The organism is Vibrio sp. V09_P4A23P171 (assembly GCF_963875615.1).
GTDB classification, from domain to species: Bacteria; Pseudomonadota; Gammaproteobacteria; order Enterobacterales; family Vibrionaceae; genus Vibrio; species Vibrio anguillarum.
On sequence record NZ_CAWNMR010000016.1, the window covers coordinates 1 to 52,101 of the forward strand.

Sequence of the window (52,101 nt, forward strand, 5' to 3'; positions counted from 1 at the left end):
CATAAATAACTCACCTAATAATTTAAAAAGAAAATAAAAAAAGATTAAAGCCACTTATAAAAAAGTAGCGATAACCCAAAAATGATTTTTAATGTTATACAGCATTTCAATGGTATGCAACCATACAATAACGCTAAGTCATGAATAAATTAACAAAACCAAAATATTACCGAATACAAGCAACTGATAATTAAAACCTTTAAAAACCGCAATTAACTAATCAGACCAGATAATATTTGAGCATCTATTGATATTAATGATATGATCCGCCCCCTTTCTTTTTCTGGCCCTTGAAGAATCAAATATATGACTGATTTAAATGAAAAAAAAGCCATGCTACATTGCTTATCAGTCTACTTACCGCTGATCGGAATTCGTGAGATAAAATTAGATATCTCTAATGAAACGCCATCCAATGCAATTGATTCAATAATAAAAGATTTAAAAGGAAGAAATTATTTAGTCACTGCTAATAAAGTGAAGTCTTTTACTGAAATTACTAAAATAAAGAAACCGATTATTTTATTTAACAAAAATAATCACCCATTTATTTTAGCTAAAGTTGAACAGGATAAATGTTTAATTCATCCATGTAATTCAGATACCCCAAAAGTAGTAGATACAAGCTATTTAAAACAGAATTGGAATGGAAAAACGCTAGATATCAAAAAAAAGCAATCCTCTTTTGATATTCGTTGGTTCTTACCTGAATTATCGCAACATAAACATTTAATCGCTGAGATTGTTTTATTCTCTTTCGTACTGCAAGTTATTGCACTTATTACACCGCTATTCTTCCAAGTCGTGATGGACAAAGTATTAGTGCATCAAGCCCACTCGACACTCGATGTTTTAGTGTTCGTCTTAGTTATTTCTGGAATAGCTGAGGTATTGCTACGCGGTTTACGCGAATATCAATATGCTCATACCGCTAACCGCATTGATATTAAGCTTGGCATTAAATTGGTTCACCATCTGTTTGGTTTGCCGCTGCTGTTTTTCAAATCAAGGCAAGTTGGGGCGATTGTGACTCGAGTAAGAGAGCTCGATACCATACGCGAGTTCATCACAGGTTCAATGTTTACCCTCACGATTGATCTCGTTTTTCTCGTGATCTTTTTCTATGTGATGAGCTTACTTTCTGGCGGGCTAACCTTATTGGTATTGGCCACACTGCCGTGTTATCTCTTTTTGGCTTGGTGGCTAACCCCAAGGCTGCAACAAGCGATTGAACAACAATTTACCCATATGGCGCACAACACTTCGTTTCTAACTGAAACCGTCGCGGGGAGTGATACCATTAAAAGCTTAGCGACTGAACCTCGCTTTATTCGACGTTGGGATACTCAAACCGAACAGATGATATCGAGCAACTATGTGGTTCAGCAGTGGAATAACCGCTCTAGCCACGCAGTACAGTTCATCCAAAAAATAACGAGCGTCTTTCTATTATGGATTGGTGCATCCGAAGTGCTCGCGTTACAAATGACCATAGGTCAACTGATCGCTTTTAACATGCTCGCCAGTCATGTTGCACAAACTCTTGCCCGGCTCGTCGAGCTGTGGGGACAATTTATACAAGCGCAAATTGCAGTCGATAAACTTTCCGACCTACTCAATTTGCCCACCGAGCAGCAGCAAGCCAGCAATCCCCTACAACTGCAAGGTGCGATCACTCTCAATCAGGTGAGTTTCCGTTATCAACCCGATTTACCGCTGACCATCAATCAGCTTTCACTCAATATCCAAGCGGGTGAGAAAATTGGTGTGGTCGGTGGCTCGGGGTCGGGAAAAAGCACCTTGGCTCGGCTTTTACTCAAGCTGTACAGCCCTGAATCAGGCCAAATCATGTTCGATAACACCTCACTCAAACAGATCGGTGTTCATGAATTGCGTCGCCAGTTGGGGGTGGTATCACAAGAGAACTTTCTCTTTAGTAAAAGTGTTAGTGACAACATTGCCCATTCAAAGCCACAAGCCAACTTGGATGAGATTGTGCGAGCAGCAAAATTAGCGGGCGCTCATGAGTTTATTTTAAAGCTGCCACTGGGTTACGACACGATTTTAGCTGAAGGGGGGCAGTCACTTTCAGGCGGACAACGACAACGTTTAGCCATTGCCCGCACACTGCTTGCAGACCCTAAGATTTTGATTCTTGATGAAGCCACCAGCGCTTTAGATGATGAATCACAAGCCATCATTCAAACCAATATGGAGCAAATTGCCGCCGGGCGTACCATTATCACCATCGCACACCGCCTCTCTACGGTAAGAGAGTGTGACCGGATTATCGTACTGGAAAAAGGCGAGATTGCAGAGCAAGGCACGCATCTACAACTTCTCGCAGAGCAAGGCAAATATTTCCAGTTGTGGCAACTGCAACAAGCATTAAAACAAGAGGATGAGCAAGTATGATCTCTCAGTTAAAGAAGCTTCGCTCTAAGCGCTCGAAAACGAACGGCTACTTTGAGTTTTTACCCGGCCATCTTGCTCTACAGCAGAGCCCGCCCTCTCCGTTTGCTCGCATCACCGCCATCACTCTAAGTGTAGGGTTACTGCTCACCTTACTTTGGACCTATTGGGGGAAATTGGATATCCAAGCGACCGCAAACGGGCGGCTGTTAGTCCCTGGGCGCTCGCAAGTGATTCAGTCTTACGAACAAAGCCGAGTAGCACAAATCCATATAGCAGACGGCGAACGTGTCGAAAAAGGGATGCCCTTACTGACTCTGGACACGTTAGGCGTTAGCCAAGATATTGAACGTTTGCGTCATCAAATACGCTATCAAACCCATGAATTTCTCAAGTATCAAGCTTTGCGTGGTAAGGCTGATCTAGCTCAACATCCCCTGTATTTGGCATTGGCACCTTCGGCGCAGCAAGAGGTCATCGACAGCTTTGATACTGAAAAGAACGAATTCACATCGGTGTTGGAAAACTTGCGTGCTGAAATGCAGGTCAATCTTGCTTCCCAGTCCTCACTTGAAGTCGACATCAGAGGCTTAAAACAGTTAGTGAGTAATATTACTCAGCGCCTTGATGCTCAAAAAAAGCTCAAGCAACAGCGTTTGATCGGTCAAGTGCAGTATCTGGAGCAGGAAAAAGAGTTATTAGAATCCGAACGAGCGTTAGCCCAGCAAACATCACAACAGCACGTGCTGCAAAAGCAATATCTCAACCTAGAAGAGCGTTTAAAAGCGCTGCGTGCGCAAAAAGCCAGAGAGTGGCAAGACAAAAGTCAGCAAGCACACCTACAACTCTCAGCGCTGCAACATGAACTGGACAAAGTACGCGAACATGAAGGATTACAAGTGGTTCGCTCTCCTGTCACTGGCACTGTACAGCAATTGAGTGTTCACACCCTTGGAGCGGTCTTACAACCAGCACAAAATTTGATGATTATTGTGCCTGACGATTCGGTACAAGTCGCCGAAGTTAAAATTCTCAATAAAGACATTGGCTTTATTTATGCTGGCCAACCCGTGACGTTGAAAATTGATGCCTTTCCCTATACGCGTTACGGCACCTTGTCGGCAACATTGGTCCACGTCTCTAGAGACTCGACAATGGATGAGCAACTTGGGTTGGTTTTTCCCGCTCAAGTGCAATTGTTAAACCACACAATTGAGGTCGATGGTGCCTCTGTTGCCTTATTACCCGGTATGTCTGTCGTGGCTGAGATTAAAACCGACCAACGTCGGATCATCGATTATCTACTCAGCCCAATCCGAGAATATCAAGCTGAAGCATTGCGAGAAAAATAGAGTGGATACCTTAACCAACACCGTATCAACGGTTCATGATCAAGAAAGCCATGGCGCATTAGCGGCCCTCTCGTTTGCCAGCCTTTCATTTGATAAGAAAGTCACGCCATCACAACTGATTCATACACTAGGCGTTGCCGAAAATGAGCTCAGTGCTCTCGACATTCAGCGAGCCGCTCAATCTATTGGTCTGAAAAGCCGAATGATCACCGTCAGAGGAAGCGAGCCGATCCCGCTACCTGCATTGGTCAAAATCCGTCAGCAATGGCATGTCATTCATGCGCTAAACGAGTATGGTTGGACCTTGTACGATCCCATTAAACAGCGCTATTTCGAGTTTCCGTTGGCGCAAGGATCGTCAAGTTCCTGTTATGAGGTCTTATTACTGATTGAGCAGAGTATAGAGCCAAGCGATGTCGCTTTTGGCCTCCGCTGGTTTATGCCTTCGGTACTTCGTCAGTCAAAACAGCTACGTGATGTGTTTCTGTATTCGATTGTGCTGCAACTGTTTGCCCTGTTTGGTCCCAAACTTTTTGAAACCGTTATTGATAAGGTTCTTGTGGGGCGAAGTTTGTCGAGTTTGCACGTTTTAGCGCTGGCTATGCTTGCGCTAGCCATTGCTGAACCTCTTTACAGTTATTTGCGCAATACGGTTTTTGGTCATCTTTCTAGTCAAGTCAATGCAGAGCTATCGGGGCGATTGTATCGGCATTTGATTAATCTTCCATTAAGTTATTTCAAGCAGCGTCAAACGGGGCAAATCATCGCCCGCGTACGGGAAATGGGGCAAATACGTCAGTTTTTGACGGGCTCAACCTTAATGCTGCTCTTGGATCTCATTTTTATCACCCTCTTTATTGGTGTGATGTTTCATTATGCGCCAGCGCTCACCGGGCTGATTATCGGTTCATTAGTGATTTATTTTCTGCTGTGGTTAGGTATTGGACCTTGGGTTCGTCACAAGGTAACGACAGAGTATGACGCAGAAGCAGAGACAACCACCTTCCTGACTGAATCTATAACGGGTATAGAAACAATCAAGACAACCGCAACGGAAGCTCGATTTTTAGAACGGTGGCAGCAAATACTCAGTCGACAAATTGAATGCGCGTTTTCAGCCCAAAAAGCCAGTTTAATTGCTGGGCAATTGATTGCCTTAGTGCAGAAAATAGCCGCTGCCATTTTACTTTGGTGGGGAGTCAATTTAGTGCTCAATGGGCAGCTCACCCCCGGTGAATTGGTCGCCTTCAATATGCTAGCAGGGCATGTTACTCAACCCGTTTTGCGACTTGCGCAAGTGTGGCAAGATTTCCAGCACACCTTAGTAGCCTTGCGTCGCGTAGGCGACATTCTTAACGAACCGGCTGAAAATAGTAAAGATGGCCTTGCTTCCATCCCTTCTGTTCAAGGAGGCATTGAGTTTAAAAATGTTCGCTTCCGTTATCATATCGATGCACCGGAAGTCTTAGCGAATCTCTCGTTGACCATCGCTCCGGGGCAATTTATTGGTATTACTGGGCCTTCCGGATCTGGCAAAAGTACATTAACGAAACTGCTACAGCGTCTTTATGTACCTTTGCATGGGCAAGTCTTGGTCGATGGTATGGATCTCGCCATTGCAGATCCGGTCTCGTTAAGGCGCAGCATGAGTGTGGTGCTGCAAGAAAGCATGCTATTTGCAGGCAGCGTTGCCGACAATATTCGTCTTTGTAAACCCGATGCAAGCGATGCAGAGCTGATAAACGTTGCAAAGCTTGCTGGTGCATTAAGCTTTATTGAGGCGCTGCCACAAGGGTTTGAACAACAAGTAGGAGAAAGAGGTGCCAACTTATCTGGCGGGCAACGTCAACGCATTGCACTGGCTCGCGCATTGTTAGTTAACCCAAAAATCTTACTGCTTGATGAAGCGACTTCAGCGCTCGATTATCAGTCAGAGGCGGCCATCATGAGCAATATGGAAACCATTTGCCATGATCGAACGGTGATCAGTATTGCACATCGGTTATCGACGATTCGTCATGCCGATAACATTATCGTCATCGAAGATGGGCAAGTGGCCGAGCAAGGTACTCACGAAGCGTTGCTCGCACGCGCAGGACTTTACGCACGTTTATGGAAACAACAAGTCAGTGGTTAACTTTCTCTCCTTCAAATGGGTTAGGTATAAAAAATCTCCCCAGAAATTACTGGGTCTTAAACTTACTCACTAAATTATTCAGATCATCAGCTGAACTCGCGAGATTTTGTGAGTTAAGTAGAGCTCGGCTCGATACATCATCAACTTTCTGAGTATCTTCTTGTACTTGATGAATATTACGATTAATTTCTTCTGCGACTAGGTGCTGCTCTTCGGCAGCCGTTGCGATTTGAGTATTCATATCGTGAATCGACAATACTGACTGATAGATGCCAGTAAAGCTATCGTTGACCGACTCAGTCGTTGTCACGGTTTTCCGTGACGCATTTAAACTCACGGTCATCTGTTCTGCGACTTCTTTGGTCCTATTTTGCAAACGTACCACTAAGCCGTTGATTTCTTCGGTTGAATCTTGCGTACGTTTTGCGAGCGCACGAACCTCATCCGCAACAACAGCAAAACCTCTTCCCTGCTCCCCTGCACGAGCCGCTTCAATCGCAGCGTTTAAAGCCAACAGGTTGGTCTGTTCAGCAATGCCGCGAATGGTATCTAAAATTGCAGTAATACCTTGGCTATCATTTTCTAACTCTTGAATCGTGGTTGAAGACGTTGAAATATAATCAGCTAACTGATTGACACTAGAAACCGCGGTGTGGATATTTTGCTGGCCTTGACTCACTAATTGCTGACTGTCATCAGCAGCCTGGGCTGCCGAGCTGCATAGCGTTGCTACTTCATTGGCAGTAGACACCATTTCATTAAACGCCGTTGATACCATCTCAACCGCTTGTTTCTGTCGTTGAGAAACGGCTGACAAGTCTTCCGATATTGTTGCCGCTCTTTGCGCCGATTCCCCCATCTGTTCTCCTGCATGGCCTATTTGCTGTACAAGTAATCGAATGGCTTTCAAAAATGCGTTGAAATACACAGCCAATTGACCCGTTTCATCGTTCGAACGAATGATCAATTCCTTGGTTAAATCACCTTCACCTTCAGCTATCTCTTGTAAGCCGTTTGAAACTAAACTAAGCGGCTTGGCGATCAACCCCGCTAAAAAAAGTGCGCCAATGATGAAAATCACTGTCAACACAAAAACAATCGCTAAAATGTATTTGATCAAGCTATTGCTTTCTGCCATAACTTCTTCGGTAGTAATCAGGCCAACGAACTTCCAACCTAACTTTTCGGAATTCATGACATTAGCCATATATTCCACACCGCCAATTTCGATATTGATAAAACCAGAGGATGTTTGACCTATCGTTTTGTATGCAGCAGCTAAGGAGTCAAGGGGTTGAAAATTGTTCTCTGGGTACTTAGCATCCACCAAGACGTTACCGCTATCCTCAACCATCATAATGTATCCGGTTTCGCCTAGTTTTATCTTCTTCACGATATCCGTCAGTGTTTTTAGCGAAACATCAATCGCAACCACCCCAGCATTTTGGGTACCAGCAGCATTAAAGGACAAAACATTGCTCACAATCGTGGCGTCATCAGGCTCCCAATAATAGGCTTGAGTGCGTTTTATCTCGCCTGGGCTAGACATCGCCGTTTTGTACCACGGGCGAGCTCTAGGATCATAATTGTCTGACGCCTTACCCGTCGGCCATTGTATATATCCGCCCTCTTTGGTTCCCATGTAAACGTACGAATAACCTTTGTGCGCCTCACCCATAAGGTAAAGCGCTTCATAAATTCCACGCTCCACCATTCCATTGCTATCTGGGGTCATCGGTTCAGCTATTTTGTCGATATAACGGGTAATGGAACTGTCCACTTTTTGCAACGCGGGTGAGTTGGCTAACATTTTCACATTTTGTTCAATGCCAGAAAAATAGATGGCGATAGCATTATCAACCTGACTCATTTCTCCATGACTTTGTTCAATAAAATCACTAACGGCTTGTGAACGTAAATTCGTCACCATTACCGTTGAAACAATAGCAACAGGGATAATGGTCGCCGAAATCAAGCTGAGCAACAGTTTAGATTTTATTTTCATTGTTATTACGCCTTATCTCTGTATTTGACAGCAGCTCATTTCTTTTAGTTACCTACACTAAAAATTTAGTTAATAGCGATAAAGATGCAATGTCACTAAAGCGTTATTTCTAAAATAGGTGCTTATAAATGGTTGAATACGATGAAAGCGAAAGAATAAACTGCCATAAGTAAGCAGCACTGCATACAATCACTGCAAGGTAAAAAGGAGAAAACGATGGATAAGCGACACAAAACTGTGATTATTGCTGGCGCTTCCGGTCTCGTTGGGCAGCATGCTTTAGCCATCATGCTAGAAGAGCAAGCCGTCTCTCAAATCTATTCTTTAGTCAGAAAAAGCACCGAAATCCAACACCCAAAGTTGCAAGAAATCATTCATCCGCAGTTGCAAATCACGCACTGGGATGAAAGTTTTGTCCCTCCCCAGCTTGGTCTCATCGCACTAGGGACTACCCGTAAGCAAGCGGGTTCAAAGCAGGGGCTGGAGAAAGTAGACTATGAGTTGGTTTGTCAAGTTGCTCAAACAATGAAGACATTGGGTGTCAAGCGCATTGCCATCGTTTCGAGCTTAGGTGCCAAAGCTCGCTCTCGATCTCATTACTTACAATGCAAAGGGAGAATGGAAGAAACCATTCGCCGAATGGGTTTTGAACAAGTGACCTTCGTCAGGCCTGGGCCTCTAACTGGCATTCGGAAAAACAAGCGAACGGATGAAAAATGGGTACGAGTGATTCTGACTCTATTGCACCCTCTGCTACTAGGGCGCTTACGCAATTTTATCCCCATTTCCGCGCAAGATGTTGCAAGCGCTATGCTCTATTGCCTCTTTCAGATACAACCACACGCCATAGATATTTTGCACTCTAGCGACATGCTTGCCTTGCTCAAGAAGTATCAATGACTTGCTTAAATAACTCACCGATCGGTTCATTTACCAGCACAATAGAAAGATTGATAACCATTTGTTCTAAATCATGCTGATTTTGTCTTTGGATTAACCTACGTTAAAAGATATGGTTGCGTTTCATCGCTTTTATTCCCCTTTTACCTAGCATTATCGACTACATCGCTCATCGGCGATCAACGTAATCATGGGTACACAACTTTTAAGGTGTCGCATCATGTCAGTTGCAGCCATTGCCGCACTCGCAGTATTTATTGGCATTCTGTTTTTTCTCTTCGGACAGCAGAAAAAATCTCACACTCTTTCACGCTTAGTGCTACTTGGGTTAATCCTAGGCAGCGCATTTGGCCTTGCTCTACAAGTGGTTCTTGGTGAAGGACATGTGGCCATCAAGGAAACATTAGGCTGGGTCAACGTCGTCGGTAACGGCTATGTTGGTTTGCTAAAAATGGTGATTATGCCTTTGGTGCTGGTGTCGATGATCGCTGCGGTTGTGAAGCTCGATAAAGGTGGCTCGCTCGGTAAAATCTCTGGCCTGACCATTTCTATCTTACTGCTGACGACCGCAGTCTCGGCATTGATCGGTATTTTTGTCACCCAAGCTTTTGGTTTAACAGCTGACGGCCTCGTTGAAGGCAGCCGTGAAACGGCGCGTATTGCTGTACTAGAAAGCCGCGCCGCTACTGTGAGTGATTTAACTATTCCTCAAATGTTATTAAGCTTTATTCCGACCAATCCTTTTGCCGACTTAACCAGTGCTCGCTCAACCTCGATCATCGCTGTGGTTATTTTTGGCGTACTAACGGGTATTGCGGCGCGTAAAGTAATGTCAGAGAAAGCCGAGCTAGAAACGCCAATCCGCACCTTTGTCGAAGCGATACAGTCGATTGTGATGCGCCTCGTGAAAATGGTGATGGCACTAACCCCTTATGGTATTGCGGCGTTGATGGCGAAAGTTGTCGCGACATCAAGTACGGGCGATATTCTGAGTTTGCTCGGTTTTATTGTCGCCTCTTATGTCGCCATTGCATTGATGTTTGTGGTGCACGGTATATTGGTTTCTTTTGTAGGCGTTAGCCCTAAAGAGTATTTCCAAAAAATTTGGCCAGTGTTGACCTTCGCGTTTACCTCACGTAGCTCAGCGGCAACCATTCCTCTGAATGTAGAAGCGCAAATCACTAAGCTGAACGTACCACCAGCAATTGCCAACCTATCGGCTTCATTCGGTGCCACTATTGGTCAAAACGGCTGCGCTGGTATTTACCCAGCCATGCTCGCTGTGATGGTTGCTCCTACCGTCGGTATTAATCCAATGGACGTGCACTTTATTTTGTCGCTAGTGGCTATTATCGCAATCAGCTCATTTGGTATTGCCGGCGTCGGTGGCGGTGCCACTTTTGCAGCCTTAATCGTGCTACCAGCGATGGGCCTACCAGTGACGATTGCAGCACTGCTTATCTCCATTGAACCGTTGATTGATATGGCCCGCACCGCGTTGAACGTTTCAGGCTCAATGACGGCAGGTACCATTACCAGCCGCTTACTGAACGGTAAACAGGTACAAGTTCAAGAACAGCAAGCCTAGAAAGTATCGAACGTTCTCGTTTTTCTCCAAGCCGGTGCCAATGCGCCGGCTTTTTCATTTCAAATCCTCATCAGAGCATGCTTCGCACATTGCTATGTCACACAGGCAATGGTCTAATAAACCTTAAATTTCAGCGACTGGATACTATCGAATGCGACAAGAGCACCCGCCTACTTTCTTTTTCCTCGACTATGAGACGTGGGGAGTCAACCCTGCGAAAGATCGTCCGAGCCAATTTGCGGGCGTTCGCACCGATATGGATTTTAATATTATTAGCGAACCACTGGTCATCTATTGCCAACCACCAGCGGACTATTTGCCTTCTCCAGAAGCGGCGCTTATTACGGGTATCACTCCACAAAAAGCGGTAGCCCAAGGCTTGCCAGAGCCTGAATTTATCGCCAAAATTCATCAACAACTCGCCACACCCAACACCACCAGCCTTGGTTACAACAGTATTCGTTTTGATGATGAAGTAACGCGTTATACTTGCTATCGTAATTTCATTGATCCGTATGCTTGGAGCTGGCAAAACGGCAATTCACGCTGGGATTTACTTGATGTGATGCGCGCCTGCCATGCACTACGCCCAGAAGGCATCAACTGGCCCGAAAATGACGAAGGCTTTACCAGTTTTAAGTTGGAGCATCTCTCAGTTGCCAATGGCATCGAACACGCGAATGCCCACGATGCTATGGCCGATGTTATCGCCACCATTGAGCTGGCCAAAAAAGTAAAAGCCGCCCAACCCAAGTTGTTTGATTACTTTTTTAACATGCGCCATAAACGCAAACTCAATGATCTGATTGATATCGTCAACATGACACCTTTAATGCACGTATCGGGTATGTTAGGCCGAGAATGCCAATATACCAGTTGGATCGTGCCGATTGCTTGGCATCCCACCAATCAAAATGCGGTTATTGTGGTGGACCTTGCCAAAAACCCTCAACCCCTGATCGATTTAAGCAGCGAAGAACTGCATCAACGTCTATATACCAAACGCGAAGAGTTGGCAGAAGATGAATTGCCAGTGCCCATCAAATTAGTGCATCTCAATAAATGCCCTATCCTTGCGCCGGCCAAAACATTAACGGCCGAAAATGCAGACCATATCGGGGTCGATAGAAACCTGTGCCTTGAACACTTAGCGCTCATCAAGCAGTACCCTGAGATCAGAGAAAAGCTGATTGGCCTCTACACAATTGAGCGAGAATATAAGCACAGTGACGATGTCGATACTCAACTCTACGACGGTTTCTTCTCTCCGGCCGACAAAGCGGCGATGGAGATCATTCGCCAAGCTGATCCTGTCAACCTCGCCGCATTAGACATTAGTTTTAGCGATAAGCGCATCGAACCCTTGCTGTTTCGCTACCGCGCTCGCCATTACCCATTAACATTAAGTGACGAAGAGCAAAGACGTTGGGCAACTCACTGTCGTGATTATTTCGAAAGCCACCTTGAAGAGTACATGCTCAATTTAGAGAACTTAGTTCACACCCACAGCAGTGACGAAAAGAAAATGGCTATTTTAAAATCCGTTTACCGTTATGTGGAAGACATCGCGAGTTAATGTACGAGGTTTTCGCGCTGTCAGGTTTCAAACCAACACGCTGCGATTCCATTTCCGAAAATAGTTTAGGCACGACAAGGCACCGACTTTTATTGTGAATACCATTGCAAAATATTTGGTCTCTATGGGGCTGATTTTCCTTTGCCTAATGGCAGGTATCAATCTTCAACATTGGCTTGGCATCACCATTCCGGGCAGTATTATCGGAATGCTAATTCTGTTTAGTTTATTGGCAAGTGGGCTCGTGCCTGTCGAATGGGTAAAACCCAGTGCCAGTCTTTTTATCCGTTATATGGTCATTTTATTTGTCCCTATCAGTGTCGGATTAATCGAGCATTTTGATTTATTGATGAGTAACGCCATCCCGATTCTTGCCAGCGCGGTGGGCGGTACGCTGATCGTATTAGTTTGTCTGGGTTTAGGGTTGGATCGTTTTTTGAAAAAGGGGAATAAGTGATGTGGTTATTGCTCACGATTGCGGTCTTTTTCCTGACACGTTGGATCAGCAAAAAATGCAAAACGGCCATAATGAATCCGTTACTGCTCAGCCTTGTGATCATCATTCCTATCTTGCTATTTTTTAACATCCCTTATGCTAGTTACTATGCTGATAACCAGTGGCTGAGCTTTCTGTTGCAACCGGCCGTGGTGGCGCTGGCTTATCCTCTCTATGAACAACTGCCTCAGATCCGCTCAAATTGGCGCATCATTGCCCTCGCCTGCGGGGTGGGCAGTGCTATGTCAATGCTCACAGCCAGCTTAATTGCTGTTTATCTTCAAACGGATATACATTTAATCGCCAGCCTACTGGGTAAATCAGTTACCACACCGATTGCGATGGAAGTTTCCAGTAATCTCGGTGGAGAGCCAGCCATTGCCGCCGTTTTAGTGGTCATTGTAGGGCTGTTTGGCGCGATTCTCGCCTACCCTATCTATAACCTTCTCAACATCACGCATCCAATTGCCAAAGGCTTAACCATGGGCACCGTCTCTCATGCGCTGGGCACAGCAACCTGCGCTGAAAAAGATCCACGTGACGCAGCATTTAGTTCACTTGCATTAGTCGTGTGCGGCGTAATCACATCGATACTTGCTCCAAGTTTTTTTGCTTTTTCAATGTGGTTGTCCACGCTATAGAGTGCCAACAGAAATCAAAGATACGTCTACTCATGGATTTTGATTGTAGACGTGTCTCACTCTAAGGCTGACTGTAATCGATTTCATGTGTGACCTCACTCTAAATGTGAAAACCAAAATTACGTTACATTACATTACGTGATTTAAATCTCAGTAAAATTTCATTCTTCGCCTAGAATATTCCTCAATACATAGATAAGGACTCATTATGAAAAGCCGTATTGAACAGGCGCTAGCTGATACGCCAAAACCCGTTGCAGAATTTTTGTCGCCCATTCTGCTGTGCGATGATTTTGACGCAACCCTATCACCAGAACAGTTCAACCAACTGCTTTCTCTTTCTGGCTTAGACGATGCGGAATTGCGCGTTGCACTGCTGCCTTTTGCGGCCGCCTATGCTTATGTACCGCTTTCAAACTTTTACGTGGGAGCCATCGTCAGAGGTTTATCGGGCCGTTTGTACTTTGGCGCGAATATGGAGTTTTCCGGTGCACAATTAGGCCAAACCGTACACGCCGAGCAATGTGCCATCAGCCATGCGTGGATGAAAGGTGAACAAGGCGTTGCTGACATTACCATCAACTTCAGCCCTTGTGGGCACTGCCGTCAGTTTATGAATGAGCTTACGACCGCAGACTCGCTTGCCATTCAGCTACCACAGCGTGATGAGAAGTCACTGCAAGAGTACCTACCTGAATCATTTGGTCCTGCCGATTTAGGTGTTGATTCTGGTCTAATGGCAGACGCTAACCACGGCAAAACAACTACCGAAGATGACCCACTCATTGGCTTAGCTCTTAATGGCCTAAACCGCAGTTACGCACCCTATACCAACAATCTCAGTGGTGTTGCCCTGCAAGTTGAGAATGGTAAAACCTACGTCGGTGCGTATGCTGAAAATGCCGCATTCAACCCAAGCTTACCACCATTGCAAGTTGCTCTTGTTCAGTTAATGATGGATGGCCAACGCTTTGATAATATTGTCGCAGCCGCATTAGTTGAGATGTCTGATGGCAGTATTAGCCATTTAGCCGATACTCAAGCCACCTTGGAAGTAATTAACCCAGACATTCCTCTTTCCTATCTTGTGGTTTAGGCGCTCTAGTGAAAAATCCCCAACGCATGGGGATTTTTGCCTTTTGATGGTGCAGGTTTTACCGCATATCCTTTCCGCCCAACAACTTATCGAACACATCTTGTTTACTCATCGGCTTGTAAAAATAGAAGCCTTGGATCTCATCAATATTCCAGACTTTGAGTTTGCGCAGTTGCGAAGCAGTTTCAACCCCTTCAGCCACGGTAGTTAAGCCTAGCTCTTGCGACATATTGATAATACTGCGCACCAAGGTTTTGGCTTTGTCATTGGATTCCAATGTGGAAATATAAGACTGGTCTAACTTCACTATATCTAATGGAAAATCACACAATGTACTAAACGAGGAATACCCCGTACCAAAATCATCAAGCGCCAACTGTATACCGAGTTTTTTTATCGCATCCATGCGTTTGATCGTCTCTTCTTCAGCCCCCAACAACATACTTTCCGTCAATTCGAGCACTAATTGTCCCGGTTCAATTTGATATTTTTCAATCAATACTGATAAGTACCCGACCAATTTTTTACTGTAGAAATGCGGGCTAGAAAGATTGACGTGAATACTTAGCCGTTTACCCAACGAAAATTGCGACTGCGTTTGCAGTTCGTTAATAAATTGGCAAGCTTGGCCTAGTATCTGCTCTCCCAATTCAATGATCACTTTACGTTGCTCAGCCAAAGGGATAAATACGGCTGGCGAAACCATACCAAGTTGAGGGTGCTTCCAGCGAGCTAGAGCTTCAAAGCCAATGATTTCGGCACTGTCTGCACGAACAATCGGCTGATAGTAAGCAATAATATGGCCATCTTTCACGGCTGAGATAAGATCTCGATTGATCGCTAACGACTTCTGGGCATGAACAAACAATTCTTGTGTCACTGAAACAACCAGGCTGGCTCCAGCTTTCTCTGTTTGTTGAATGGCATAAAAACCACTTTGAACCAAAGTTTCAAAAGAATCGATCGGCAATTGTGAATCAATCACAGCGCCTTCCACACTCAAATCGAGTTCCAAGCCGCCAATGTCAGTCTTCCTCTTGTAACTATCGATAAGCTTAGTGCCTCTGTGAATCAAAAAAGAGGTTGCCCCGTTACCCAACTCACACACCATAAATTCATATTCACTAATTCGTCCCATTATGGACGTGTTGAAACGGTTTCTAAGCGTAGCCGAAAAATGTTTAACGGCCATATCGTAAGCACTGTGTCCGTACACTTCTGAAATTTCTTTTAGTCTTTTAACCCGTAGGTAGAGCACGGAAAACCCACCACATTCGATCGGATTGTCAATCAAAGGCTGCACTTGGCTCATCATCGTTGGACGATTAAGTAAACCTGACACTGGGTCACAATGGGTAAGGTCGTAAATAAGCTGCTCTTGCTGCTTTTGCTCGCTGATATCAGTAATCGATAGCATGATAGAGCGATGCCCACGTTGTTCTATCAATGTAGCTTCGATAAGACACTCTAAACGCTGCTGACCCTTTGTAACAACATGTCCCTCAAATTCACGCATCCCTTGTTCTATATTTTGGTAGAGTAATTCACTGCTGCACACCACATCATTTTGTATAATACAAAACTCATCTAAAACCTTTCCAACCAACTCATCTCTAGAATAAGAAAGCATATCCAACAAGGCTTGGTTCACATCGACAATGAAGCGATCAACCACCAGCAACATTCCGAGATTTTGGCTTTGATAGAGTGCATCAAATTTCTGTAACGTCTCTTTAAGCCTATCTTCCGCCAAGGAGGATGAGGCAGCAAGTGAACGGACAAGTTCGGTAATTCGTTCAAACTCATCTTGTTTATCATTCGATTGTGAAGAGAATGCACTCTCTTCAATCAGCTGATTGATCCCTCGCTCAAAATTCTCAAACCGTTTGGCTACCTTGCTGCGAAACAGAGCAAAAGTAGCCACGGCGACAAAGCCGGCCGCAATGATGATCGTCAAAATCAAATAATAAAAAGTTTCGTTCCCTTTTTGATAGTAAAGCCGCTGAGCACAGGTTTTTAGATAGCCAATAGGTTGCCCTGTCATATCACTGAGTAATGTGTAATGCGTGATATTATTTTGATCTCTTTCAATACCTTCTTGATTATGACTAACAGGTAAAATCACAGGAGCATCGGTAACTACAATATCATTTTTAGCGGTTAGTAGGTTCTGATACTGAGAAGGGAAACGGCGGGTTAAGTGCTGTCCCCATAGCATCCACCCCACAACATCAGCCGTACCTTCACTGTTACGCACCGGAGTTAGGCTCACCACCCACACACTATTTTCCACACGGATGAGGCCAGAGCGGCTAGTTTTATCCTCATCAAGTGTGTGATGCATCTGAATTAAATGGTCGCTCACACCTTGTGAGCGTATCAACTGTTCCACTAACGAACAGTTTGTGCCTGGTTCAATATCCCGACATAAGTATTCAACCAATTGCGAAGATTCGGTGATGAAAGCCAAAACGTCTAAACCTAAAGTATCGAGGGAATCAGGATACAAGTTGCGCTCAGCAAATTGAGTGTCGCCATTCAACAGCAGCAGATAAGTTTCATCCCAATAAGCCCAATCATAAGAACGCTTTTCTTGCTGTACTAAAAGATCTTGAATGACCGACTGAGCTTGATTGCTATCTCGATGAATCTCAATTGATTCAAGTTCATTCAAACTATATAAAAAAAAGTGGCGAGTAATAAATAAGCTGCTAAGAATGATCCCAACCAACCCGACAGAAAACAACAGAGCAGTTTTCGTGTGTAGAGTAATAAAACGCAAACGTAAGAAAGTTTTCATAGCCATAGGTGTCTTTTTCTTAGTCAATCCCACATAAACTTTAGACTGAAATTACTTCATATTCTTAACGCAGTTTCTCGAATGCTGTTTACTGCACATTAATTGCTATTTCAGCCTTAATTTTGTACAGATATGAGTTCGTTTACTGCGTATTACACAAACCACTCTATCGACAGTACGAACAGGAAATCACTCATCTCTCATCACAAAGGCAAACGTTTGCTTTTATTCTTAATTTTAGTATGATTTTGGCTGTTTTCGCTATTACCTATTGCTTGAATGTAAGGATTCACTATGTTTGGTACTGCTACACGTGAAAATGCCACCCGCGTTTTACTGCTTGGTTCCGGAGAATTGGGCAAAGAGGTGGCAATTGAATGCCAACGCCTTGGTTTAGAAGTGATTGCCTGTGATCGCTACGCCAACGCTCCAGCAATGCAGGTGGCGCATCGTAGCCACGTATTGGATATGCTCGATGGCGATGCGCTACAAGCCATTATCGAACTCGAAAAACCAGACTACGTGGTGCCAGAAATTGAAGCAATTGCCACTCACAAGCTGGTTGAACTGGAAGCGCAAGGCTTAAACGTGGTCCCCACTGCAACGGCCACTCAATTGACGATGAACCGTGAAGGCATTCGCCGTTTAGCCGCAGAAACTCTTGCCTTACCTACCTCTCCTTATCAGTTTGCTGATGACTATAATGATTTTGTACTGGCGGTTGAGCATGTCGGTATGCCTTGCGTAGTTAAGCCTGTGATGAGTTCATCAGGTAAAGGCCAAAGTGTGATTAAGACGCAAGAGGATATTAGCCGCGCTTGGGCATACGCTCAAGAAGGTGGCCGCAGTGGAGCTGGGAGAGTGATCGTCGAAGGCTTTATCGATTTCGACTACGAAATTACTCTCTTGACGATTCGAGCAGTGGATGGTGTCCATTTCTGCGCTCCCATTGGCCATCGACAAGAGGAAGGGGATTATCGCGAATCATGGCAACCACAAGTGATGTCGGCTAACGCAATTAAAGCCGCTGAATATGTAGCAGAACAAGTGGTTAATGCACTCGGTGGTTACGGCTTATTTGGTGTTGAACTGTTTGTAAAAGGCGATAATGTTATCTTCAATGAAGTGTCCCCTCGCCCACATGATACGGGAATGGTCACCCTCATTTCACAAGAGCTGTCTGAATTTGCGTTACACGTGCGCGCGTTCACGGGTATGCCAATCAACAGTATTACCCAATATGGACCATCGGCATCTGCGGTTATTTTAGGTCAAGGTACCTCCACTAACCTTAAATTTGATGGAATAAATGAAGCGCTGTCTATCCCGCATACTCAACTTCGTCTGTTTGGTAAACCAGACATTGATGGACGCCGTCGGCTTGGGGTTGCTCTGGCGAAAGATAAAGAACTCAAACAGGCTTTGCACAACGCAATTCAATGTGCCAAAAGCGTGCAAGTGATTCTGTAAAAACGCAAAGCGAGCCACTAGGCTCGCTTTCATTTTCTTCACCAACAATACTCGCTGCAGAGCCTCACTCTTTAATCAGTTCACTGACCGTACCAACCACACTGTCCGCGGCTTTTCTCATTTCATCAATCAGCTTTTGCGTCTCTTCTAGTTTGCTGTTACATGCCGTGACTTGGCCTTGAATTGCCCCCATCATAGAGGTAGAACTGTTGGTCAGTTCGCTATTGAGCTTAACAATATTACCAATTTCATCGGTCGCTTTGGTGGTATTCGAGGCTAATGAGCGCACCTCATCAGCAACCACCGCAAAACCCCGGCCATACTCCCCAGCACGCGCAGCCTCGATAGCGGCATTGAGCGCCAGCAAATTAGTCTGTTCTGCTATGCCTGTAATGGTGGTTACAATTTTGGTGATTTGCTGCGACTGATTGGCCAGTTGCATCATCGATGTATTCGCCTTAGTGATCGCGTTATCAATCTCTTTAGCAATGGAAGCGGCTTCGGCTAGCGTTCCCGTCCCAAGTTGAGCAATATGTACCGTTTCTTGCGAGGTATGATGCGCGACTTCTGCTGCATCTTTAATCGCCCGAGCTTGCAGTACTCGTTGCGTGACATCAGTTGCAAACTTAGTCACACCAATGACTTTATGATCTTCACTAAATACGGGGTTATAGTTTGCTTCCAACCAAATTTCATCGCCATGTTTTGTAAAACGTTTAAATAATCCCGTTTTAAAATGGCCGCTGGCAAGCGACGCCCAAAAATTCGGGTTCTTCTTGTAAAATAGATCATCACAAAATAATCGATGATGCTGACCAACCACTTCTTGTAATTTGTACCCAACACAGGACAAAAAGTTTGGGTTCGCCTCAACAACCGTCCCATCGGGAGTAAAAGAAATCACAGCCATTGACTTATCGACAGCGTCAAAAATTGCAGCTTGCTTATCCGATTGTTCTTTTGCAGCAGTGACATCACTGGCAATCTTCACCACCTTAACCACTTTTCCTTGCTCATCTTTTACTGGGATGTACGTGGCTTCAATCCACACTTTATTATGGTTTTTAGTTAAACGGCAAAACGTCCCCGCATGAGGTTTACCTTGCGCTAAATTTTGCCAAAGTTGACTATATCGAGGCGTCTTAACAAATTCACTTTCACAGAACATCCGATGGTGCTGACCCACCACTTCCGATAATGAATAACTCAACGCTTGTAAGAATGAGGAGCTGGCAGTCAGAATATGTCCTTGTGGATCAAACTCAATATAAGCCATCGTGCGTTTTATTGAATCAACCACCAGTTCATCACTGCTCTTTTTAAACGGTTGATTGCTGTTTGGCTTCCGACTAAACAAACCCATAGTTTTTCCTTAGTATTAGAGCGGCTGATATAGACGTAATGGTTTGCTCTCATCAAACGCCTAAAACCTACCTATTTATTGTTGTCTAGGATGTATAAATAAACGATTTAAGCATAGTCTGTTACTTCTCAATTAACCACACGACTTCAGCAAAACGGCTTAATCCTCGTTGACTGATCTTAGGGTGATTTTCATCAGCATCGTCACGAAACAGACACGTCACTTTGCAGTCAGTGAATAACGACTCAACTTCATTTTTGGCGACACAGAATGGAGGGCCCATCATTTCACTTTGAACGTAATCCAGCGTCACAAGCAGCACCCTTCCGCCGTCTTTCAACAATGAAAGCAAGCGAATAACGTACTCCTCTCGCATTTCGGGGGGCAGCGCAACTAACGCCGCTCGGTCGTAGATAAGCTCAACCGCTTTTAGCGGCGCACTAAAGACATCTCCGGTATAAATCATCAGTTCATCAAACTGATACAGTTCATGCGATCCATTTAAGCGAGTGACCGTTGGCGTATAAAAATGCTCGGCAAAAAAGGAACGAACGGCAATTTCACTCAGCTCTACACCCTGAACCTGTTCATGCTGGGAAGCGAGCCATATCAAATCTTCACTTTTTCCGCACAATGGTACAAATACACTTTCATTTCGTTGAGGTGAGAGTTGAGGCCAATATTCGATCAACAATGGGTTCACATCTTCTAAGTGAAATCCTATTTGGTTGGAGGCCCATTTCTTGTGCCAAAACTCGGGATCTTTCATTATCTTCGTGCTCTACGATTAAAATCTACAGCCAGACAAAGTACATGCTACTGACTAATAAGTGAATCCCCAACAGGTTAAACAAACAGCACAAAGACAGATAAAGATGTTCATATTTGGTTCATCCTCATTAGATACACTTGGTAACACATCAAATTGAACAGATAGCCTAGCGAGGCGTCTGAAGATAAGACCTGTGATAAAGCGCAAAATTATGGATTAATTGTTCCACGAGCTATTGAGTTGACTTTGTTCATCCCAAGATCTCATAGCAAGCGACTCTGGTTATCACGTGTTTAGGTCTATTTTGGTTTCACCTTTTACCTAGACTAAGTTAAGGAGAATGAATGAGCCTATTTTTACGTACTACGGCACTGATGCTTTTAGTACTAAGCAGAGCCCCTGCCTTTGCAGCCGTTCCGTTCAATTCAGAAAGTGATGCCAAAGTTGGTGAATCGAAAAATCAACTCTCATCTAAACTGTTCAAGCATAGTTTAAGCGGTTTATATGGCATCCAGTCCACCAACAACCAGCCTTTGCAACCCTACAACGATTTTGAAATTCTCTACAGTAAAGCTCACCAAGCTCAACGTGAACTTGAAACATTGTGCAGAAGTACTGCTTTACTAACATCAGCAGAGGCTCACTTTTCTGGCGTGAAATCACGTGACCGAGCATTAAGTAAAATAGAACATGAATTAGGTGGGCGAGCTGATAGGATCACAGATTTAGCCAGAACAACCCTGGTGGCAAATGATGTACCAAGCTTAGTCGAGGCTTATGAAGTATTAAGCCGAGAAGCCAGTATCGTAAAAGTAAAGAACCGCTTTAAATCGCCTGCCGCATCGGGCTATCGCGATTTAAACTTACTGGTTCAACTTCCTAAAACCAATGTCATTGCAGAAGTACAATTACATCTTAAAGCCATTGCCGATGTGAAAAATGGCCCCGAGCATCGTTTCTATGAACAGATCCAGAAGTTTGAACGTGTCGCCGCATTAGAGAAGCGAGCGTTACATGATATTGAAAAGGCGCAAATTAACCAGTTTCGTCGCCAATCTATCGAGCTCTACCAAAACGCCTGGCAGCCGTATATCACCACTCATATTCAAGCAGCCTAATACGTTCAGAACCTTTAACTCACCATAAACAGAAAAAAAAAGACCACGCATAGCGTGGTCTATTGCTCGGTCTATTTTTCGACATTAATGTTCTCGACTCGGGCTTTTAATTTCTGCCCTGGGCGGAACGTTACGACACGTCGAGCGGAGATAGGAATATCCTCACCTGTTTTTGGGTTTCGACCCGGACGCTCGTTTTTGTCTCGTAGATCAAAATTACCAAAACCAGATAGTTTTACCTGTTCGCCACTTTCAAGCGCCTTGCGAATCTCTTCGAAAAACACTTCAACCGTTTCCTTGGCATCCCGTTTACTGTATCCAAGCTTTTCAAACAGGTTTTCAGCCAATTCGGCCTTTGTGAGCGCCATAAAACTTCCCTCAAAGCTATGTTAAACCTTGCTGCTTCTAAGCAGCGCCAAAGCATTTTCGCTTAGCCAATCAATAAGATATCGGCTTTACCTGAAAAGTGTATGCCAAGCTTCTGATTTTCGCCAACTTTTTTATTCGCAACAATATTAATAGTTTCATCAAAATAAGCGCATATACTGGCTGCATTTATACAATTAGACGTCGAAGATTGAGAAAAAACACTGACAATTTAGTTAGTTATATCATAACAGCCAACATTTTCAGAATTTCATACTATTTTGAATGGATATCGATTTCTGATAAAAAAATTTATAACCTGTTAAATCATAGACTTGTTTAACACTAACTTGTCACTAAATTGCATATAAAAAAGCAGGCCCAACTTGAACCTGCTCAAATATACTTAGGCTACTTTCTGAATTAGTCGCGCAGGGCTGCACCAAACTGTGCCGCTACTGAAGTCACAATCGATTCAACAGCGCTTGCAATATCGGCTTCTTCTAAAGTACGTTCAGTCGATTGAAGCATCAACGCAATCGCTAAACTCTTCTTGCCCTCTTCAACCCCTTTGCCTACATAAACGTCAAACAGCTTCGCCTCTTTTAGAAGCTCACCACCAGCGTTACGACATGCATCGACAATATCACCTGAAGCAATGGCGCCATCAACAACCAGTGCTATATCACGGCGGTTCGCTGGGAACTTAGACAGTGATGCAGCTTCTGGAATTACACGGGTGTTCACAGCTGACCATTCAAGTTCAAATACGATGGTGCGACCATTCAAGCCAAACTTACGCTCAAGCTCTGGATGAACAGTGCCTATCACCCCAATAATCTCACCATCGACAACGATAGCGGCCGATTGCCCAGGGTGCAGCGCTGGGTGTGCAACAGAAGTAAAATTGTAAGCTTTTCCGTTGGCGGTTAAATCAAGAATGGCTTCCAAGTCACCTTTTAGATCGAAGAAATCAACCGTTGCGGTGTCCATGTTCCAGTGCTCTTCACCACGAGTACCGGATATTACCCCCGCGAGCATAGGTTCTTGGCGCATACCGTTCTCTGCCGAAGCATCAGGAATAAAACGCAAACCATATTCAAACAAACGAACGCGTGGCTGCTGGCGTTTCTGGTTATGAACCACGGTATTTAATAGACCTTGGATCAAGCCCAAACGCATCGCTGACATATCAGCAGAAATAGGATTAGGCAGAATGAGTGGTTCAACATCTGGAACAATCAGTTTCTGCTGCTCTGGCTCAACGAAGCTGTAGGTGATCGCTTCATGGTAACCACGGTCAACTAACAAATGACGAACACGCTTAAGTGGCAAGTTTGCTTCTTGGTGGTCATTCATGCTCAATGCTGCAACTGGAGCTTGATTAGGGATATTGTTGTAACCGTAAATACGGCCAATTTCCTCAATCAAATCTTGCTCAATCGCGATATCAAAACGCCACGTTGGCGCGGTAGCAACCCAACTTTCTGCGCAACTCTCAACACTCATACCTAAACGTTTTAGGATTTCAACCACATCAGCATCCGCAATGTGATGACCAAGCAAACTGTCCAGTTTAGTGCGACGAAGTGTGACTTGATTTGGTTTAGGTAACTCCGTTTCAGACTCAACACTAACCACAGGTGCAACTTCACCGCCACAAATATCAACCAGCAGCTGAGTCGCTCGTTCCATCGCACTGGCTTGCAACGCGTAGTCAACACCGCGCTCAAAACGCATGGATGAATCAGTATGTAGGCCATAGCTACGAGCACGACCGCGGATATGGTCTGGTGCAAAGAAAGCACACTCAAGCAGTACATCTTGGGTTTCTGAGCTAACGCCTGAACCTTCACCACCAAAAATGCCCGCAATGGCTAATGCTTTATTGTGATCGGCAACAACCAGCGTATCGACATTCAACTTAGCTTCTGTACCATCGAGTAGCGTAAGTTTTTCATCCTGCTCGGCCATACGAACAACAATACCGCCTTCGATCTTGGCAAGATCAAAAGCATGCATCGGTTGGCCTTGTTCAAGCAAGATATAGTTAGTGATATCAACCACTGGATCAATTGAACGTAGACCACAACGGCGTAACTTCTCTTGCATCCAAAGCGGTGTTTGGGCTTGAACATTAATGTTTTTAACCACGCGACCAAGATAACGCGGACAAGCGGCCGGTGCTTTCACTTCAATAGAGACTTTATCTTCAATTGAAGTAGGAATAGCGATGACCGATGGCTCAGTGACATCAATGCGGTTCAATACACCTACTTCACGAGCAAGGCCACGAATACTAAAGCAATCTGCGCGGTTCGCGGTCAAATCAACATCAATAGTCACATCATCTAAGCTTAGGAATTCGCGGAAATCAGTACCAACGATGGCATCTTCTGCAAGCTCCATAATGCCAGCGGATTCAACATCAATCCCTAGCTCACTGAATGAACAAAGCATGCCGTGAGAAGGTTGACCACGTAATTTTGCTTTTTTGATCTTAAAATCGCCAGGAAGTACCGCACCGACAGTCGCTACCGCCACTTTTAAGCCTTGGCGGCAGTTTGCTGCACCACAAACGATATCAAGCAGTTCTTCTTCACCCACGTCAACTTTCGTTACACGCAGTTTGTCGGCATCCGGATGTTGACCACATTCCACAACGTGACCCACTTTGACGCCAGTAAATTCACCGGCGACAGCAAGAACGTCATCGACTTCCAAGCCTGCCATTGTAATTTGATGTGTAAGTTCGTCAGTCGTAACCGCAGGGTTAACCCACTCACGAAGCCATGATTCGCTGAATTTCATTGTGTTTACCCTTGAATTACTTGAATTGTTTGAGGAAGCGCAGATCGTTCTCAAAGAACGCGCGTAGGTCGTTGACGCCATAACGAAGCATCGTTAAACGCTCAACACCCATACCAAATGCAAAGCCAGAATATTTTTCAGGGTCAATACCAACACTGCGCAAAACGTTCGGGTGAACCATGCCACAGCCTAGAACTTCAAGCCATTTACCATTTTTACCCTTCACATCCACTTCCGCAGAAGGTTCTGTAAATGGGAAATAAGAAGGACGGAAACGCACTTCAACTTCTTCTTCAAAGAAGTTACATAAGAAATCGTTCAAAATACCTTTAAGTTGAGCAAAATTGACGTGCTCATCAACCAACATTCCTTCAACCTGGTGGAACATTGGTGTGTGTGTTTGGTCGTAGTCATTACGATATACGCGGCCCGGCGCAATAAAACGAAACGGCGGTTGACCATTTTCCATAGTGCGAATTTGCACACCTGACGTGTGTGTACGCAACATTAAATCTGGATTAAAGAAGAAGGTATCGTGATCAGTACGTGCTGGGTGATCGGCAGCGATATTCAACGCATCAAAGTTGTGGAAGGCGTCTTCAATTTCAGGGCCAGATTCAACATGAAAACCAAGCTCACCAAAGAACTGCTCAATGCGTTCAACTGTGCGAGTCACTGGGTGTAAGCCACCATTTTCAATGCGGCGTCCAGGCAAAGTAACGTCAATCGTTTCAGCCGCTAGTTTGGCTTCTAACTCTGCTCGCTGCAAAGCATCTTTACGCGTAACAATGGCGTGTTGCACTGTCTCTTTCGCAACGTTGATCTCTTGACCTGCAGCGCGACGTTCTTCGGGTGGCAATTTACCTAGGCTCTGTAGCTGAGTGGTTAACTCACCTTTTTTACCCAAGTACTGAACACGCACTTCATCAAGTGCGACTAGCGAATCGGCAGCATTAATCGCTGCGGTCGCATTAGCAATAATCTCTTCTAGATGTTGCATCGTTTCCTCATCTACCTGTAGGTAGTGTCCGTATAGGATGTTTTGTATTTTTCAGATAGCTGCACATAGTATCGAAAGCCACCTCTAAAGCCAAATTGAAATGATACTGAGGCTTGCTCTTGAACAAAAAAACGGCATTATTTTTGCCGCTCTCTTGATATTACCTCCCTCCCCCCAAACAATAATAAAAACATGACTATTTTTAAGAAGAAACAATGAACATCACGATAACACCAATCAAACCACAAGATGATCCGGACATTTGTAAAATTATCCAATCTGTAGGTGCTGAATTTGGAGCCATCGGTGAGGGTTTTGGCCCATCTGATGCTGAAGTGGAAAACATGAGTCAACATTACACGCAAGAGAGCTGCAGCCTTTATCTGGTAGCCAAACGTGACGGCATCATTGTCGGTGGAGCAGGTATTGCAGCCTTTCATCATAGCCAACGGATCTGTGAGCTAAAAAAACTCTTCTTATTACCAGAAAGTCGCGGTTGCGGGCTAGGAAAAATGCTCAGTGAAGCATGCCTATCGTTTGCTCAAAATGCAGGTTATCAATCTTGCTATTTGGATACGTTATCTAGTATGACATCCGCCATTCAGTTATATGAAAAGCTCGGATTTATACATTTGGATCGACCAATGGACGGCACTGAGCACAACGGCTGCGATGTGTGGATGCTTAAACAGCTGTAAATCATCGCATCTGCTTATACAAAAAATGCCTACCGAACGGTAGGCATCAAAAGCAGTTGAGATTTAATGCTTAAGTTTTAAAACTTAGAAGAAGTATTTTAGACGGATACGCATGCCTAGATCTTTGTTTTCTGTGTCGTCTACTTTCGAGTAGTAAGTACCTAGATAAACAGAGAAATCTTCCACATCCATCACATTAGCAAATTGGTAAGAAGCATAAGTGGTGTTTACTTTTACTGTATTAGTTGTCTCAGTTTCTCCATAGACATGACCCAAACCAAAGCCTTTAAACAGTAAGTTAGCACCGATGGTCGTATCTTCTTGTTTAGTTTTGTCGAAATCACGGAACGCATAGTTCACGTTGATAGAAAGATCGTTAGCAGAATAGTTAACTGTCGCGCCATAACCAAGGAAATCATTCGCAGCATCTTTATCATCTGCAGTCAGATTGGCTTCTAAACCAGCAGCAACACGAACTGAGTCAACGATTTGGTACGCAACAACTGGGCGTACGAACACAGCATTTTTATCCGCTGTAGTCGCATTCTTCTCAAATTTGGTAGAGAGTTCAAAGTAAAGATTATCCGCTGTCTTACTAAAACCGACTTGGCCGTTATCGCCACGACCACGAGCCGCATTCGCTCGATACGGTTCTGCTGTTGCGTATTCAAGCATAGTATCTTGACCAACAGGGAATAGATCAAATGCTTCATAACGACCTACTCTCAATTCCCAGTTATTTGCTTGACCAAATGCAATCCACGCATCATCAAGCTCAACATCACCCGTTGTTTTAAGTAAAGGTTGTGCTTGTGCTTTGATATAACGGTCACCACTCACACTACGCTCACCAGCGATTTGAACCAAAAGGCGGCCATCTTGATTTAGATGTTGCTTGTCAGTGGCATTTTTATCACGAAGGTTGATATCGAACTCAACATCACCGCCGATTGAGAAAACACCTTGTTCACCTTCAACACTGATACCTGCGTTTGCTTGTAGTGCGGCTGAAATTAGAATTGCGGCAAGAGAAAGTTTACCAGAGGTAGCAAAATTCATTTTTTATACTCCATCGACCTTATGGTCATCATTATCATTATGTTGGTGCTTAGCACCTTGAATCTCATCCTGAGATATATTCAATAAAATCAATGAGTTATATTCAAATTCACCGGAGGAAGTAGCACGCTACTTTGGTAATCATGAACAGCTCAATCTCTTTATTGCTCAGCAACCACTGCTTATGTATTCCCTTAACGTTGCTGACGGGGATGGAGTTTACATTCACCGAATCAATGTAAAAATAGATCAATGTCACATTGGGAATCGTTCCCATGAATGGGTTGTTGATAAGTTTATATAAATCACGCTTTTGCAAATAATTCACACCATAAATTAAATGTTGGCACGAAAATTATGTGAAGTAGGCCGAAATTTCACTTCACAAAATAATAACAACTCAAGATAAAGGTTGCTTTATCAAATTATTAACATTCTAGAATTGGGGATGGAGAGTAAAAACGATGCGAGATTTGACCATAAATTGAAGTACTGCTGTTTGATGGTGATGGCTTTGCTTAAAATATTTCAATTTCACGTCCGAAACCGTCAACGAATATAGTGAACGTAGGGGGGTTACCCAGTTTCCGCTAGGGCGCGATTTGGAGCGACACGCGAGGTTCGCTTTCTTTTGGACTAAAAGCGTGACCTCAACCTTGGCAAGGTGGCTCTAAAACGACATCGTTGGTTGTGAACTGGCTGTGAGACAGAGATGAAAAAGCCCCAGCATTTCTGCTAGGGCTTTAATTTGGAGCGACACACGAGGTTCGCTTTCTTTTGAACTAAAAGCGTGACCTCAACCTTGGCAAGGTGGCTCTAAAACGATATCGTTGGTTGTAAACTGGCTGTGAAACAGAGATGAAAAAGCCCCAGCATTTCTGCTAGGGCTTTAATTTGGAGCGACACACGAGGTTCGAACTCGTGACCTCAACCTTGGCAAGGTTGCGCTCTACCAACTGAGCTAGTGTCGCATACTGCATAAGCAGTAAAAAGATGGTGCCCCGGGCCGGACTTGAACCGGCACGACTCGAAAGTCGAGGGATTTTAAATCCCTTGTGTCTACCAATTTCACCACCAGGGCACGCAATTCTGCATTGCGATGCTGTTTACAAAATTTAGTAACACCATCTTTAGATACTGAACGTTAAGTTCAACACCTCAAAATTTGGAGCGACACACGAGGTTCGAACTCGTGACCTCAACCTTGGCAAGGTTGCGCTCTACCAACTGAGCTAGTGTCGCAATGGAGGCGCGTCCCGGAGTCGAACCGAGGTCCACGGATTTGCAATCCGCTGCATAGCCCCTCTGCCAACGCGCCCCTGTAACATCAAGGGGTTGGGTTGTTTCTTCCGTTCCTCTCAAGTACGGGATGCATTCTACGCATTCGATTCGATGAGTCAATATTATTTTTTTAGTTTTTAAACCGTTTGGCTATTTTGCATTCAAAAAGGACAGATTTGGTTAATTTGATAGCAAAATTCACCACCTTTTACACGAGATAACTGTGCTTTAACTGAAGCAATAATGCATGTTGTGAAAGGGATTGTAGAAATTGGAGGAACAAAAAACGGGCCTAAGCCCGTTTCTTAATGATGTTCTGCATTGAGGAGGTCGTCTTTAGCTGCCGCCAAGTATTGAACCATTGACCAATAGGTCAAAATGGTTGCGATGTATAACGCTGCATAGCCGACCCACACCATCCAATCATCATGACGCCAAATCAGTACCCACAATGCAAACATTTGGGTGAGCGTCTTAACCTTCCCAACCCATGAAACGGCCACACTGGCTCTTTTACCAATTTCCGCCATCCATTCTCGCAATGCAGAAATGATGATTTCACGTGCAATCATTGTCACGGCTGGAATCGTTATCCAGAGACTGTGGTAATGGTCGGTGATCAAGATAAGAGCCGTCGCAACGAGCACTTTATCCGCTACTGGGTCGATAAAAGCACCAAAGCGAGAGGTTTGCCCAAGTTTTCGCGCAAGCATACCATCTAACCAATCGGTAAAACCCGCTACCCAAAACACCATTGCCGCAGCAAAAGGGCCCCAGCCGTAAGGCAGATAGAAAACAACGACAAATACTGGGATAAGGAAAAGTCGTAATAAAGACAAAATATTAGGAATATTCAAACGCATATTTATAGGCTCTTATCGATTGCGCGGTTATGTTGCGTTATTTTTCTTATTGTTTCAATGCTTGATAAATGTTTTCAGCTAAAGAATGGCTAATACCGGGCACTTTGGCGATTTCTTCAACAGTGGCTCTTTTTAGCTCTTGCAGCCCTCCCATATATTTCAGCAGTGCTTGCCGGCGTTTAGGCCCAACCCCTTCTATGCCTTCCAATGTACTGGTACGCCGTGTTTTACCTCGTTTGGCTCTATGCCCAGCAATGGCGTGATTATGACTTTCATCGCGAATATGCTGAATCAAATGTAAAGCTGGCGCATCACTTGGCAGGTTAAATTCATCGCCATCGGTTGTAATCAACGTTTCTAGCCCCGGTTTGCGGGTAACGCCTTTGGCGATACCAATCATCACCGGTCTTTTCGGCCAATCTTGCCAATGGCTAGAGATGATCTGCAAAGCTCGATTCAATTGCCCTTTACCACCATCAATGAAAATGACATCGGGGATTTTTTCCACGTCAAGCTGCTTGGAATACCGCTTATCTAACACTTGTCCCATTGCAGCGTAATCATCCCCACCAGTAATTCCCGTGATGTTATAACGGCGGTATTCTGGTTTAACAGGCCCTTCTTGGTTAAATACCACGCATGAGGCGATCGTGCTCTCTCCCATGGTGTGCGAAATATCAAAACACTCCATACGCTCTATGCTATCCAACCCTAAAACAGCTTGAAGAGCTTTAAAGCGCTGGTTGATCGTCATTCTATGGTTAATTTTAGCCGTTATTGCGCTCAATGCATTGGTATTAGCCAATTTTAAATATTGAGCACGCACACCTGTTGGGCTGATGTGGAAAGAAACTTTACGCCCGACCAGGGTCTGTAAGGCTTCTTGCAGCGGCTTTTCATCCTCTAGCAGACCCGCATTTAAGATCACTCGACTTGGGATCGTACGCGCCTCATTGTGACTTAAATAATACTGTCCTAAAAAGCCATCAAACACCTCTTCTTGAGTCGTGTTAGCCGGAATTTTAGGAAAATGGCTACGACTACCCAATATTTTACCTTGGCGGATCATCAAAATATGGATGCAAGCGATGCCATTTTCTTGGGCAAATCCCAATACATCCATGTCATCCATCGTCTCTTCAGAAACAAACTGTTGTTCTTGGACTCTTCGAATGGCTTGGATCTGGTCTCTAAATTTAGCGGCATTTTCAAACTGCAGTGCTTGGCTGGCTTGTTCCATTTTTTGCACTAATGTTTCAAGTACTTGGTTATCTTTGCCTTGCAAAAACAATCGAACATAATTAACCAATTCAGCATACTCTTCATCCGCAATGATATGACTCACACAAGGTGCAGCGCAGCGGCCAATTTGATACATCAGGCAAGGACGAGTCCGGTTGCTATAGACGGTATCTTCACATTGTCTTACCGGAAATATTTTTTGGATGAGGTGTAACGACTCTCGAACCGCACCAGAATCAGGGTATGGACCAAAATACTCACCTTTGCGCTTTTTCGCGCCACGGTGCAACGACAAACGAGGGTGCTTATGCCCACTAATAAAAATATACGGGTAAGATTTATCATCTCGCAGCAGCACATTGTATTTAGGCAAATATTGCTTGATGTAATTATGTTCAAGGATCAACGCTTCCGTTTCAGTGTGAGTAACGGTGACATCAATTTTATCGATATGGCTGACTAACGCGCGCGTTTTCTCACTGTCGATTGTTTTTCGAAAGTAGCTAGAAAGGCGTTTTTTGAGGTCTTTGGCTTTGCCAACATAGATGATATCAGCCTCGGCGTTATACATTCGATAAACGCCGGGCTGATGGGTAACGGTTTTAAGAAAAGCGACCGAGTCGAACAAAGAAGTCACTAAAGCGTCTCTGTGTCTAACATTCCGTGTCGAATAGCTAAATGGGTCAGTTCAACATCACCGCTTATCGCTAACTTACTAAACAGTCGATAGCGATAGCTATTTACTGTTTTGGGGCTAAGACTAAGTTGCTCGGAAATATCCGTCACTTTTTGCCCTTTGGTAATCATCATCATAATCTGCAGCTCTCTTTCCGAGAGATCAGCAAATGGATTGTCAGAAGCTGGCGAGAATTGGCTTAATGCCATTTGCTGTGCGATTTCAGGCGAGATATAACGCTGCCCGCTATTCACAATGCGAATCGCGTTGACCATTTCATCTGGGCCTGCACCTTTGGTTAAATAACCCGCGGCTCCAGCTTGCATCACTTTGGTCGGAAATGGATTTTCCGTATGAACCGTTAACACGATGATTTTCACATCTGGATTAAAGCGCAGAATTTTTTTTGTCGCTTCCAAACCGCCGATACCAGGCATGTTCATATCCATTAAAACAACGTCGACATGATTACTGCGACACCATTTTACTGCTTCTTCACCGCTGTCAGCTTCCCCTACTACGTTCATTCCACGGACGTCTTCAATAATACGTCGTATCCCTGTGCGAACCAGCTCGTGATCATCTACAAGGAAAACACTTATCAAACTTGTATCTCCACACTCATCTATTGGCTCTGCACCCACTGAATCGTGGATAGCAGCATCGCGGCCCACATTAATTAGCTCACAATTGGAAATTAACTCACAATCGGGTAATTAACTTAACATTGGTTTTTACTCACACTGAATATGTGCTCAAACCCCAAATTTGGCAAGTACTTATTTGTTCGGCTAATCATCCAATGAGAATCCATCAACAAATCAAAAGCTTAATTATATTAGCAGAGATGCCGCACGACTTTTACATGATTTTTTGACAAATTTGAACCTAAACATAAAAATGCAACCAGCCTCATAAAAATACAAAACCAAAACAAATCATAAAGTTAAAATGCATACACCATACCAATTAACGGTTATTTGATCTCCATCGCCCGCTTACTCACCTCACTGAAATTCGTTATTTACCTCGTAGCTCTGATATGATGCCCTCCCCCAAGGTTACGACTATTTGGATTTATTACGCTTGGTTATTCAACACGGTTTTTTACTTACTCGCCATGCAAGAGACCTTCATGGCTCGACTCATATTGAGTTGTGGTTGAGTACGCCTCAAGGTCCAACCCAACTGATTATCCGTGGTGAAAAACCCGTTTTCTTCATACCACAGAAAGATGTGCCACAAGCGCAAAAATTAGCGTTAGAGCGGCAGCTCTCTATCGAATTAAAAACATTGGATTTGGAAGATTTTGAACATACCCTCCTAGCGGGTTGTTATTGTCAAACGATTCAAACGCATGCTGAGTTTTCGGCACTACTAAAGCAACATCATATTCTAACGTTAGAAGATGATATTAAGCTTGCCGACCGCTTTCTTATGGAGCGTTTTCTTAAAGGCAGCATTGAATTCACTGGACGGCTTACCCAGACGTTTTCCCATTCAAAAATAGAACAGGCGAAATGTCGACCGGGCAACTATCTTCCTCATCTGAAAGTGGTTTCGCTGGATTTAGAATGCTCTGAAAAAGGCATTCTCTACTCGATTGGTTTTGATAGCCCAATGGACAGCCGCGTAATCATGATTGGTGAGCCTGAGCCTTGCGATACCCCAATTCAATGGGTGAAAGACGAATACGCATTGCTCAACGCTCTCATCGATTGGTTCACTGAGTTCGACCCTGATGTAGTAATTGGCTGGAGCGTGATTGATTTTGATTTTCGCTTACTCCATAAAAGAGCCGAGTGGCATAAGTTAAAACTTGCGATTGGTCGCGGCAAACAGCACAGTTTTTTTCGTAGTTCAAACCAGAGTCAGCAAGGGTTTATTACTATTCCCGGGCGAGTAGTGTTGGATGGAATTGATACATTAAAAACAGCCACTTACCAATTTCGTTCTTGGTCATTGGAATCAGTATCAAGGGAGCTATTAGGCGAAGGAAAAGCGATTCATAACGCCCATGATCGGATGGATGAAATCAACCGTATGTTTAAAAAAGACAAACCTTCACTGGCGAAATACAACCTGCAAGATTGTGTGTTAGTGAATAAAATCTTTGAACATACCCATTTGCTGGATTTCGCCATTGAACGTTCCCGTCTCACGGGTGTGGAGCTAGATCGCGTCGGCGGTTCTGTCGCCGCCTTTACCAATCTCTATTTACCTCAATTGCATCGCGCGGGTTACATCGCACCTAACTTACACTCCGAAAATTGGGTCGCAAGCCCCGGAGGCTATGTGATGGACTCCATCCCTAACCTCTACGACTCTGTATTACTTCTTGATTTTAAAAGCTTATATCCCTCGATCATTCGTTCATTTTTAATTGACCCACTTGGCTTGATTGAAGGGCTAAAAATTCCGCTTGGTAAAGAGGATAACCAAGCGGTAACGGGATTTCGTGGCGGTCAATTTCACCGCACCAAACATTTTCTTCCAGAAATGATCGAGAAATTATGGGCTGCGCGTGATGTGGCGAAAAAGAACAATAACAAAGCCTTTTCACAAGCGATAAAAATCATCATGAACTCTTTCTACGGGGTGCTTGGATCGTCAGGTTGTCGTTTTTTTGATACTCGTTTGGCGTCCAGTATTACCATGCGCGGACACGAGATCATGAAGCAAACTAAAAAGTTAATTGAGGCGCAAGGCTATCAAGTGATTTATGGTGATACCGACTCAACCTTTGTCTCTTTAGGTGGTCAATATTCACAGCAGCAAGCGGATCGCGTAGGAAAACAACTGGTTGAACACATCAATCAATGGTGGACGACCCACTTGCGTGAAGAGTACCGATTGGAATCGATGCTGGAATTGGAATACGAAACCCACTACCGAAAGTTTCTGATGCCAACCATCCGAGGTTCAGAAACGGGGTCAAAAAAACGCTATGCGGGATTGATCGGTGAAGGCGAAAACGAGCGGCTAATTTTTAAAGGGCTTGAGAGTGCAAGAACGGACTGGACTCCGCTCGCACAACGCTTTCAGCACCAACTTTATTCGATGATTTTTAATGGTGAAGACCCTGTGGCGTTTATTCGTGAAATCGTTGAGCAAACTCAAACCGGTCAACTCGACCATGAGCTCGTGTACCAAAAACGGTTGCGTCGCAAGCTGCATGAATACCAAAAAAACGTACCACCACAAGTAAGAGCCGCACGACTTGCTGATACGATAAACCAGCAGTTAGGCCGACCATTGCAATATCAAAATCGAGGTCGTATCGAATACCTCATCACACTGAATGGCCCTGAGCCTAAAGAGTATTTAAAAAGTCCTATCGATTATCAGCACTATATCGATAAACAATTGCAGCCAGTCGCAGAAGCCATTTTGCCTTTTGTTGGCTTGAATTTCGAACAGCTCAGCCAGCCACAACTTGGGTTATTTTAAGAAGTACGACGACCTAGCCAGCGGTTAACCAATCCGAAACTCTGTTTTTTGATACTGCTTTGCAAGCCATTGCCCATAACTGTCTAGAATTCCAATCACTGAGCGTTTGGCGATCACTCGTCCAGAGAGCAAAATACCCAATCTCTCAATGTCGATTTTTTTCTCCGGGTGATAACGTAAAAACTGCTGCCCGCATTCGATAGGATCATCAAACCAATTTTTGTCACGATACATAATCAAAGAATAACTGGCGCGCAGTAATTTCTTGGCAATGGCTACTTGCGCCTTGCTCTGTTCGCTTTCAGAACTGGTTTTTGCAATTTTATCACGATAAAAAAAGACCCAATCTGCGATGTCCATATTCCAGTGTTTGGCTATTTCCCAACTGGGTTCGAAATCGCCAAAGCATTCCGCCAGATCATCACCCAAGATGCAAACGCAGCAATGGCGCAACATAAATCCCCACGTAAAAATGCTCTCTAAAGTGGCTACCTCGCTCACGAGTGCAGTTTTGATCGAGACTTCGGTGATATGTGGGAAACTTTTCTGAAATCGCCATTTTATCGTATTCAGCAGAGTTGCTCGTTGCTCGGAGAAATCACGGTGCGTGATCAACACTACATCCAAATTGGAGCGCCCATAACGCGCAGTTCTGCGCGCCACACTGCCATAAAGGTAAAGACTATGTAGATTGTCACCTAACCCGGCACGCAGAAACTTGATGAGATCATCGATAGCCGCTTGATATTCAGCCTGAAAGGGTTGTTTTGGGTCAATAACCGATAAATACATAGCAAAAAGCGTTAGTTAATTTAAGAAAAAGTACACGCGGTCATGTTCTACTATGCAAAGCAATCAATCAAGATATTCCTTTTCGAAAACGGCAAGGTATAATGCGCCGAAACTAAGTATGAAGGAAAAATTCCATGCCAAAGGCGAATGAATTAAAAAAAGGGTTTGCTATTATTTCTGGTGGCAAGACGCTATTGATCAAAGACATCGAAGTGACCACTCCTGGTGGCCGCGGTGGTTCTAAAATCTACAAACTACGTTGTACTGATTTGAACACTGGCGCTCGCGTTGATGAGCGTTTAAAAGCCGATGACTTTGTCGACACCGTTGACATGAACCGCCGTGCGGTTTCGTTTTCTTATGTTGATGGTGATGAGTACATCTTCATGGATAACGAAGATTACACTCAATTTACGTTTAAACAGGCGGATATCGAAGATGAGCTACTGTTCATCACTGAAGAAATCCAAGGTATGTATGTGGTTGTCGTTGACGGTGTTGCGGTAGCACTAGATGTCCCTTCATCTGTTGAGCTTGTGATTGAAGAGACTGATCCTTCCATCAAAGGTGCTTCAGCTTCTGCGCGTTCAAAACCAGCACGTTTAAGCACTGGCCTTGTTGTGCAGGTTCCTGAATATGTCGCAACTGGCGACCGTATTATTATCAACACCGCTGAACGCAAATACATGAGCCGAGCATAATAATGTCTGATTTGATTTCTTACGACGATGCCATTGATGCGGCTTACGACATCTTTCTTGAAATGGCACCCGATAATCTAGAACCTGTTGATGTCATCCTGTTTACAGCACAATTTGAAGACCGTGGCGCGGCTGAACTGCTTGACGTTGGTGATGATTGGGTTCAACACGTGGGTTTTGACGTCGATAAGGAAGCTTACGCGGAAGTATTGATCGGTCTTGTCAACGAAGAGGACGACGTACTAGACGATGTGTTTGCAAGAATGCTCGTTAGCCGCGACCCAGACCAAAAGTTCTGCCACATTCTGTGGAAGCGTGACTAACCTCATTACTGTTGCTGCGTTTTATAATGAAATCGTCGTGACACTGTCTTGAGGCAAACAGCAATAACGCCAATCGTGATTGATTGGCGTTATTATTTTTAAGCGTGATCTTTTTCCAGAGCTTTTTCTTCAACCAGTTGATAGTGAATGACATACAACTGTTCAATATTGGGATAAATGTCTTGAATCACCTCTTTCAGTGTCGTGAGTGACATATTTTCTTGCTCTGCATGGTAGTGGCTTAATTCGCTAAATAGGATCGGTTCAACCTTATTGATTAACAAGCGGCAGAACTTTCGTCCTTCTTCCAACGTACTCACCTCGACAATAGAGCCAACTTGGTAGTGCTTTTCGCTCTCATCACGAATGGTGATCACTTTCTTTTTCGCCAAAATATCCGCTTCAAAACGAGCGAAAAAAGTCATTTCTGTTGGAGCTGTCATCGTATTTTCTCTTTATTATTTAAACCACAAGTTACGGCGCCATCTTACCGTGACACTGACCCTTTGTCGTCGATAGCTGCTTCACCAATTCACAGTTTTGGCCGATGATGATCGCAAAGCCTTATCTAAATATTGCATTTCCCAGCGACTTCGTTAATTATTTGTATATTCAAATAAAACTCATCATGCCCATGTCAAGCTCACCACTTTATAGACAAATAAAACAATTTATTTTAGATAACATTGAATCCGGACACTGGCCTGTCGGCCAACGCATAAGCACCGAGCTAGAACTGACTGAGCAATTTAATGTGAGTCGGATGACGGTGAATAAAGCGATACGGGATCTGGTGGCTGATGGAAAACTGCAACGCCGACCAAGGCTAGGTACTTTTGTTTGCGCGGTAGAAGACAAAGCGGAATCACCGCTACTTGATATTCGTAATATTGCTGACGAGGTCGCTAGCCGAGGGAAGCAATATCGCAGTAAAGTCTTAAAGCAACTTGCGTTAACAGCAGATGAAAGTGTCGCTATCAAACTCGGCGTCATGCTAGGATCTTCTGTTTTTTATAGTGAAATCATTCACTTTGCTAATGACACTCCGATACAACTGGAAGTGCGTTGGGTCAATAGCCGCTACGCGCCCCACTATCTTGAACAAAACTTCTCGTTCATGACGCCCAATCAATATCTTTCACAAAACTGCCCATTAAGTGCCATTGAGCACACTGTTGAAGCCATTATTGCCGAGCATCACATCAAACAATTGTTGCAGTTGGCCGTCAATGAACCCTGTTTACTACTTAATCGCCGTACCTGGAGTGGCGATAAGTTAGTCAGCTCTGCACTGCTTTATCACCCGGGCTCTAAATACAAATTAACCTCTAAAGTGATGCTCGACTAACGCTACACATTTCAACATTCGATCACACTTTTGCAACATTCATCTTGCACCGCGTGCGCTTTTGCCTTATTTATTTGTATATACATTTAAATCAGCAGCGTACTAAGCGATAACGGTGACAATAAAGATGGATCTAATACTGACCAACGCGCGTATCGTCAGCATGGAACAAGGAGAGCTTGGCTATCAACCTAGCTCTCCTAAAACTGTGGTGATAAAAGCGGGCAAAATTGACGCCAGCCTTGATAGCCACATTCCCATAGCTGCCACACCAGAACACAAAGTCATAGATTGCCAAGGCAAGCTTATCACTCCGGGGTTGATAGATTGCCATACTCACCTTATCTATGCCGGTAACCGCGCCAATGAGTTTGAAATGCGCTTGCAAGGTGTCCCCTACCCAGCGATCGCCAAGCAAGGCGGCGGTATTTCATCAACCGTCCACGCCACCCGCACAGCATCCATTGACCAATTGGTTGAGTTGGCACTACCAAGGTTAGAGGGGTTGCTGCGTTCCGGTGTCACATCCGTTGAGATCAAATCGGGCTACGGTTTAACGCTCCATGATGAGATAAAAATGCTCAAAGCGGCTAAGCACCTTGAGGATCATCGCCGCATTAAAGTCGTCACAACACTGCTCGCCGCTCACGCCATTCCACCAGAATATCAACACCGATCAGACGATTATGTTGAGCATATTTGTCAGGAAATCATCCCTCTGGTGGCCGAACAAAAACTCGCTTCGAGCGTCGATGTGTTTTGTGAATCGATTGGTTTTACGCTGGCACAAACAGAAAAAGTGTTCCAAGCCGCAATTGCGCATGGGCTGCAAGTGAAAGGTCATACCGAGCAATTATCAAACCTAGGGGGAAGCGCTTTAACCGCCCATTACCAAGGTTTGTCTGCCGATCATATAGAATATTTAGATGAGCAAGGTGTGTTTGCACTCGCCCGTTCCAATACCGTAGCAACCTTGCTGCCCGGTGCTTTTTATTTCTTACGTGAAACCCAACGCCCACCGATTGATTTACTGCGTCAGCATCATATTCCAATGGCCATCGCAAGTGATTTCAACCCCGGTACATCGCCGTTTGCTGACCTCACTCTTATTATGAATATGGCGTGCACACTGTTTGGCTTAACCCCTCAAGAAGCCTTACGAGGTGTGACTCAACATGCTGCGCAAGCGTTAGGTTTTGCTGATTCTCGCGGCAAAATTGCCACTGGCTACGATGCCGATCTCGCCATTTGGAATATTAGCCACCCAGCCGATTTAAGTTATCAAGTGGGCGTACCGCGTTTGCATGCACGCGTAGTTGACGGAGCATTGACCTATGAATAACCCTACCTTTAGCAACACTCAGCACAGCTTCGAGTGGCAAGGCCGTCACGATGCCGAAGATGGCGAGTTAGGTACACGCGTTCACCATCAAACTCAACGTTGCACCGTCAATACGCTACCCATTCAACAAAACCAAGATGAGAAAGCCATTGCCATTATCGGTTTTGAATGCGATGCAGGGGTGGCCCGCAACAAAGGGCGCATTGGCGCAAAACAGGCCCCCGATGCTATTCGCCAAGCGCTGGCCAACATGGCTTGGCATAAACACTCTCGCTTTTTTGATCTGGGCAATATTCGCTGTATTGATGATGAGCTTGAGCTGGCTCAGCAACAGTGCGCTGATGTGATTGCCCATACGCTTAAACAAACGCCCGTTATCGTACTGGGTGGCGGTCATGAAGTCGCTTGGGCCACGTTTCAAGGCGCAGCGCAATATCTGAGTCAACAAGCCATCAGCCAACCACGAATTGGGATCATCAATTTTGACGCACATTTCGATTTACGTGCTTTTGAGTCAGAGATCGCTTCGGTGCGACCTAGCTCCGGCACTCCCTTTAATCAAATTCATCAATGGTGCGAGCAAAATCAATGGCCATTTCATTACGCTTGCTTAGGTGTGAGCCGAGCAAGTAATACGGCGGCACTGTTTCAACGAGCTGATGAACTGGGCGTTTGGTATATGCAAGATAATCAGTTTTCAGCACTAAGCCCGATTGATCATCTGCGTGAACTGCAACACTTCATTGACCAGTGTGACTATCTCTATTTGACGATTGACTTAGATGTCTTTCCAGCTGCAACGGCGCCGGGAGTCAGCGCCCCAGCAGCACGTGGTGTAAGTTATGAAGCGCTTGCCCCTTATTTTGACAAAATTTTCTACCACAAAAATAAGCTGTTAATTGCCGACATTGCCGAATACAACCCGCAATTTGACCAAGACAATCAAACTGCTCGTCTCGCGGCAAGGCTGTGTTGGGATATCGCCAATGCCATGACCGACGATTAATCGCTACACCTCACTAAACCCGATACTGGCACCATAACAACAATAGCGCCACATTGTGAAACACAAGGAGTCTCAACATGACGCAACCCCATACTCAAGAGCAACGTCTTGATACTACGCGCACCATTCGCGCCCCTCACGGTACAACACTTCGAGCCAAATCGTGGTTAACCGAAGCGCCACTGCGCATGCTCATGAACAACCTTGACCCAGACGTTGCAGAGCACCCACATGCACTTGTGGTGTATGGTGGCATTGGCCGCGCGGCCCGAAATTGGCCGTGCTTTGATAAAATTGTTGAAGTGCTTGAACGCCTTGAAGAGGATCAAACGCTCTTGGTTCAATCAGGCAAACCTGTCGGTGTTTTCCCGACGCACAAAAATGCACCACGTGTGCTAATTGCCAACTCAAACCTTGTACCACATTGGGCCAACTGGGAGCACTTTAATGAGCTCGATAAGCAAGGTTTGATGATGTACGGTCAAATGACGGCTGGCTCATGGATCTACATCGGCTCACAAGGCATTGTACAAGGTACTTACGAAACCTTCGTCGCCATCGCTAAACAGCATTTTGCTGGTAGCGCAAAAGGCCGCTGGGTGTTGACTGGCGGCTTAGGTGGCATGGGCGGCGCTCAGCCATTAGCGGCAACCATGGCTGGGTTTTCCATGATTGCGGTCGAGTGTGATGAATCGCGCATCGACTACCGTTTACGCACTGGTTATGTTGATAAAAAAGCCACCAACTTAGATGAAGCCTTGGCGATGATCGATAGCTCGGAGACACCGATTTCTGTCGGTTTGTTAGGTAATGCCGCCGATATTTTTCCACAGCTAGTTGAGCGTAATATCACCCCCGATGTGGTGACAGACCAAACCTCGGCCCATGACCCACTTAATGGTTATCTACCCTTAAATTGGAGCATGGAACACGCCGCTCAAATGCGCACTCAAGATGAAAGCCAGGTGGTCAAGGCGGCCAAAGCATCGATGGCTGTCCAAGTTCAAGCGATGTTAACACTGCAAAAACGCGGCGCTGCCACACTCGACTACGGCAACAACATCCGCCAAATGGCTCTCGAAGAAGGAGTGGCAAACGCTTTTGACTTCCCAGGGTTCGTGCCAGCCTACATTCGCCCACTATTTTGTGAGGGGATTGGACCTTTTCGCTGGGTCGCCCTGTCTGGCGATCCCGAAGACATTTATAAAACCGATCAAAAAGTGAAAGAGTTAATCCCTGATAACCCCCATCTACATAACTGGCTAGACATGGCGCGCGAACGCATTCAATTCCAAGGCCTACCAGCTCGCATCTGTTGGGTGGGTTTGAAAGATCGCGAACGTTTAGGCCAAGCCTTTAACGCGATGGTGAAAAGTGGCGAGTTAAAAGCGCCAGTCGTGATTGGTCGCGACCATTTAGATTCCGGCTCGGTAGCAAGCCCAAACCGTGAAACTGAAGGTATGCTAGATGGCTCAGACGCTGTTTCCGATTGGCCGCTGCTCAACGCACTGCTCAATACCGCCGGTGGCGCAACTTGGGTGTCACTCCACCACGGCGGTGGCGTAGGTATGGGCTTTTCTCAGCACTCTGGCATGGTGATCTGCTGCGATGGTTCAGATGACGCAGCACAACGTATTGCACGTGTTTTACATAACGACCCAGCCACAGGTGTCATGCGCCATGCTGATGCAGGTTATGACATTGCGAAACGCTGTGCTAAAGAACAAAAGCTCGACCTGCCAATGCTCAACCATGAACTCGCGCAACTGAAGTAAGGACAAAAAAAACATGTTAAATCTTGTTATTAAACCGGGCCAATTGAGCTTAAAAGCACTGCGTCAAGTAAGCCGAAAGCCGGTCACCGTATCACTCGACTCCAGCGCGATAGCGGGTATTGAAGCAAGCACACAAGTCGTTGAGCAAGTGATTGCCGAAAATCGTACTGTTTATGGTATCAACACGGGGTTTGGCCTACTTGCCAATACTAAAATTGCCCCTGAAGATTTAGAAACCTTGCAGCGCAGCATCGTGCTTTCACACGCTGCGGGCATTGGTAAATTCATGGCGGATGAAACCGTTCGCTTGATGATGGTACTCAAAATTAATAGCCTTTCCCGTGGGTATTCTGGTATTCGACTTGAGGTGATCAACGCCTTGATGGCGTTAGTTAATCACCAAGTCTACCCCTGTGTTCCGCAAAAGGGATCGGTTGGCGCATCGGGTGATTTAGCGCCTTTAGCACACATGAGTACGGTACTGCTCGGCGAAGGGCAAGCTCGCCACAACGGCGAAATTATCTCTGGACTGGACGCGTTGAAAATCGCAGGGCTAACTCCTATTACTTTAGCGCCAAAAGAGGGGCTCGCGCTACTCAATGGCACACAAGCCTCTACCGCATTTGCCCTAGAGGGGTTATTTGCCGCAGAAGACTTATTTGCCTCCGCCATTGTATGTGGTTCAATGTCGGTCGAAGCGGCGCTGGGCAGTCGCCGCCCGTTTGATCCGCGCATTCATCGCGTTCGCGGCCATCGCGCGCAAATGGATGCCGCCAGCGCTTATCGCCATGTACTTGACAACCGCAGCGAGATTGGTGAATCCCACACCGCATGTGAAAAAGTACAAGATCCGTATTCACTGCGTTGCCAACCACAAGTGATGGGCGCGTGCTTACAGCAAATTCGCAATTCGGCTGAAACGCTAGAAGTGGAAGCCAATGCCGTTTCCGACAACCCTCTGGTGTTTGCAGACGATGGCGACATCATCTCTGGCGGTAATTTCCATGCAGAGCCCGTCGCGATGGCTGCGGATAATTTGGCGCTAGCGATTGCCGAAATCGGCAGTTTGTCAGAACGACGCATGGCACTCTTGATTGACAGCGCGCTCAGCAAGCTTCCACCATTTTTAGTGGACAACGGTGGCGTTAACTCTGGCTTTATGATTGCGCAAGTGACGGCGGCAGCGCTAGCCAGTGAAAATAAAACGCTCGCCCATCCGGCTTCGGTTGACAGCTTACCCACTTCGGCCAACCAAGAAGATCACGTGTCGATGGCAACGTTTGCTGGTCGTCGTCTGCGTGATATGAGCGAAAACACGCGTGGTATTTTAGCGGTCGAGTATCTTTCTGCCGCGCAGGGGCTCGATTTCAGAGCGCCCAATAAATCCTCCGCATTAGTCGAAGAAGCAAAACAAATCCTGCGTAAAAAAGTTTCGTTTTACGATAAGGATCGCTACTTCTCGCCAGATATTGAACAAGCTAATACCTTGCTAGAGCTGGCGGTACATAACTCGCTCATGCCGGAAAATCTTCTCCCTAGCTTATAATGTTACGCTATTGAGCCTCGCTCTCTGTGAGGCTCTTTTTACTGATTGGACCATTCATCGAGTGGAGTTGACTTATAATCGCGTCAGTTTTGGCTATACAGCGTACATTATGTCTCTTACATCTTATTTCTCTCATCAAGATCAAAAATTCCAGTTCACTCGCCAACAAGCGAGTCACTTTGCTAAAAAAGTGGCGGGAGATTTCAACCCAATCCACGACGAAGACAGCAAGCGTTTCTGTGTTCCGGGCGATTTGCTCTTTGCAGTATTGCTGCAAAAAGAAGGCATTAGCCAAAAGATGCGTTTTGATTTTTCAGGCATGGTCAGCGATGGCATTGCACTGCACATTGAAAATAAGTGTATGAAAGAGAGCGCTCTTGTCGATACTGCCGGCAAAGAGTATCTACACATGAGCCGTGAAGGCCAAGTAAGCCACAACACCGCATTTATCGAACACGTTGTGACGAACTATGTGCAGTTTTCTGGTATGAACTTCCCGCACATCATGGTGCCATTGATGGAAGAAGCGCAAATGATGATTAACTGCCAGCGCCCATTAGTCATCTATGAAAGCATGGAAGTGGAATTTGAACGTTTAGACCTCACTTCACCTGAAGTTGAGTTTTCTGGTGCGACGTTTGATGTTGACGGTAAACGTGGCATTGTCACGCTTAACTTTGCCTTTAAAGAAAACGGTCAAATCGTAGGGAAAGGGGTAAAGCGCATGGTAGCTAGTGGCCTGAAACCTTATGACCAAGAAGCAGTCGATGACTTAGTTAATCGCTTCAATGAACGTAAAGAGATGTTTTTAGCTCAATTTTCAAAAGCAGCCTAACCGTATTCTTTTCACTATGGCTTGAGCTCTTTTGCTCATTATCTAGAACCATGTTTGTTGTCTAGAACCATGTTCGTTGTATAGATTGCCGCCCCGCTATTCTTGCGGGGCTTTTGATTTCGGATGCCTTACGACATTCAACTATATCCAGCGCCTGACACGCTGCTTGTAATCGACATACTCTTCGCCAAAACGCGCTTCCAGCACTCGCTCTTCTGGATAAATCTGAAAACGATTCATAAACCACACAAATAAAAATGCGACCACGAGGCTCAACCCATTGTGTTGCCAATAAGCCACGCCAAACAACAGGAAAAAGAGCCCCAGATACATCGGATTACGCGAATAGCGGTAGATACCGCTATCCACAATACACGATGTCGTTTCTGGTTTGGTTGGATTGACCGTAGTTTTCTTGCGACGAAATTCGTAAATCCCCAGTAAACCAACGATGCCAGATAAAACAAAGCAAATCGCAAAGACCACTCGAGGCAGAGGTAAAGCGAGGCTTGCAAACTCAAAACTGTATGAGATACGATGCATCAACAGTAGCGCCACAATAAATATCGCCACTGGGGGTATTTTCAGTTCAAATTTTTCCATGCTGCTCCACCTGACTGTGCTTCGCTCCAAACCAATATCGACAGTATAGTAAAAAGCCCAGTAAGGTCTGGGCTTAGGGTTTACAACAATGCCAGTAAAGCTTGTAACGGATGCTTTGGTTTTACCTGTTCAAATCGTTTCACTTGACTACGGCAGGAATACCCTGTGATCAAGCAACGCTCTTTGGGCAGTTTTTCTAAACTTGGCTTCCAGCTTAAACCATAAATATCTTTCGACATCTCCAGCTTATCCTGTTCGTGGCCAAAGGTTCCTGCCATGCCACAACAACCAACTGGCACCGTTTTTAACTGGGAACCAAAATGGCTAAATATCGCGCCCCACTCTTTTTCTGCATTCGGTAGTTTGGTCTTTTCCGTGCAATGAGCAAACAGATACCAAGGCGCGTCACTGTGGTTTTGGTGATGGTTAAACTCCGACAAACGTGGCAACAGCCACTCATGAACGGTCAGCACATCAAACTCACCGCGCTTATCACCAAGAATTTCGTTGTACTCATCACGGTAGCAAAGCACTAACGCTGGATCGACACCGACCATCGGAATGTTGAGATCCGCTACCTGCGACAAAAACGCAGCGGTGTTTTTCGCGGTAGTTGTGAATTGCTTTAAAAATCCTTTGATATGCTGCGCTTTACCATTGGGTTTGAATGGCAACAGTATCGGGTTTTTGCCTAATTTGATCAGCAATTGCACGAAATCTTCAACCACCTCAGCATCGTAATAACTGGTGAATGGGTCTTGAACGATAATCACATGTTCAGCGCGATCTTGCTGTGACAGCCCAGCGAGGCGCTGCATATCGAATTTCACCACTTGGCCTGCGACACGCTTTGCCAACGTCGGTACCGAAAGCAAGGGCGCATCAACGTAACCAACGGTTGAAGCGGTGAGGCTTTGTACCCATTTCTGAGCCAACACCCCGTTCACCACTTGCGGAGCCTTTGCCATGACCGGTAAAAGCGTTTCAATATTCGCGACGAGATAATCCTTAGCCGGACGCTGATAACGTGAGTAGTAGATATTTAAAAAACGAGAGCGAAAACTCGGCACATCCACTTTGATTGGACATTGGCTGGCACACGCTTTACACGCCAAACAGCCATTCATCGCTTCATACACTTCATGTGAAAAATCGTACTCACGCGATTTATTGAAAGAGTTACGCACGCGATCAATCATGGTTTTGATGGTTGGGTTCGACTCCAACACTTGCTTCTCTAGGTCGAGAATATCCACACCCTGCTCGGTAAGTTGGCGTAACCATTCACGCACCAAACCGGCACGGCCTTTCGGTGAGTGACGACGATCCGCCGTGACTTTCATCGACGGACACATCGGCGAACTGGTGTCATAGTTAAAGCATAAACCGTTACCATTACACTCCATCGCCTGTTTGAAACTGTCACGGACCTTCACATCGATTTGACGATCAAAATAGCCGCGTTTGGTGTCCGTGACTTTGACCAATTCAAAATTGGTCTCAAGTGGCGTACATATTTTGCCGGGGTTCATTTTATTGTGCGGGTCAAAGGCTGCTTTAACGCGTCGTAATTCAGTAAATAGCTCCTCACCAAAAAACGCGGGGCCATATTCGGAGCGATAACCTTTGCCATGTTCGCCCCACATTAAACCGCCATATTTTGCCACCAGCTTGACCACCTCATCAGACACTTCATGCATCAGAAGCTCTTGCTGTGGGTCACACAAATCCAAAGCAGGACGCACATGCAGCACGCCGGCATCCACGTGGCCAAACATGCCATAACTGAGCTGTTTGCCATCCAGCAAGGTACGGAATTCGCTAATAAAATCAGCCAAGTGTTGAGGAGGAACACAAGTATCTTCAGTAAAAGCAACGGGTTTAGCCTTGCCTTTGGCCGCCCCTAATAACCCCACCGCTTTTTTGCGCATGTTGTAAATCAGGTTAATGCTCGCCAAATCACTGCACACTTGATAGCCAATGATGCCCGCTTGTTCTTGCTCAAGCATCTGATCAAGACGCTGCGTCAAAGAAGCGACCTGCGCGACGACCTCTTGCTCGCTTTGGCCTGCGTATTCGACCATGTTGATGCCTTGCATCTCTTTGCCCGGAACATCCGCTAATAACTCGCTGACGCTATGCCAAACAATATCTTGCTTAGCTAAATTTAATACTTTGGAATCGACGGTTTCAACCGATAACGCATTGGCCGCTACCATTAAAGGGGCATTACGCAATGCCGAATCAAAGCTGTTGTACTTCACATTAACTAAGGTGCGAGCTTGGGGGATAGGCGTCAGATTCAAGGTTGCTTCTGTGATGAAGACCAAAGAGCCTTCTGCGCCACAAAGTACCCGAGTGAGATTAAAGTGATCACCTTCTTCATCAAGCGCATTTTTAAGATCGTAGCCCGTCAGAAAGCGGTTAAGAGGTGGAAATTTCGCCACAATTTGTTCGCGCTTGCCACGGCATACCGCTTCGGTCACTTGCAAAGCGTTTGCAGCAAAAGTACCACTTTCAGGCAAGCCTAATGAGAGATCCGATTCAAGTACCGAACCATCGGCAAAAACGGCTTGCAGAGACAAGACATGATCCGACGTTTTGCCATATTTTAAAGAGCCCTGCCCTGACGCATCGGTATTGATCATGCCACCAAGTGTGGCTCGGTTACTGGTCGAAAGATCCGGTGAGAAAAAATAACCTAATGGTCTGACCGCATCATTTAATTGGTCTTTCACCACGCCAGCTTGTACTCTTACCCAACCTTCATCAGCATTAATTTCAAGCACTTGGTTCATGTGACGAGATAAATCAACCACAATACCTTTGGTTAACGACTGGCCATTGGTACCAGTGCCACCACCGCGCGGTGAAAAAGTGACTCTCTCAAACTCTGGTTTTGAGCTAATCTTACCAATAAGTGCTACGTCATGAGTTGATTTGGGATGCACAACGGCTTGAGGCAATTGCTGATAGACACTGTTGTCAGTCGCAACAGCAAGTCGGCTAGAGTATTGTGATTCGATATCGCCGCTAAACCCCTCGTTTTCGAGTTGTTGTAAAAAGCTCAAAACGACGGGATCGACGTCCGTTTGGTGATGAAGTCTTGGTAACATTTGCTTCCTGCCCCTACTGCGCTGATCCAATCAGCTGTGGGTTAATGGTTATTTTGATATTAATCTTTGAATTTCGTCACTTTACAACATTTAAAAAGGTGATCAAATCAGAATCTCAATGCAAGAATGAATCTCTCTAAAAAGTCATCAGTACGACATTTTTCCTGTACACAACATTTTAGCTATATATAGTTAATTAACGCTTTATGCTTTATATATTGATATAGAGAGTTAAATACCGCTTTTAAACTGCAATGCACATTACGGATATCAGAATGAAAAAAAACAAGATTGTTACCACTGAAGATATTTTGCTTAAGCTTTGTCAATCAGTGTCAGGAGTGCTCAGTTCTGCAACGGCGACCAACATTGCTTACTCAGCGATGGTACAAAAAATCAACAAAACGTCACTAAAGCCAGATTTCGGCTGTTTCGTTTTGTTTGATGGTGGCTTCTCTGGGCTCGTTGTTATCAACTTTACCGCCAAGGCTGCGCTGGAAATTTACACCAGTTATATGCGCAACATGGGAATGCCGGAAGAAGAGCTGGCCGTGCTGCACACTTCTGACGAGGTGGGCGATGTACTGGGCGAATTGATGAATCAACTCGTAGGCGACTTCACAAATAAAATCCGCAAAGAACTGCAAACCAACATTACCCAAAACCAACCGAAGATGCTGTCACTCAACAAACAGGTAATTTTGTCGGTGGATACTAATTTAGATCGTCCACAAGCACGCCGAGTTACCTTCTCGACAGAAAGTAATAATATTTTCTATCTTGAACTGGCAATGGATAAAACCGAATTCATCCAACTTGAAGAGTTTGAAGTTCAAGAAGATGAAAGCCCTGATTCAATTTTAGAAGCGACTCAGCAAAAACTGTCTGCCAAAGCAAAAAACGACAAGCAAAACAACAGTGATGATGATTTGACTACAGACCTATTGGATGAACTTGGTATTTAAACCACCAACCTCCTCTCGACTCGCTGCCTGATTTTGGGCAGCGATTCCCCACTTCGCTTTCACTTCCCGCATAAAACCGCTAAAATGTCGGACTTTTCTGAAGTTGTAGAATTGTATTTGCGAATTAATGGATAAACAGAAAGCTCTAAAGAAGATCGCTAAATGTCTTGAACTTGGTAATTCCGCGAATGTGAATGAAGCGGCCAATGCCATCAAGATGGCGCATAGCCTGATGCTGAAGTATGGGCTTGATAAAGATGACATCGAATTTATCAAGATGGGCAAAACCCAATCAACCCATTTACTACCCGCATCCATCACCTCATCACTACTGCGAGTGATCCGCGGTATCAATACTAAGTTTGGTGTAGAAGCGGTGCTACTCAATCATAAAGGACTCAAACGTGTTGAGTTTATTGGTGAGGCCGATCGCGCTATTTTTGCCGCATTCGCTTTTGATATCATTTACCGAGAAATGAACGAGCACACAGGCCAATTTCGAAATAGTTTCGCGGGTAGTGGCACTTCCAGCATGGAAGTCACACGGCGCGTCAATTCATTCGTTTCGGGTTGGATTGAAGGGGCATTAGAAAAGCTTCCAGTGATCACCGCCGATGATGAATCCAATAACAAAATCAATAATTACATTGATAAAGAGTTTCAAAATATTGACCGTGAAACCTTCAAGCAGCAGCTGCGTGATGCTATGAAAAATATTACCGCGGATTACGAAACTGGGTTAAAAAAAGGCCGTAAAGTATCTGTAAACCGACCGATTGATGGCGCACCTGCTCCAAAACGTCTTAGATAACCATTAATGCGCTATTCTGCTCTGTGCATTCGATAGAAATGCGCTACTATTTGAACAGAAATTAGCCCCACAAAACATGGTGAAAATTTGAGAGTTGTCCTTAGTTTGTGCCTGTTTTTCTCCTCATTAGTACTGGCTTCTCCTGTTGCTGAGCTAACTGCCCAAGCTCAGCAACAAAACTCAAATGCACAATATCAATTGGCGCTGGCTTATCAGCAAGGGGACAAAGTTGCTGTTAACCTAAACAATGCGTTTTATTGGTTTCAGCAAGCGGCGCAGAATGGACACCCCTTAGCCAAATCTAGGCTAGCCAATCTCTATTTAAAGGGACAAGGAACCCCAAAAGACATCCCTCAAGCTCTATTTTGGCTGACAGACTTAGCCACTAGCGGCGATGTGAATGCTCAATTACAACTCGCTAGAACTTACGAAACACTCCCTTCGCCACCCTCAGCGTTAGAATTGTCAGAAATGTGGTATCGCATTGCGGCAAGTAAGAGTAGCCAAGCCGAAGAGGGTTATGCCCGTGTATTGCAAGAAAAATTCAATCAACAACGTGCAAAACAAGTCTCCTCCATCAGCCAATTAGACAGCGCTTTTGACAGCAGCGATGAAGCTGACATGGTGGTCAGCACTGCACCCGTTGAGCACGACTCGACAAGCTCTATCATGACGGATTACTTATCTCTGTTGTTGCTGATGTTACTCCTTTTGATGCTTATCTATCTTTTCCGCTTCTGGAGCCGAAAACGTAAGACTCAACAACACGATAAAAATAGTCAACACCAGCAAGAAATCGAATCGCAGGCCTTTATGATCAAACAGCAAAAAAGGCAGCTTGAAAGCTTATTCAAAGAGATCAAAAGACTGCAAAACAATCATGTGGCTCAATCTCAGGATCAAAAATTACTATTAGCCTGCGCATTATTTGGCTTTAAACCCAGTGAACTTCCCGATGAAAAAAGCATCAAGCTTCGCTACAAGCAACTGTGCAAAATATACCACCCAGATCTTCAAGGCTCACAAGAAGAAATGAAACGACTCAATGGTGCGTTAAAAATCATCCTACCTCACGTTAAGTAAATGTTATTTTTAATGCGAAATATTACCGCTCGCGATTAAAACACTCGCTAAAGATAGACAACGCAATCGATCTCCATCTCACTTAAAGTAACAAATAGTTAACTTAATTCTCTTTTATATGGGATAATGCGCCGCGAAAATTGCACCTAAATCTTCTAGGTGGGGAGAAAACATGTTTACGATTGAAGGTATTTGCGATTGGTGTAAACAACCAAAGCTATTAATAAAACACGAATATATTGATGGGAAATCGCATCACTCATGTGAAAGTTGCAATGAGTTTGCGCGCATGGATGTCAGGCAGTTTAATATTGCAGAGCAAGCATTTCGAGATCGACAGTCACTGTCACATTAGGCATCAATAGCTATACATGAAAAAGCGCCAAAACGGCGCTTTTTTACTGCCTATTTTTAAAGCACACCCATTTCAACGACCATGACAACTTATCTAATTAGTGACGAGGCACTGTTACGAGGATACTTACATTGATCACAAAACAGACAATGTCGCTTTATCTTTGAACAATTTGATTTGTTGCTAAAAATAATTATTAATCAATAAATTAAAACAAAATCTAACGAATTCAAGCTTGGTTATGCTGATAAATCCAGCAAAAAAAACTTGATCAGTATCTACAACTCAAATACTGTATACACATACAGCATGTATGAAAGGACAGTAT

The 52,101-nt window shown here is 44.8% G+C and carries 40 protein-coding genes and 4 tRNA genes; 25 read left to right on the forward strand and 19 right to left on the reverse strand.

Translation table 11 applies throughout. The features are described from left to right. The first annotated feature begins 306 nt into the window (after positions 1–306). From AACT23_RS06635 to AACT23_RS06645, 3 genes are read left to right on the forward strand one after another with little or no spacing between them, the layout of a single operon-like run. Entirely contained in the window at positions 307–2,415 is a 2,109-nt protein-coding gene (locus tag AACT23_RS06635; RefSeq protein WP_094126947.1) for a peptidase domain-containing ABC transporter, read from the forward strand. Beyond that, positions 2,412–3,764 carry an HlyD family type I secretion periplasmic adaptor subunit gene (locus AACT23_RS06640; protein WP_088728917.1) on the forward strand — a complete coding sequence of 451 codons (1,353 nt, stop codon included), beginning with the start codon at positions 2,412–2,414 and terminating at the stop codon, positions 3,762–3,764. The genes AACT23_RS06635 and AACT23_RS06640 overlap by 4 nt, the downstream gene beginning before the upstream one ends. Position 3,765: 1 nt before the next feature. Then, complete coding sequence (locus AACT23_RS06645; RefSeq protein ID WP_094125485.1) at positions 3,766–5,901, forward strand: type I secretion system permease/ATPase; 2,136 nt, start codon at positions 3,766–3,768, stop codon at positions 5,899–5,901. A 46-nt stretch (positions 5,902–5,947) separates the two neighbouring features. Here AACT23_RS06645 and AACT23_RS06650 read toward each other — a convergent pair whose 3' ends face one another. Continuing rightward, a complete protein-coding gene (locus AACT23_RS06650; protein WP_013856634.1) occupies positions 5,948–7,906 on the reverse strand; it encodes a methyl-accepting chemotaxis protein in 1,959 nt (652 codons plus the stop codon). Between the two features lie 216 nt (positions 7,907–8,122). Between AACT23_RS06650 and AACT23_RS06655 the strand changes: the two genes are divergently transcribed. The 6 genes from AACT23_RS06655 (at position 8,123) to cdd (ending at position 14,203) form a co-directional block, all read left to right on the forward strand. Further along, on the forward strand, positions 8,123–8,806 hold the full coding sequence (locus AACT23_RS06655) for an NAD(P)H-binding protein (protein WP_013856632.1): 684 nt from the start codon (positions 8,123–8,125) through the stop codon (positions 8,804–8,806). A gap of 220 nt (positions 8,807–9,026) precedes the next feature. Then, entirely contained in the window at positions 9,027–10,394 is a 1,368-nt protein-coding gene (locus tag AACT23_RS06660) for an L-cystine transporter (protein WP_094126949.1), read from the forward strand. Positions 10,395–10,545: 151 nt separating this feature from the next. Next, positions 10,546–11,970, forward strand: a complete 1,425-nt coding sequence (gene sbcB / locus AACT23_RS06665) for an exodeoxyribonuclease I (protein ID WP_094126951.1) — start codon at positions 10,546–10,548, stop codon at positions 11,968–11,970. Positions 11,971–12,094: 124 nt separating this feature from the next. Then, entirely contained in the window at positions 12,095–12,427 is a 333-nt protein-coding gene (locus tag AACT23_RS06670; protein ID WP_033197434.1) for a CidA/LrgA family protein, read from the forward strand. Beyond that, positions 12,427–13,107, forward strand: coding sequence for a CidB/LrgB family autolysis modulator (locus tag AACT23_RS06675; protein WP_010319624.1), 681 nt, complete (start codon positions 12,427–12,429; stop codon positions 13,105–13,107). The genes AACT23_RS06670 and AACT23_RS06675 overlap by 1 nt, the downstream gene beginning before the upstream one ends. A gap of 208 nt (positions 13,108–13,315) precedes the next feature. Further along, positions 13,316–14,203 (forward strand): cytidine deaminase, encoded by an 888-nt coding sequence (gene cdd / locus AACT23_RS06680; RefSeq protein ID WP_094126953.1) that lies wholly within the window; start codon positions 13,316–13,318, stop codon positions 14,201–14,203. A gap of 58 nt (positions 14,204–14,261) precedes the next feature. Here the strand turns inward: cdd and AACT23_RS06685 are convergent, their stop codons facing one another. Beyond that, complete coding sequence (locus AACT23_RS06685) at positions 14,262–17,009, reverse strand: bifunctional diguanylate cyclase/phosphodiesterase (RefSeq protein ID WP_255211864.1); 2,748 nt, start codon at positions 17,007–17,009, stop codon at positions 14,262–14,264. Positions 17,010–17,297: 288 nt separating this feature from the next. On the opposite strand from AACT23_RS06685, the gene purT reads away from it, so the two are divergent. Beyond that, on the forward strand, positions 17,298–18,473 hold the full coding sequence (gene purT, locus AACT23_RS06690) for a formate-dependent phosphoribosylglycinamide formyltransferase (protein ID WP_094126957.1): 1,176 nt from the start codon (positions 17,298–17,300) through the stop codon (positions 18,471–18,473). 64 nt (positions 18,474–18,537) lie between these two features. Here the strand turns inward: purT and AACT23_RS06695 are convergent, their stop codons facing one another. Then, entirely contained in the window at positions 18,538–19,836 is a 1,299-nt protein-coding gene (locus tag AACT23_RS06695) for a methyl-accepting chemotaxis protein (RefSeq protein WP_094126959.1), read from the reverse strand. A gap of 121 nt (positions 19,837–19,957) precedes the next feature. Then, a complete protein-coding gene (locus AACT23_RS06700; RefSeq protein ID WP_094126961.1) occupies positions 19,958–20,605 on the reverse strand; it encodes a thiopurine S-methyltransferase in 648 nt (215 codons plus the stop codon). Between the two features lie 347 nt (positions 20,606–20,952). Between AACT23_RS06700 and AACT23_RS06705 the strand changes: the two genes are divergently transcribed. Then, complete coding sequence (locus tag AACT23_RS06705; RefSeq protein WP_094126963.1) at positions 20,953–21,726, forward strand: phosphoribosylglycinamide formyltransferase; 774 nt, start codon at positions 20,953–20,955, stop codon at positions 21,724–21,726. Between the two features lie 71 nt (positions 21,727–21,797). Here the strand turns inward: AACT23_RS06705 and ihfA are convergent, their stop codons facing one another. The 3 genes from ihfA to pheS all read right to left on the reverse strand — a co-directional run bounded on the left by ihfA (position 21,798) and on the right by pheS (position 25,903). Next, positions 21,798–22,094, reverse strand: a complete 297-nt coding sequence (gene ihfA / locus AACT23_RS06710; protein ID WP_010319630.1) for an integration host factor subunit alpha — start codon at positions 22,092–22,094, stop codon at positions 21,798–21,800. 421 nt (positions 22,095–22,515) lie between these two features. Further along, a complete protein-coding gene (gene pheT / locus AACT23_RS06715) occupies positions 22,516–24,903 on the reverse strand; it encodes a phenylalanine--tRNA ligase subunit beta (RefSeq protein WP_094126965.1) in 2,388 nt (795 codons plus the stop codon). 16 nt (positions 24,904–24,919) lie between these two features. Then, positions 24,920–25,903 carry a phenylalanine--tRNA ligase subunit alpha gene (gene pheS, locus AACT23_RS06720; protein WP_094126967.1) on the reverse strand — a complete coding sequence of 328 codons (984 nt, stop codon included), beginning with the start codon at positions 25,901–25,903 and terminating at the stop codon, positions 24,920–24,922. 215 nt (positions 25,904–26,118) lie between these two features. Here pheS and AACT23_RS06725 point away from each other — a divergent pair, with 215 nt between their 5' ends. After that, positions 26,119–26,601 carry a GNAT family N-acetyltransferase gene (locus tag AACT23_RS06725; RefSeq protein ID WP_013856619.1) on the forward strand — a complete coding sequence of 161 codons (483 nt, stop codon included), beginning with the start codon at positions 26,119–26,121 and terminating at the stop codon, positions 26,599–26,601. Positions 26,602–26,685: 84 nt separating this feature from the next. Here AACT23_RS06725 and AACT23_RS06730 read toward each other — a convergent pair whose 3' ends face one another. The 8 genes from AACT23_RS06730 to uvrY form a co-directional block, all read right to left on the reverse strand. Beyond that, entirely contained in the window at positions 26,686–27,660 is a 975-nt protein-coding gene (locus tag AACT23_RS06730) for a carbohydrate porin (RefSeq protein WP_088732576.1), read from the reverse strand. A gap of 895 nt (positions 27,661–28,555) precedes the next feature. Next, a tRNA-Gly gene (locus AACT23_RS06735) sits at positions 28,556–28,631 on the reverse strand. Positions 28,632–28,654: 23 nt separating this feature from the next. Beyond that, positions 28,655–28,741 (reverse strand) — tRNA-Leu (locus AACT23_RS06740). Positions 28,742–28,826: 85 nt separating this feature from the next. Next, positions 28,827–28,902 (reverse strand) — tRNA-Gly (locus AACT23_RS06745). A 2-nt stretch (positions 28,903–28,904) separates the two neighbouring features. After that, positions 28,905–28,978: transfer RNA gene (locus AACT23_RS06750), tRNA-Cys, on the reverse strand. 268 nt (positions 28,979–29,246) lie between these two features. Next, entirely contained in the window at positions 29,247–29,804 is a 558-nt protein-coding gene (pgsA, locus tag AACT23_RS06755) for a CDP-diacylglycerol--glycerol-3-phosphate 3-phosphatidyltransferase (RefSeq protein WP_013856615.1), read from the reverse strand. A gap of 46 nt (positions 29,805–29,850) precedes the next feature. Continuing rightward, entirely contained in the window at positions 29,851–31,683 is a 1,833-nt protein-coding gene (gene uvrC / locus AACT23_RS06760; protein WP_047688276.1) for an excinuclease ABC subunit UvrC, read from the reverse strand. After that, complete coding sequence (uvrY, locus tag AACT23_RS06765) at positions 31,683–32,327, reverse strand: UvrY/SirA/GacA family response regulator transcription factor (protein ID WP_026028128.1); 645 nt, start codon at positions 32,325–32,327, stop codon at positions 31,683–31,685. Before uvrY ends, uvrC begins: the two co-directional genes overlap by 1 nt. A gap of 481 nt (positions 32,328–32,808) precedes the next feature. On the opposite strand from uvrY, the gene AACT23_RS06770 reads away from it, so the two are divergent. Beyond that, positions 32,809–35,172: a DNA polymerase II gene (locus AACT23_RS06770; protein ID WP_094126977.1), complete on the forward strand. Its 2,364-nt coding sequence runs from the start codon at positions 32,809–32,811 to the stop codon at positions 35,170–35,172. A gap of 24 nt (positions 35,173–35,196) precedes the next feature. Here AACT23_RS06770 and AACT23_RS06775 read toward each other — a convergent pair whose 3' ends face one another. Further along, the gene (locus AACT23_RS06775) at positions 35,197–35,964 is read right to left on the reverse strand and encodes a nucleotidyltransferase (RefSeq protein ID WP_017050356.1); all 768 of its coding nucleotides are present in this window, start codon (positions 35,962–35,964) and stop codon (positions 35,197–35,199) included. A 134-nt stretch (positions 35,965–36,098) separates the two neighbouring features. On the opposite strand from AACT23_RS06775, the gene yeiP reads away from it, so the two are divergent. Further along, positions 36,099–36,665: an elongation factor P-like protein YeiP gene (gene yeiP, locus AACT23_RS06780; RefSeq protein ID WP_013856610.1), complete on the forward strand. Its 567-nt coding sequence runs from the start codon at positions 36,099–36,101 to the stop codon at positions 36,663–36,665. 2 nt (positions 36,666–36,667) lie between these two features. Next, entirely contained in the window at positions 36,668–36,988 is a 321-nt protein-coding gene (locus AACT23_RS06785; protein ID WP_010319022.1) for an HI1450 family dsDNA-mimic protein, read from the forward strand. 98 nt (positions 36,989–37,086) lie between these two features. On the opposite strand, the gene yqfB is transcribed toward AACT23_RS06785, so the two are convergent. Further along, positions 37,087–37,431: a N(4)-acetylcytidine aminohydrolase gene (gene yqfB / locus AACT23_RS06790; RefSeq protein ID WP_010319023.1), complete on the reverse strand. Its 345-nt coding sequence runs from the start codon at positions 37,429–37,431 to the stop codon at positions 37,087–37,089. Between the two features lie 191 nt (positions 37,432–37,622). On the opposite strand from yqfB, the gene hutC reads away from it, so the two are divergent. From hutC to AACT23_RS06820, 6 genes are all read left to right on the forward strand, one after another. Then, positions 37,623–38,336, forward strand: coding sequence for a histidine utilization repressor (gene hutC / locus AACT23_RS06795; RefSeq protein WP_038148510.1), 714 nt, complete (start codon positions 37,623–37,625; stop codon positions 38,334–38,336). A gap of 127 nt (positions 38,337–38,463) precedes the next feature. Further along, entirely contained in the window at positions 38,464–39,678 is a 1,215-nt protein-coding gene (gene hutI, locus AACT23_RS06800; RefSeq protein WP_094126969.1) for an imidazolonepropionase, read from the forward strand. Continuing rightward, a complete protein-coding gene (gene hutG / locus AACT23_RS06805; RefSeq protein ID WP_017050359.1) occupies positions 39,671–40,684 on the forward strand; it encodes a formimidoylglutamase in 1,014 nt (337 codons plus the stop codon). Before hutI ends, hutG begins: the two co-directional genes overlap by 8 nt. Before the next feature lie 77 nt (positions 40,685–40,761). After that, positions 40,762–42,459, forward strand: a complete 1,698-nt coding sequence (gene hutU / locus AACT23_RS06810) for a urocanate hydratase (protein ID WP_094126971.1) — start codon at positions 40,762–40,764, stop codon at positions 42,457–42,459. Positions 42,460–42,472: 13 nt separating this feature from the next. Next, positions 42,473–44,005: a histidine ammonia-lyase gene (hutH, locus tag AACT23_RS06815; RefSeq protein ID WP_094126973.1), complete on the forward strand. Its 1,533-nt coding sequence runs from the start codon at positions 42,473–42,475 to the stop codon at positions 44,003–44,005. A 109-nt stretch (positions 44,006–44,114) separates the two neighbouring features. Further along, on the forward strand, positions 44,115–44,840 hold the full coding sequence (locus AACT23_RS06820; RefSeq protein ID WP_026027168.1) for a DUF3581 domain-containing protein: 726 nt from the start codon (positions 44,115–44,117) through the stop codon (positions 44,838–44,840). 141 nt (positions 44,841–44,981) lie between these two features. Here the strand turns inward: AACT23_RS06820 and AACT23_RS06825 are convergent, their stop codons facing one another. Both AACT23_RS06825 and ydiJ read right to left on the reverse strand, forming a co-directional pair. Continuing rightward, the gene (locus AACT23_RS06825) at positions 44,982–45,473 is read right to left on the reverse strand and encodes a methyltransferase family protein (protein WP_013856601.1); all 492 of its coding nucleotides are present in this window, start codon (positions 45,471–45,473) and stop codon (positions 44,982–44,984) included. A 50-nt stretch (positions 45,474–45,523) separates the two neighbouring features. Beyond that, positions 45,524–48,559: a D-2-hydroxyglutarate dehydrogenase YdiJ gene (ydiJ, locus tag AACT23_RS06830; RefSeq protein ID WP_026028132.1), complete on the reverse strand. Its 3,036-nt coding sequence runs from the start codon at positions 48,557–48,559 to the stop codon at positions 45,524–45,526. A gap of 275 nt (positions 48,560–48,834) precedes the next feature. On the opposite strand from ydiJ, the gene AACT23_RS06835 reads away from it, so the two are divergent. The 4 genes from AACT23_RS06835 (at position 48,835) to AACT23_RS06850 (ending at position 51,773) form a co-directional block, all read left to right on the forward strand. Beyond that, entirely contained in the window at positions 48,835–49,524 is a 690-nt protein-coding gene (locus AACT23_RS06835; protein WP_026028133.1) for a DUF3334 family protein, read from the forward strand. Positions 49,525–49,651: 127 nt separating this feature from the next. After that, positions 49,652–50,335 (forward strand): DUF2786 domain-containing protein, encoded by a 684-nt coding sequence (locus AACT23_RS06840; RefSeq protein ID WP_017042255.1) that lies wholly within the window; start codon positions 49,652–49,654, stop codon positions 50,333–50,335. Between the two features lie 105 nt (positions 50,336–50,440). Next, positions 50,441–51,418: a J domain-containing protein gene (locus AACT23_RS06845; protein WP_094126975.1), complete on the forward strand. Its 978-nt coding sequence runs from the start codon at positions 50,441–50,443 to the stop codon at positions 51,416–51,418. A 172-nt stretch (positions 51,419–51,590) separates the two neighbouring features. After that, a complete protein-coding gene (locus AACT23_RS06850; RefSeq protein WP_010319035.1) occupies positions 51,591–51,773 on the forward strand; it encodes a hypothetical protein in 183 nt (60 codons plus the stop codon). The last annotated feature ends 328 nt before the right edge of the window (positions 51,774–52,101 follow it).

What these genes read in the sequence shown, in the direction of transcription:
- yeiP (WP_013856610.1), top strand. Translation starts at nt 36,099, where the DNA reads ATGCCAAAGGCGAATGAATTAAAAAAAGGGTTTGCTATTATTTCTGGT.
- yqfB (WP_010319023.1), bottom strand. Translation starts at nt 37,431, where the DNA reads ATGACAGCTCCAACAGAAATGACTTTTTTCGCTCGTTTTGAAGCGGAT.
- AACT23_RS06725 (WP_013856619.1), top strand. Translation starts at nt 26,119, where the DNA reads ATGAACATCACGATAACACCAATCAAACCACAAGATGATCCGGACATT.
- AACT23_RS06850 (WP_010319035.1), top strand. Translation starts at nt 51,591, where the DNA reads ATGTTTACGATTGAAGGTATTTGCGATTGGTGTAAACAACCAAAGCTA.
- AACT23_RS06685 (WP_255211864.1), bottom strand. Translation starts at nt 17,009, where the DNA reads ATGGCTATGAAAACTTTCTTACGTTTGCGTTTTATTACTCTACACACG.
- ydiJ (WP_026028132.1), bottom strand. Translation starts at nt 48,559, where the DNA reads ATGTTACCAAGACTTCATCACCAAACGGACGTCGATCCCGTCGTTTTG.
- hutG (WP_017050359.1), top strand. Translation starts at nt 39,671, where the DNA reads ATGAATAACCCTACCTTTAGCAACACTCAGCACAGCTTCGAGTGGCAA.
- AACT23_RS06840 (WP_017042255.1), top strand. Translation starts at nt 49,652, where the DNA reads ATGGATAAACAGAAAGCTCTAAAGAAGATCGCTAAATGTCTTGAACTT.
- hutU (WP_094126971.1), top strand. Translation starts at nt 40,762, where the DNA reads ATGACGCAACCCCATACTCAAGAGCAACGTCTTGATACTACGCGCACC.
- AACT23_RS06820 (WP_026027168.1), top strand. Translation starts at nt 44,115, where the DNA reads ATGTCTCTTACATCTTATTTCTCTCATCAAGATCAAAAATTCCAGTTC.
- purT (WP_094126957.1), top strand. Translation starts at nt 17,298, where the DNA reads ATGTTTGGTACTGCTACACGTGAAAATGCCACCCGCGTTTTACTGCTT.
- AACT23_RS06775 (WP_017050356.1), bottom strand. Translation starts at nt 35,964, where the DNA reads ATGTATTTATCGGTTATTGACCCAAAACAACCCTTTCAGGCTGAATAT.
- AACT23_RS06695 (WP_094126959.1), bottom strand. Translation starts at nt 19,836, where the DNA reads ATGGGTTTGTTTAGTCGGAAGCCAAACAGCAATCAACCGTTTAAAAAG.
- hutH (WP_094126973.1), top strand. Translation starts at nt 42,473, where the DNA reads ATGTTAAATCTTGTTATTAAACCGGGCCAATTGAGCTTAAAAGCACTG.
- AACT23_RS06655 (WP_013856632.1), top strand. Translation starts at nt 8,123, where the DNA reads ATGGATAAGCGACACAAAACTGTGATTATTGCTGGCGCTTCCGGTCTC.
- AACT23_RS06675 (WP_010319624.1), top strand. Translation starts at nt 12,427, where the DNA reads ATGTGGTTATTGCTCACGATTGCGGTCTTTTTCCTGACACGTTGGATC.
- pheT (WP_094126965.1), bottom strand. Translation starts at nt 24,903, where the DNA reads ATGAAATTCAGCGAATCATGGCTTCGTGAGTGGGTTAACCCTGCGGTT.
- AACT23_RS06635 (WP_094126947.1), top strand. Translation starts at nt 307, where the DNA reads ATGACTGATTTAAATGAAAAAAAAGCCATGCTACATTGCTTATCAGTC.
- AACT23_RS06785 (WP_010319022.1), top strand. Translation starts at nt 36,668, where the DNA reads ATGTCTGATTTGATTTCTTACGACGATGCCATTGATGCGGCTTACGAC.
- hutC (WP_038148510.1), top strand. Translation starts at nt 37,623, where the DNA reads ATGTCAAGCTCACCACTTTATAGACAAATAAAACAATTTATTTTAGAT.
- AACT23_RS06835 (WP_026028133.1), top strand. Translation starts at nt 48,835, where the DNA reads ATGAAAAAAAACAAGATTGTTACCACTGAAGATATTTTGCTTAAGCTT.
- sbcB (WP_094126951.1), top strand. Translation starts at nt 10,546, where the DNA reads ATGCGACAAGAGCACCCGCCTACTTTCTTTTTCCTCGACTATGAGACG.
- pgsA (WP_013856615.1), bottom strand. Translation starts at nt 29,804, where the DNA reads ATGCGTTTGAATATTCCTAATATTTTGTCTTTATTACGACTTTTCCTT.
- AACT23_RS06730 (WP_088732576.1), bottom strand. Translation starts at nt 27,660, where the DNA reads ATGAATTTTGCTACCTCTGGTAAACTTTCTCTTGCCGCAATTCTAATT.
- AACT23_RS06700 (WP_094126961.1), bottom strand. Translation starts at nt 20,605, where the DNA reads ATGAAAGATCCCGAGTTTTGGCACAAGAAATGGGCCTCCAACCAAATA.
- AACT23_RS06705 (WP_094126963.1), top strand. Translation starts at nt 20,953, where the DNA reads ATGAGCCTATTTTTACGTACTACGGCACTGATGCTTTTAGTACTAAGC.
- pheS (WP_094126967.1), bottom strand. Translation starts at nt 25,903, where the DNA reads ATGCAACATCTAGAAGAGATTATTGCTAATGCGACCGCAGCGATTAAT.
- cdd (WP_094126953.1), top strand. Translation starts at nt 13,316, where the DNA reads ATGAAAAGCCGTATTGAACAGGCGCTAGCTGATACGCCAAAACCCGTT.
- hutI (WP_094126969.1), top strand. Translation starts at nt 38,464, where the DNA reads ATGGATCTAATACTGACCAACGCGCGTATCGTCAGCATGGAACAAGGA.
- ihfA (WP_010319630.1), bottom strand. Translation starts at nt 22,094, where the DNA reads ATGGCGCTCACAAAGGCCGAATTGGCTGAAAACCTGTTTGAAAAGCTT.
- AACT23_RS06670 (WP_033197434.1), top strand. Translation starts at nt 12,095, where the DNA reads ATGGGGCTGATTTTCCTTTGCCTAATGGCAGGTATCAATCTTCAACAT.
- AACT23_RS06660 (WP_094126949.1), top strand. Translation starts at nt 9,027, where the DNA reads ATGTCAGTTGCAGCCATTGCCGCACTCGCAGTATTTATTGGCATTCTG.
- AACT23_RS06650 (WP_013856634.1), bottom strand. Translation starts at nt 7,906, where the DNA reads ATGAAAATAAAATCTAAACTGTTGCTCAGCTTGATTTCGGCGACCATT.
- AACT23_RS06640 (WP_088728917.1), top strand. Translation starts at nt 2,412, where the DNA reads ATGATCTCTCAGTTAAAGAAGCTTCGCTCTAAGCGCTCGAAAACGAAC.